Here is a 56,067-nt window from a genome sequence, read left to right as displayed (position 1 = left end):
ATAGAGAAAAAAATCGAAGCGAGATAAGGAAAAGGTTGGCCTTGAGCGGCGTTACGTTGAAGACCGAATGCAGGGGTAAACCGTGCCGCCGTTTGCTACAGAAAGAAAGGTTAGGGAACTGAAAAGGTACCCGTACACTGACACTTCAAAAAGTGTTTCGTGTACGGGTACCTTTTTTGCTTACTGGGTTATTTGAATTTGATGGTGTTTTTAATTTTGCTCCCGCAGCCGCATATGATCGTGTGCTTCAAATCTTTAATTGGCTGATGGCACAGGGGGCATATGCTTTGATGAATTGGATCGTTCAATCTCACAGCCACCTCCGTACTTAACTCCGCTTCGCTTGGTGCATTTGTCGTGCCGTTCCTGCCTCGATGCTCTATACCGGCAACAACACAAACAAACTCTCTTTTCATTCCATCGACAAACGGTTTGGGTTACTTGCTTTCCCCTGTAGCCACGAGCACGGCTCTCCCCAGCGTATGACCCAGCATGGTGAATCCTAAGACGGCCGGCGTGGCGCTGCGATCAACGCCGATATCCTCAACATCCAGCGCATGAACGACAAAATAATACCGATGCGGACCATGTCCCGCTGGAGGCGCCGCACCGATAAACCGTTCGAGCCGGGCATCGTTCGGCAGCTGCAGGGCGCCTTGCGGCAAACCGCTGCCATGCTCGTCGCCTGCGCCAGTCGGCAGCTCGGTGACATTGGCAGGGATGTTGATGACGGCCCAGTGCCAGAAGCCCGATCCGGTCGGGGCATCCGGGTCATATGCGGTTACGGCGTAGCTCTTCGTCCCTTCGGGCGCACCGGACCATTTCAAATGGGGCGAAAGATCTTTACCGCCTTCCACTCCAGAAGCGTATTGCTGGGGAGGCAGGGGAAGCCCCTCCGCAATATCATGACTCGTTAACCGAAAGGCTTCAACTTCCGGCAATTTCGCAAATGGGTTGTTCATTGTAAACTCCTCCTTTTTTGTATGAGTCGATTATATATTCAAGAATCGATTCTGTAAATAAAAATCTTTTTGTATGTGGATTATCGACTTATTATTGTATTTTTGTAGGTTTCGGTGTAAATTATTTAAACGTGTACAATCCCGATATGCATAAAGGATGGTGTCGGCTTCATGGCCAAAAGAAACGGTTCGTCCACTTTAAGTGAAAATGTCACAAAAAAACTGAGGTATGATATTTTGGACGGACAATATGAACCGGGCGCTCCATTAACCGTTTCGGAACTAGCCAAAGGTTTCGAAGTCTCGGTTGCCGTCGTTCGGGAAGCGCTAACCCGTTTAGCGACCCAAGGCCTCGTCATACAGAACCCGAATCACGGATTTTCCGTGAAGACGGCGTCGGAAGAAGAACTGAAAAGCATCATCGAAGCGCGGTTGATCAATGAATCGGCAGCCTTACGCCTGTCCATCGCTCACGGCGATCTCACATGGGAATCCAATGTCATCGCTGTTCACCATAAACTATCGCAAACACCCGAGTACGAGGATGGTCATCCAAAGCTCGTCGTTCGCGAAGAATGGTCCGACATTCACCGTCAATTTCATTACGAACTTATCGCTGCATGTCCCAATCCGGTGCTTCTGGATATTTGCAGACGCCTGTGGGATTTAAGCGAATTTTATCGGCATTATTCACCCCCGCAGCAGTCCGTTCGTGATGGCCGCGCCGAACATAAGGCATTAGCGGATGCCGTAGTAAGCCGTGATGGCGATCGTGCCGTCGAGATTTTTAAGACCCACATCCAACTCACTGCGGATATCCTGTTTGACCATCGATAAGCGGATCCCCTTCAAACCGCCACGTATCCTTTCTGAAATCAAAAAAAGGAGCTGTCTGCGCTATGGCAGACGGCTCCTTTTATAATGATGTCTACACTCATCTCAGCTCATCTCACCTTTCTCCTGGCTCAGCTCGTTCCAAAACCATACTGGTAAAATCAGGTGTATTCTACCATTAGACCCATCGGGCGACAACCAGGCCGGATCTCGGAGATGGAGGAACCTCGGATGCGTGCGGATATCTTTAAAAAATCACTTTATCTCGGGAGTATGATTCCTTTAAAATAGAGGGATAAGGTCTGTGAACATTTTCCAGTTTTGTGAAGGTCAGCGGATCCTAACGGATCCATATTTTCGAGCCAGCGAAAGTGAGGAATGACATGAACGGAGGAATAGTCCGACTGCGGGAAATTCTGGATGACATTACACCATCGGAGCGCAAGGTGGCCGATTTTATTCTGCAGCACCCGGGCGAGATGATCGGGCTTTCGATCGCCGAGTTGTCCCGCCGGAGCGGGGGAAGCCAGGCCGCCGTCGTCAGATTGTGCAAATCGGCCGGATTTAAGAGCTACCAGGAGCTGATGCTCAAGGTGGCGGGTGACCTGCAGGAAGGCCAGGAGGAGCCCGGAGGGTATCAGGAGATCCGCCCGCATGACTCGGTGGATGCCATTATTCATAATGTGACGAATAACAATATTCAGTCGATCCGCAACACGGTTAAGGTGCTGGACAAGCACATGGTTGAGCAGGCGATCGAGGCGCTCGGCCGGGCGGAGCGGATTTTTTTCTTCGGGATCGGCGCTTCGAACCTCATCGCCCAGGATGCGCAGCACAAGTTTCTGCGGATCAACAAGCCAAGCTTTTCGTTTGCCGACCCGCATCTGCAGCTGACCTCTTCGGTGCTGCTCACGGAGCGGGATGCCGCCGTCGGCATTTCGTATTCCGGCAAAACGGACTATGTCATCTCCGGCATGAAAGCCGCCAAGGAGGCGGGGGCGGTGACGATCTGCATTACGAAATACGGAAATTCGCCGCTGAGCGAGATTGCCGACATCCAGCTGTATACTTCATCGACTGAAAACGATATCCGCAGCGGGGCCACCGCCTCCCGGATTACCCAGCTGAACATCATCGACATGCTGTACCTGGGTGTCGCCAGCCGCAGCTATGACCAGTCGGTGGACTACCTGGAGAAGAGCCGGGCGATGATCAACAAGACGAAGCAAAAGGGAGGCTGAGCTCAGGGGAGCTTGGGTCCCGGTTGGAGCGTGCCATTCCGCGCTTGACCGCGTCCGCATCCGCGGGGTCTGGCCCAATACGTATAAGAGTAACGCTGCAGCAAAGGGGCTGCTCCGTTTAATCCGGGGCAGCCTTTTATCACGGGCAAAAAGACTCGCTAACGACTTTTTATTCCATCACGAGAGTTGTGTTCGATGCCTTGAATCCTATCACCGTACTGCGATCTCTCCAATCGTTTCGGCAGGTAAGATTCGGAAAACAGCAAAAACCCCAAACTTTTGGTTTCCCTCCAGCAGCAGACAATTTATACTTAAATTTGACAAAATGCCATCAAGGCTTGAATGGAGAGCGTTTTGGGAGGATATGTACATCCTTTCATAGTCGGAAGTAAAAAATCATTTGGAACCCGCTGGAAGATCCGACGTAAAAAAATGCTGTAAAGTACAAAGCAATGAAATAAGGGGTGTAACGAAAATGGGAAATGAGATGGATGTCATTTTGGTCGAGAAGATGTCAAACGGCAGCCTGCGGACGATGGAAGAGCGCAGATGGGGCATGAATATGGTGGCTGCACTGGAGCATGTCAACTATATCGTCGTCGGCGGCAAGGAATACGAAACGATTGAGGGAAGGCTGAATGTCGATACCGGCAAGCTTGAGCTTTTGCTGGTGCAGATACGAAACGAGTAACAGGGAACTCGGCGAAAGGAGATGCGATCATGGCAAACGAAGAAAAGGCGAAGCGGAGCGACGAATCCGGATCAAGAGGTTTTCCGGTTGAAGGGAAGGCTGCCCGGGTATTGTCCACGTCCCTGGGCGTAGCGCTGCTGGCCAATGCCTTTCTGATCCCGGGAGCGACAGCGGCCGGAGCGTCGGCCAATACATCAGGTGACCAGACCGCGGCGGATGAACCGATCCTGGTCTCCTGGTCGACAGAGGAAGTTAAACAGTATTTTGATAAAAACGCGGACTGGAACATTCCGCTTAAGGAGAAGCCGGAGGAAGACCAGGAGGGGCAATCGGCGTCGACAGGCTCCGGATCGTCAGGCGGCGGAACGACCGTCATTAACAATTACGGCTCGGCTCATTCCGGATTTGGCTGGGATGACCTGCTGCTGTACCACATGCTGTTCAACAGCGGATCCAGCTATTCTACCACCAACTATTACAACGGCCGGCCGACGTACTACACCGGCACCAGCCAAACGTATAAGCCGCGGTCCTATACCAGCGGTACGTTCCAGAACAAGCCGGTCGTCGGCTCGACGGTGCGCCCGAAGACGTCGACTTCGACCGGGTCGATCACCCGGAGAGGAACGTCGTCTTCGTCCGGCAGCATCGGCGGCAAGTCAAGCGGATTCAGCTCCTCTTCGAGCTCCCACTCCAGCTCCAGAAGCGGCGGTTTTGGCGGATGAGCAGCGTATTTGAAGTGCTTGCCCCGGGAACCGGCGAACGTGCGGAGCGGGTGGAGCAGCTGCGGCAGCTGGGCTTTGCCTGGGCTGATCTGGAGGACGAGGAGTACTGGCTGGACCAGATCGTCGTCATGAACGGGGAGACGTACCGCGAACTCGAGGAGGCCTCCTCGAGGCTGTGGGGCGTGCTCGACAAGACGGTCCGCTATGTGCACAAGCGCCGCGACCTGTATGAGCTGATCGGCATTCCGCAGATTTTGTGGGATATGCTGGACGACTGTCCGATTCCGGGGCAAGGTCTGATCAGCCGCTATGCCCGGTTCGATTACGCGGTCGGCCATGACGGAAGCATCAAGCTGTATGAGCTGAACGCAGATACGCCGACCGGCTATGTGGAAGCGTCGATCGCGACCCCCTGGCTGTGCGGCGAAGCGGGAATTCCGACGCCGAACGGGCGGATGAAGGAGCTCGTGAAGGCAGCCTGGGCCGTGGAGCACCCGGATACCGCCGCCTGCGTCGCCTACGGCAGCCACCTCGAGGACTCGGGAACGATCGAGGCGCTGGTGAAGCACAGCGGCCTTCCCGTGACCTGCGTCGACTGCCTCGATCTGTGGATCGACGAGGGGATCGTCAAGGACGCGACGGGCCGGGAAATCAAGCGGATGTTCGCGCTGTACCCGAAGGAGTGGATGGCCGTCGACGACGGCGGGGACGCGCTTGCCTATGCAATCGAGACCGGCAAGCTTGCGCTTTTTAACGGACCACACAGCATCCTGCTGCAGTCCAAAGGACTGCTGGCGGCGGCCTGGGGATTGTATGAACTGGGCCTCCTATTTGACGAACAGGAGCAGGAGACGGTGGAGAAATATATTTTGCCAACCTACAATAAGCCCGTGTTCTCGGGAAGCTATGTGTCCAAATCGATGTTCGGCCGCGAGGGCGGATCGGTGCGGATGTATAACGAACAAGGAGAGATGGATATCCAGGACGAGGCCGGATTCGACACGAGCGTCCTGTTCCCGTCCGTCTATCAGCTGCGGGCGGAGCTCCCGCGGATTGAGACCGCCGCAGGGCCGCGGCACCTGCTGACCGGTATGTTCGTGATCAACGGACAGCCGTGCGGGCTGCTCGGAAGAGCGGGCGGATTGATTACGGGGAATACGAGCCATTTTATCGCGATGGGAGTGAAATAAATGAAGACCTACCACAAGTTCTTCCGGACGGGTCTGGGACTGTTCCTGCTGGCGGCGCTCCTGCTGAGCGCATGCTCCTCGAATGAACCCTCCGTATTCGATACAACCACGTCGGAGGATACGAACGTATCCCGGGTTCCTTGGGATTACCGGATTGTCGAAGGAACGGTCGGCGATCTCATCGGCAGCGACATGACGGTCCTTCCGGACAACGAGCTGATGCCTAATGATGGCAACTATGCTACGGGGGACAAAATTTGGTCTTTGCAGTACATGGACGCCGAGATGACGACCGGTGCCAACCAGAAGACCGACGTCCGCCTGTCCTCTTGGGACACGATCAAGACGTTCAAGACGCAGGAGGAGGCCAAGAAGGACTTGGCCAATCTGAAAGTTAACGTGACGACCGAAGTCGACCTGGTCGGCGTATACCAAACAAAATACAAGGATCAGACGCGGGACTTTGCGGTCGTGGAGCTGCCTTCCGGCAACCGGATCAAGCAGCCGATCGACGATGCGCGTTACAAGGAACTGGAGAAGAAGAAGAAAGTTTCCGTCAAACTCGAGGAAGTTCATGATTTCGCCGATTACGATTCGGCATACGCCAAATTCAGGGGGTGGGCCAGTTAATGGTCGTCGTTAATATTGTTGTCAGTGTCATCGTCATCATCATCCTGCAGCTGCTCGGAATGGTGATCTTCAGCTGGATGACACCGTTTAAGGACATGGAAGAGCTGAAGAAAGGCAATACGGCCGTCGGCATCGCGCTTGGGGGCAAATTTTTGGGGACGGCCATCATTCTCGGCGTGGCGGCTTATACGAATACGTCCATCTGGTTTTTGGCCATGTGGTTTGCCGTCGGGTACGTGTGCCTGATCGCCGTGTACTGGATTTTTGAGCTGGTGACCCCGGGCTTTAAAATTTCCGAGCAGCTGAAAAAGGGAAATACGGCTGTTGCCGTCCTCTTGTCCATGGTGTTCGTCGGCATGGCTTTTGCCATCAGCAGCCTGATTGTATAAAGCTGTAGATCAAGCTGCCATGCTGAAGAGAGGGTGAGACCGCTGCATTTTTTCCTCCGGCTATCCGCCCGGATGATGCGGATGCGCAAAACGACGATTGGCCTGATTATTGTTATTTTTGTAACGGTGAGTGCAACGATCGCCTATCTGCTCGAGCCGTCTACCTTTCATAGCTGGTTTAATGCCCTGTACTGGGTCATGACGACGATGGCCACGGTCGGGTACGGCGACTTCTTTGCTGCTACGGTAGCCGGTAAACTATTTACGCTGTTTTTATACATCTTCGGTATCGGGCTGCTCAGCTTGGTCATCGGTAAAATCATCGATTCGATCGCGGGCATTCAGCGCCAAAGGGAGGCGGGAACGTTGAATTTTCACGGAGGCAATCATGTCATCTTAATCAATTGGAGCCGAAAGGCGAAGTCCGCTATCGACGAGATCCTCACGTACGACCCGAAGGCGCAGATCGTCATCGTCGATGAGACGGACCGCCATCCGGCGCTGCAGATGCACCAGGTGCATTTTGTCAGCGGGGATCCTTCGTCCGCGGAGACGCTGATCAAGGCCGGGATTGAGCGGGCGCGGGCGGCTATTATTTTCGCCGACACCCGAATCGAGGAAACATCGCTGACCGACGGCAAGTCGCTGCTGATCGCCTCCAGTATCGAACGGATCGCGCCCGAGGTGCACACGACGGTGGAAATCATGCACGAGAAGCACATTCAGAACTTCCGGTTTGTCCAGGTCAACGAATTCGTGCTGTCCCACGATGCGATCTCCAGCCTGGCGGTGCGGGCTGCGCTGCAGGAGGGAAATTCGGCGGTGATCAGCCAGCTGATCAGCCGCGAGCACGGGGACGATATCTACGAAGTTCCGTGTAATCCTGCCTGGAAAACCTATGGCGAAGCGTTTCAGGCGCTGCTAGGACAGGGCGCCACCCTGCTGGCCGACCGGAACGACATGTCGATCAACCGGCGGTTAAGGGAGCCGATCCCGGCCGATGCGAGGCTGTATGTGGTTGCCGATGAGGCGACGTACCGGCGGATTTCTGGGAAATAAATCCAATGCACTAGTCGATAAAGATCATTTGCCGAAAGAACCGATGGCCTGCAAGAGCGGGCTGTCGGTTTTTTTAGATATAAGGGTTTTCTGGATCGGGCCGAAAATGGTAATGGCTACATGACCGAAGCCGTGCGGCTAATGGTCGACTATGCGTTTACCGAGCTGAAGCTTCACCGGATCGAAGCCGGCGTTATGCCACGCAACCTGGGATCCACCCGCGTACTCGAAAAAGCGGGCTTTCACCATGAAGGCATCGCCCGCAGCAATGTGCTGATCAACGGCAAGTGGGAGGATCATCAGGTGCTGGCCATCATTAATCCGGAAGACTAGCGGGAAGGGTCCGGCTCGCTTGGATCGGCGGTTTCGGCCGGCTTCAGCGAATCGGGGGGATCCTTCAGCGTAGACTCGATCAGCACATCGATCCCATTCCCGGTCTGGACGGCAATAGCCTGATCAGGAGCCGTTCCCTGGATGGAAAATATGCCGGTTCCCACCTCGTATTTATTGGAATAGGTTCCGTGGTATTCGTGGCCTTCGACATCGGTGCGGAGGGCAGGATCAGGGCGCGGCGGCGGAGAAATAATATGAATAGTGGTTTACGAGGAATAGTAGTCACCTCCCAAGTATTCATTCCCATATTAAGGTACTTTGGGCAGTGTGGAAAGAGAATCAAATGCCCGCTGCCCTCATCATTTTGTATTGAGGAAATGAGCGGAGGCTGACGGCAAGCATCGTGCACTGCAATGAAGGAGGATTATATCTGTGAGTCAAACGATACGCGTAGAATGGGGTGGCCAGCCGGTCAAGCTGACCTGGATCCCAACGAAGGACATGCCGGATCCGGCCAAAGTGACCAGCGTTCACGGCATTTGTATGCTGCGGGGCAACGTGCTGGCCGTCCATGTGGACGGGCGCGGTTTTGATATCCCCGGCGGGCATGTCGAGCCGGGCGAGACGCCGGAGGAGGCGTTTCACCGCGAGGTGCTGGAGGAAGGCAGCGTCCGCGGCCGTGCCGTGTACATCGGGATGATGGAAGTGAGCCACGAGGAGAACGAGCATTTTGACCCGAACGGCAAGTATCCGCTGGTCGGCTACCAGTTGTTTTACCGGATGGACATTGAGGAATGCCTGCCGTTTAACCGGGAAAACGAGTGCCTGGCCCGAATTTGGGTGGAGCCTGAAGAGTTTCGTTATGTCATTGATCATGCCTTATTGGGACTGGTGCTGGAGGAGGCGCTGAAGCAGCCAGCCGGCGAATCGGGAGGGGAACGATGAAGGCATGTAAACGCGCCTGTATCAGGATGAAGTCGTCTATGGGGAACACCCTCCTCGAGTTCGGAAGACCCGGAGACCGCCTATTCCTATTGCTCGGCCCCTGATTGATGCTCGTAGTTCCTCATCAGCATGCCGGTCGCTTTTTTCATACCCAAACGGGTGTAAAACTCCTGCACATCCGGATCGCACAGCAGATCCACCATATACAGCCCCTTCAGCCTCTCCAGCATCCGTGCCGTCAGCTCCTTGCCGATCCCCCGGCCCTGATATTCCGGAATCACTTCAAGCAAAGGAATATAGGCCGTTAATACTTTGTCTGATAAACAATTAATAAAGCCAATCATTCGCTTGGTATCGGCATCGATAGCCAGTATGATAAAGGTGGAGTTCGCAAGCAGCCGGATCAGCACAGCAGGCGAGGGCGGGTTGGGCCAGCCGTCGAAAAAGCCGGGGGCAACCGATGACTCCGTGATTCCCTGCAGATGGTCCTGGTAAATAATCATTGAGTGTACCTTCTTTCCTGAAAATGAAATGAGTTGGTATGACTTTACTATATAGGAGGTCAATCATGGACAACAACCCTGTCTGGTCGGAGCAGATGCCGGCCGTTCAGTTCCGGGTGGCGCGCCCGACGCACCAAATCGAGAAAATCAAACAGTTCTACCATGAAGGGCTCGGACTGCCGGTCATCGGCTCATTTCAGAAGCATCAAGGCTATGACGGCGTGATGTTCGGCTTGCCCGATTCCGCCTATCATCTTGAATTTACGCAGCATGAACACGGGGTTCCCGTGCCGCCGCCTTCAGAGGACAATCTGCTGGTGTTCTACATACCGGATGCCGACAAGCGAAATGCCATCGCGCAGCGTCTTCAGGCGATGGGTTACCCGGCTGTCAAAGCCGAGAACCCGTACTGGGACGTTAACGGCATCACCATCTGTGACCCGGACGGCTGGCGCATCGTGCTGCAAAATACTAGCGGCCTATAGAATACAAAAGGAAAAAGCGGTTATACAGATCAAGTGTTACGAAAAATGGTAAGCAGATACATGCTGACGAAGGCAGCTTACCCAGGGGGCGATTATAATGAGCAGCAGTCCAATAAACCCGGCTGAGTGGATCGTGGAGGCCGATATTGCCGGCATGCAGGAAGCGATGAATACCGGCACCATCACTTCGGAAGAGCTGGTCCAGCTGTATTTGGAACGAATCCGGCAGTTTGACGGAAAACTGAAATCGGTCATCGAAGTGAACCCCGAGGCGCTGGATATCGCGCGGGCGCTCGACGAAGAGCGGTACGAAATCGGCACCCGCGGGCCGCTGCACGGCATCCCGATTTTGTTGAAGGACAACATTGCTACGCGGGATGCGATGCATACCAGCGCAGGGGCGCTGGCGCTGGCGGATTCGGTAGCCGTGAAGGACTCCTTTGTGGCGGAAAAATTGCGGGCCGCCGGGGCGGTATTGCTCGGAAAAGCCAATATGACCGAGTGGGCCAACTTTATGTCCAGCACGATGTGGTCGGGGTACAGCAGCCGTGCCGGGTTATGTCTGAACCCTTATGGACCAGGCGAACTGTTCGTCGGCGGCTCGAGCTCCGGCTCGGCCAGCGCGGTGGCGGCGAATCTGGCCGCGGCCGCCATCGGTACGGAGACCTCCGGATCGATCATCAGCCCGGCCAGCCAGAACAATATCGTCGGGATCAAACCGACGATCGGGTTAGTAAGCCGAGCCGGCATTATTCCGATATCGCATACGCAGGATACGGCGGGCCCCATGGCCCGAACGGTGGCCGACGCGGCGGTGCTGCTGGGCGCTCTGACCGGCGTAGACCCGGAGGATGAGGTGACACATGGCAGCAGCGGTCAATTTTATACGGACTATACGCCGTTTCTGGATGCCGAATGTCTCCCGCAGGCGAGAATCGGGATTCCGAGGTTTTACTATCAGGATCTGGATGAGGACCGGCTGAATATTATCGAAGCCGCGATCAGGGTGCTGAAGGAGAAGGGAGCCGAGATCATCGATCCCGTCGAATTATCCTGCGAGCAGGCGGAGTGGGATGGCCATGTGCTGACCTATGAATTTAAAAAAGGGGTCAATGACTACTTGTCCCGCTTGCCGGAAACCGTGCCGGTGCATTCTCTCGAAGAGGTGATCCGGTTCAATGAGGAGCATGCGGATACCTGCCTCCGCTACGGGCAGGACGTTCTGATCCATTCGGAGGCTACCAGCGGCACGCTGACCGAAAAGGAGTATACCGACAGCCTGAAGCGCAGCGTCAGCCAGGCAAGGCAGGGGCTGAACGGGGCTTTCGATGAGCATAAGCTGGATGCCCTCTTGTTTCTGGGGAGTGAAGGGGGCGATGACCTGGCGGCACGGGCCGGTTTCCCGGTCATTACGGTGCCGGGCGGATTCGCCGAGCGCGGGGTTATTGCACCCGGGGGTTATACCACCAAAGGGCCTCAGGGGATTACTTTTATCGGCCGGGCTTTCAGCGAGCCGACGCTGATCAAGATCGCTTATGGCTATGAACAGGCCACCAGGCACCGGGTGCCTCCTGTCCTGGAGTAGGCAAGGGGCATGGTGAAAACTTAAAGCTGGTTTTTCAAGTAACGCCGCCGCGATGGCCCAACCAGAAGGATGGAAACGAAAAGCATGATGAGACTTGCGGGCATAGGTTGGCCGTAAATCCAGCATTGGACGATCCGGGCGACGGCAGCCAGTCCAAGAACGAGTGACAACAGGATCAAAGGGTCCAGCCTGCGTTTTAGTCCCTTGCTGAACAGGAGCTTAATACCCCCGATCACTAGAGCGGACCAAAACAACACCATCAAGACAGCAGCCAAACCGATCAAGGCGAAATTCAAACGCGCTTCCCCCTTTCCAGAAAAGTGATGTATGATAGCAGTATAGCTTGCGTCCCATAATATGTAAAATAACTATTCGGAAAGGGGGCAGCTCATGCGTTCCCAGCTTGCCATTAAATATCCGCTGCGGGCAAAATTTTTGATCAGCATGGTTGTGATTCTAGCCATTACGATTCAAATGTTAATTGTTAATTCGTTGGATGACAATTTTAAAATAAGCATTTACGTCATGAATATATTGCTGCTTCTATATATTATTGGGGCTATCGCGGTTTCTCTCTTCCGCTCTGCAAGCAAACCCAAGTCACTGCTGCTCGAGCCAGGAAAGCTTGTTCTGGAAGGCAAGGAAGTATCCGCTGCGGACATTCAGGGCGTGTGGATCAACGAGCGCTGGTATGGAATCAAGCTGAAGCAGCGGCGGATCGTGCCGATGAAGCTGTGCTTTGTCCTGCAGCCCCGTCAGCCCGCCGGCGAGCCAGAGCTTCTCCAATGGGCGGAGGAGCATGCAATCCCCGTGGAACAGAGATTTTTTATCCGGTGGATGTAGCCGGCTAGACCAGATTCAGCTTATCCAAATTGCTGCGGATCACGCCGCAGGAGGAGGCGAATCGCCCGCGCTCTTCTTCATTCAGATTCAGCTCGATAATTTCTTGGATCCCGTCGCTGTGAATAATCGCCGGGACGCCGGTACACACGCCGTGTTCGCCGTATTCTCCCTCGAGGATGGCCGACACGGCGATTATTTTATGCTCATCGTTCAGCACCGAGCGGGTGATGTGGGCAATGGCACTACCGATGCCAAAATGCGTAGATCCTTTGCGAGTGTAGATCTCCCAGCCGGCGTCCTTCGTTTTTCGGGCGATGTCCGTCAGGTCCACGTGCTTAAAGCGCTCCTTGTGTTGTGAGAGAATGTCCAGAACCGGTTTGCCGCCAATCGTGACATGCGACCAGGCGACGAACTGGGACTCGCCGTGTTCACCCAGAGCATACCCGTGAACGCTGCGGGGGTCGATCGAAAAAATGTCCGACAGCAGCGTTTTGAGACGCGAAGAGTCAATGGACGTTCCGGTGCCAATGACCCGGTGCCGTGGAAAGCCCGACAACTGCCGGATCAGATAGGTGACGATATCGACCGGATTGGCCGCGGTGATGAATATGCCCTCAAAGCCGCTCTTCAAAATCGGCGTAACGATCTGTCGTGTGATAAGTACCGCCTCTTCAAGCACGTCCAGCCGGGTCTGGCCCGGCTTCGGATTAGCTCCTGCCGTCAATATTACGACGTCCATATCCGAACAGTCCGCGTATGTTCCAGCATAAACCGAAGTGCGCGTATGCGTAAAATCAATGCAGTGCGACAAGTCGAGTGCCTGCGCCAGCGCGCGGTCATAAGTGCGGTCGACCATCATGATCTCATCGCAGATCGATTGGTTGATCATGGAGTAGGCCGCAGTTGCACCGACCATGCCCGAGCCGACGATGGCGACCCTGCGCTTTCTTCTTTTCATTTCCGCCACCTCCGTCTCCGTGAGCTAGAATTCCTCGAATTTCCCTAAGGGCGATTTGGCCAGGGAACAATATGGAGCTCCCGACCGCGCCTCCACCAGGCCAGTGCATCCAGGCGTACCCACCTTTTGCACATGGTCGTGCTGACCGAACTCCCCAGTATGGCGATCAGCTCATGCCCGTTGGCCCGCTTGAGGCCGGCATACACCGCAGAGCTGAGAATAATTTCGTAGACCACAAACGTAAACACATCGGATCGGGACACGACCCAAACCGTAAACTCGGAACGCCGCCTGGGGCCCCCTAGGTCCTTCTTCATTCCTTTCCTCCTGCCCTGTGCCCTGGGGTAAATTTGAAGCGGCACTTTGAATCGTGGAATCATATTATTTTATGGAAAATCAGGCTTGGGCTATTCGCTCCTCACGCGGAGTGGAAGGTTTCGGCCGCAGGGCGCAATGCGAGAGGACATCAAAAATGGGCGGAGGAGCAAGCGGGCGTCAGCATATTGCGGATTACGGTTGGCAATAAATATAGTACATGGTAAACCGGGAGCGGCCTTACAGGTGTGGGGCTGCTCTTTTGGCATGATCAGGTGGGGAAGGAGGGATCCAAGTTGGGGTAACGAAAGAGCAGCACCGGTTTTTATCGCGTACCCTCAAACAAGCCTTTGAGGTGAAGAAGGTTGCGCTCCCGTGGAACCGGGCTTTATGCGCCGGCTTGTGCATTGGCCTGCCATCCCTGATCGGATTTTGGCTTGGCCAATTTTCGTACGGGATGCTGGCAGGAACAGGCGGATTCGCCTATCTGTACGTGGCGAGCGAGCCGTATGCGTTAAGGGCCAAAAAAATTCTGTTTGCCGCACTGGGCCTGACGTTCTCTGTGGCAGCTGGAACGCTGCTGGCTCCTTACCCGCTTCTTGCCGCCTTTGTTCTGGGCTGCATCGGGGCAGCGGCGTCCTACCTGTTCGGCGTGCTGAAGTTTAAAGGTCCGGGGGCGTTATTCTTCGTGCTCAGCTTTACGCTGGCCACGGGGATGCCGCCCGATCCTTCCCAGGCGTTCCTCCGCGGCGGCTTGGTGTTTCTAGGCGGAATGCTGGCCTGGTGCTTTGCTATGGCCGGCTGGCTGCTTCGGCCGCACGGTCCCGAAGTCGGCGCCGTCCGCCAGCTGTATCTCGACCTGGGATCCCTATTGGATGGTGCGGGCACCCGGGAATACAGCCGGGCCCGGCATCAGACGCTGCTGTCTATGTACAGCGCGGAAACCACGCTCGCGACAGGCGGGTTCGATCGGCGAAGCGACGCAACACCGCGCCGGTTGTCGGGGATGTATTCGCTTGCGCACCACATTTATCTGATTACGGACAAAATTCCGTTGGCCGTGGGGGAGAAGCTGCCGCCCGGGCTCAGCGCCGCGGTCAGAAGGGCAGGGGAAGCGTGCGGGCAGCCGGATGTATGGGTTCGAACGCCGCTGCCGGACGACCCGGATCCCCGTATCCGGGATCTGAGGGACCTTGTTGGGCAGCTGGATGCTATTTTTAGCGATGCGGAACCCGAGGTGGAGCAGGACCGCCGCAAGCTGACCCGCACTCCGGTGCGGAGCATCCTGGAGGGCAATTTGGATAAGGACTCGATCGTATTTCTGCAGGCGATCCGGTTTGGCGTCATTTTGATGGTGGCTGCCGCCGCCGCATATGCGTTTCAGCTGAACCGGTCCTACTGGGTGCCGCTCTCCTGTGCTTCGGTGATGCTCGGCGCCACCGTCATCGCCACCTTTCACCGGGCGATTCAGCGTTCCCTCGGAACGATACTCGGCATCCTCATCGCCAGCGCGATATTGTGGACCCACCCGGAGGGATTTGTCGTATCCATTGCGATCATGCTGTTCACTTTTTTTACGGAGCTGCTCATCGTGCGAAACTACGCCCTGGCTATGCTGTTCATTACGCCCAACGCGCTGCTGATGGCGGAAACCAATACCCGGATACATAACTTTGGCTATTTTGCCGGCGCCAGGCTGACCGACGTGCTCGTCGGCAGCGTTATCGGCCTGATCGGCGTGCTGCTGGTCGGCAGCCGCTCGGCTTCCAGCCGGATTCCGTACCTTCTCGGCCGGACGATCCGCAGCCAGGCGCAGTTTCTGGCGCTGCTGTTCATTCGGCAGCCTGCGAGTGCCGCAGCGAGGTTGAGCCTCATCCTCCAGCAGCGCTCCATGCGGCGGCACCTGTCCAATCTGAGGACGGTGTACCAGACCGCACTCGGCGAGATTCCGCGCAGCGAGGAGGAGCTGGAGAAACTGCTCCCCGTCATCTGGTCGCTGGATCAGTTCGGGTACGTGCTGAACTCCTACGCGCTGAGCGCCCTCCGGCCCGTCCTGCCCGACCCGGAGCTGGGAGCGGTGCTGCTCCATCTCGAAAAAATGGCCCAGTCCGCAGAGCAGCGGCGGGAGACGGAAGAGGGGCCGGAGGGAACCGACGGGCTGGAGCTGCCGCTGGTGCCGGATATCGGGCAGGAGCTCGCCGATCTCCGGCATGCGCTGAACGGCAGGTGAGCGGGCACCAATCCCAACAAAAAACAGCCCTCTTCCATGGCAAATGCCTTGGAAAGAGGGCTGTTTGGTTTAATGCGTCAAACGATGGTTTACAGATTAGTAAGCCAAAGTGTAGAGAGCTTTGATGTGGGACAGGTAACGGATGTTACTTGCTTCCTTCATCAGGGACGCAGGCAGACCTTTGAGGGACGTGTTGCTTTCGCCGATGGTAGCAACGGCATCTTTACGGCCCAGGCTTGCAAGCGTACCGGAGTTCACCGGAGCAAATGTTTCGAACGCATGGTTTTCGAGCAGGGCATACAGGTTGTAGCCGATCAGCTCGCCCATTTGCCAAGCGATTTGCGCGGTTGGCGGTTGTGGACGTCCGCTTGGATCAAATACAACGGCGCTGTCCCCAGCCACAAACACGTCCGGATGGGAAGTGGATTGCAGGAATTCATTAACGGTAGCGCGTCCGCGGTTTACTTCGAGGCCGGATTCGCCTACGAGCGGGTTGCCTTGCACGCCGCCTGTCCATACGAAGGTGTTGGTTACGATCTTTTGACCGTCTTTCAGGTCAACCACGTTGCCTTCCACGTTCGTTACAGGCAATCCTGTCAGGAAGGTTACGCCGCGTTTTTCCAGACTGCTTTGCGCGCGCTCGATGAGGTGATCAGGCAGTACAGGCAGGATTTTAGGGCCGGCTTCAACCAGAAGCAGCTTCACTTCGGCTGGATTTACGCCGTATTTTTTAGCCAGACCCGGCATGATATCAGCGATTTCGCCGACAAGCTCAACGCCGGTCAAGCCGCCGCCGCCGATGAGGATCGTTGCGTCAGCTTCGTTTTTGGTTTTGGAGTATTCGCGAATGCGGTCTTCGATGTGCTTATGAATGTTCAGCGCGTCTTCAGCAGACTTCAGCACGAAGCTGTACTGCTCGAGCCCTGGAATGCCGAAGTAAGCCGTTTTACTTCCGAGTGCGACAACCAAAGCGTCGTAAGACAGGCTGGAACCGTCGGAAAGCTTGATTTCTTTGCTGTCTACGGAGAAAGAGTTGACCGTTGCGATCTTCAGGTCGACTTCTTTGCCCTTGAACAGTTTTTCGAGCGGCATAGCGATGGCTTTCTCAGCAATGCTGCCTGCAGCCAGACGGTGCAGCTCGGTAATGATTTGGTGCGTAGGGTATTGGTTCACGACCGTAACCCGTGCTTGATCTTTGTTCATATATTTGCGTACGGTCAGAGCGGCAAGCAAGCCGCCGTAACCGGCACCCAAAATGACAATATGTTTTGACATGGTTTTTCCTCCGTCCTTACTGGTTAGATGTATAAAAGATTATTGTTGTTTTGCTTTTTCCGCAGAGATTTGAAGGTAAGCGTTCAGGAACCGGAAGATTTTTTGAGCTTGCGGATCCTTCAGCATTTTAAGCAGACCAAAAAGACCGATCACTTCGTTGCTGTCTTCAGCGCGGTCTTTCGCTTCGATGACAGTAGCGGCGATGTTCTTCACCGAATGCTTCACAGGCTCCACAATTTCGGTGATCGCGCCGACAGTGTCGCTCTTCAGCACTTTGTCGGTAGCGACGGTTTGAGCGAAGTCATAAGACTTTGTCAATAGATTCACAAGCTCAGTCAGCTTTGGAAGCTGGTCGACCAGAATCGTAAGGGATTCCTGCACCTCAGGTTTGAGCAGCTGGTCCAGCACGTCGTTTTGTTCCTTGCCGACAGACACGTTTTGTGTCTCTTGTTCAGAAATTGCTTCTGACATGTCCATTTCTCCTTTGCGTAAGCAGTTGTGCTTAAGTATTTTTATAATGAAAAGGAGCTCATAGACTCCCTTCGAAGGAGTATCTACAAGCCACAAGACCTTTTCCGTCCGAAAAGGCCTAGTCACTATCGTCCTCCTAATGTTAACATAAATGATCGTAAAAAGGACCACTTTACGAAAGAAATGTGAAAAAATATACATGGTATCGCCGCCATCGATTGGAAAAGAGCTTTCAGGCCGGGCGTCCGGCGCGGCGGACCCGCTTATTTCATTCGTTTTAAGCATTTTCCAAACGGCCTGGCGCTATGCATTGGCGGGTTTATTTTTTGAGGAAATCTTCTGATATCAAAAAAGCCAATCTCCTTATCTTAAGGAAATTGGCTTATCGTTTGCCCCGGGCAGGAAACCCTGCGTGGAAGACGTTATTTGGCTTAGTATCGATCATGGGATCATTCCGCCGGATTTAAGGGATCGGATACCGAATCTACGGCAGCGGGCGCAAACTTCCGGTACTGTCTCAGCATGAAAATCCGCCAGCGGAGGATCATGCCAAAGGCCAGAATGAAGAACAGGGCGCCGGTCTGCGGGATCGATACATATTCCTCAATCACCTGGTGCAGCAGCATGCGGACGGCCAGCAGGGCGAAGAGGATAATGATAAAGCTCTTGGAGCGCTGTGCGAAGACCTGTCCTCCGCTTACTTCAAATTTGGTGCTGCGTATCAGCGGATAGGAGAACAGGAACCAGCCGACTAAAAAGGCGATGAGCGCCCACCACAGCGGGATTCTCACAGCCGGGGCGACGAACATCAGGAAACCGGTCGCCATGCCCATCGGCGGAATTAGTATTTTCTTTATCGTAACGGGTCTGTGGCTCGCCTTGAGACGGATGAATATGGTCATCAGGGCCAAAACCAACGTCCCCACGGTCGTTCCAATTTGCAAATACAAGGGACTGATATGAGGCACGTCAAGGACTCCCCTCTTGTCAATATAATTTATCACATCTAATAGTATATCACACAAATAGAGAAGTAAACTTGAACGTCATATGACATCTTTACCGGGCCTTGAGGGCAAGCCTGCCGGGCGGTTATGCGCCGGATTCCAGCCCTTTCAGAAAGGCTCTCATAACAAAATGCAGGCTCTCGTCAAAATCCAGCTTCATCTGGAAGCCGTTGTTCTGTTCCAGGGAGGCGAAGCCGTGCAAGAGGCTCCGCAGACCCCGGATCGTATGCAATGTGTTCTGTTCCCCGAGACCGTAGGGTCCGAGAACCCGGATAAAGATGCTCAACAGCTGTTCACCCAGCTTTGCGGTTTCCGGGGAATCCGACGCTTCGATTTTGTAAAAGGCCTCATAGAGGCCGGGGCGCTGGCGGGCAAATGTCAAATAGCTTGTGCTCAAGCTCAGAATCGCTTCCTCGCCCGATTTGCCGATGACCGCATCGCGCATCAAATCGACGAGACGCTGCATGCAGTAGGCGGCAAGCGCGCTGCGCAGGTCCGGCAGTCCGTTCACGTGGTTATACAGGGAAGGGGAGCGGACCCCAAGCTTCTGGGCCAGTGCAGACAGCGTCAGGTTATCCAATCCGGCCTCATCGGCTAGCTCTGCCGCGGCAATCAGCAGGGTTTCGCGGTCAAGCCCCATGCGGCGCACCATTAGACCGCCCCCTTCTTCAGGGCCTCCTCGGCCCGGGATATGGCGACAGCCATCTTATCGGTCGGCTGCGGAATCATTTTGCCGTGGCCGACCGCCAGCCAGGTCGGATTCAGACCGGCGAGTCGTTTGGCGCTGGCGATGGATGTCGCCTTGCTCCAGGTGGCCATCGCCGGGAAAGGGAACAGCGGCTGCATATGGCCGGATACGGCCAGGGCCGCGCGGGTCTGGAAGGCGTCGCCCGCAATAAGGACGCCGCTGCGCGTGTCGTAGAACGCCATATGTCCCGGCGTGTGCCCGGGGGAGGCGACGGCCAGCAGCGACCCGATGCGGTCTCCGTCTTCCAGCAGCACGTCAGGCTTCGTGGTGACCTTGCCCGGGGCAGGGATGTCTCCGCGGACCTGCTCCTGCGGCTCGCCGGGCTCGAGTTCCTTGCTGCCTGCAAGGAGGCGGCTGTCGCGGCGGGAAATATAAGTCGTCACTTGAGGAAGAGCCGCCTTCAGCAGGTCGAATGCCCCGATATGATCACCATGTGCATGAGTAAGAACGATTCTTACGATCGGTTTGCCTAGGCGGGCGGCGGCTTGCTGGATGCCTTTTATGCTAAAAGGCATGCCGGCATCGATTAGGGTCAACCCGTCTTCTTCTTCAATCAGATACACATTAACGGGGAACAAGCGGGGCATAAAAGCAACCTGGGTTACTTGCTGAACGGTCGTCATTTTCATTGATAACTCCTCCTCAAGACTAATTATATTAGTATAATAACTAATGACATTAGTTTTGGCAATACCCAATTTAAAAATTATTGGCGGACATGTGAAAAAACTTGGTAAATGTGTGGTGAAAAACATGTAATGAGAAACATGTACTGAGAAACATGTGAAATCTAGGACATGAGGATACGAGGACATGAAGGTAAGACGAGACATGAGGTATAGTGATATATGATACACAGTACGCATGAGATAAAATGAAATTAAAGGATAAAAAAGCGTTTTCAATCAGGGAGATTTATACTATAATACCTATTGTAAACCCTTTCATATGTCTAATCTGATTTGGAGCTCCTTCGCTGAAGGGCTCATTTTTTTGTGTTTTTGGGGATTTTGACTCCGAAAATCCCTCTTGAGTCCGCCGCTGTGATGTTCAGTGTGGCGGACTTTTTTGCGCCTGATCGGGTAGTCGGGGAGAGTTGGGACAATCCGCTTTGGCATCTGTTCGACCGATTAACAGATGTTTTTTCCAGAAAGTGAGAGACTTTGTCCTCATATGCCGTTTATAGATTCAGATGGCTATTAAAGCAGGGAGGATCATCATGATAGACCCGAAACGGGAAAGCATGCTGATCGAGCAGGTATTGGCGGGACGCAAGGAAGTCTTTGCCGAGCTGGTCGATGCGCATAAAAACAAAATATACGGTCTGCTCCGGAGTATGGGGGCGGGACATCAGGATGCCCAGGATTATACGCAGGAGGCTTTTGTCAAAGCGTACCGCAAGCTGGCCAGTTACCGCCTGGAATCGAGCTTTGCGTCCTGGCTGTATACGATCGCGGTGAATGTGCTGCGGGATGCGGGAAGGCGGAAGTCGTTTCCGCAGGCCCCGGAGGAAGAAGCCTACCAGGCGGTACGGGATGAGAATACACCCGAGAGGGCTCTCCTTCGCAAGGAAACTCGGCAGGAGGCTTTGCAGTTAGTTCGGGAACTGCCTGAACAATACCGTCTGGTGTTTTTGCTGCGGTACACAAACGAGCTGAGCTACGACGAAATTGGCAGCGTCACGGGCCTGACGGTGGATCAGGTTCGCAACCGGCTGCACCGGGCCAGAAAGCAGCTGCAAAAAAAGCTGAAGGGAAAGGAGGGGATCAGCCGTGAAATGCTTGAATCGTGCTCAGATGGAAGAATTCATTCTTGAAGAAGCGTATGCTGGGGCTGGCTTAAATATCCATGTGCAGAACTGCTCTCGCTGTCAGGCATTGATGGCAGAAGTCCGACAAGAGCAGGAAGCCTGGAGCCAAGCGCTGTACCCTGAGCGGTTGACGGATGATTTCACCCGGCAGGTGATGGCTTCCCTGGCTGATGTCCCGATTGAGCCTGCAGCTGAGGAGAACGAGCCGGACACGATTTTGTTGAGAAAAAAGAGACGTTCTCCGTTCATTCGCCGGGCCGCTCTGGCCGCAGTCTGCATACTGATCGTCGCCGCCGCACTCACGGTTTACGCTCAGCCTTCGATAGCGGATTGGGTGAGGTCGATTTTTGCGAGGGATAATACGGATATTGGGCTGTTGGACTCTCAAACACTCGGACTTGTCCAAAATCCGCATATCAAAGTAAAGGACAAAGGATATACATTAGAAATTAATGAAGTTGTTGTGGATGCGGCGCGGATTATGATGGGAGTCAAAATTACCGACCCGAACGGGAAGCCAGTGGTAAACAAGATAGACTGGAGCCAAGTTACAGTTAAGGATACCGAGGGCAAAGAAGTGGCAAAGCTTTATTCTTTAGGGGGATCCGCCGTAATTGAAAATGTTTCGTCACTTTTACCGGATGGAGTTAAAACCGATACGCTCACTGTGGAAGGGAAGATCACCCAAATTGGGCGGAAGCTCTTTTCCCACAAGGTCGTTAAAGGGAATTGGAACTTCAAATTTTCCTTGGATATGAAAAAAGCGAATGAACTGACCAAAGTAACGCAATTGGATCAGCAGTATACTACACCAGATGGATTACACGTTAAGATGGAACGGCTGGTACGAACGCCAAGTGCTGTACGGCTGGAGCTATCTACTTCATTAGATGGGAAGCTGGCTAAGCTGGTCCCGGAATCAGGTTTGGAGAATATGCTTCTCATGTACCATTTTGAGGATGAGAATGGAAATGACTTTTCAAGCGTCAATAACTATAGAAGTCCGCATGTGGAAACGTTGATTGCCCAACAACCACAGTTGGATGGAGATACGCTTCACTGGTACTACACGTTTAAGTATCTTCCCTATGACCGCGAGAAGGTAAGGTTTGTTTTGGACGGGTACTCCATTCCTGTGATAAGCGACGATTCGGTGCAATTTCATCCACTTGAATTGTCTTCGAAGCCAGCCAAATTTAAGGGCCAAGGGGATTCTTTAACCATCAGCAGCATGAAGATTGGCCAAGATCCGAATTCGTTCGAGAAAGAAATGGTTGGTTTGCTTCAGGTGGAAGGAAAATTCAGAAATATGTTTTCCCATGACGAATGGGTGATGAGAGACGAAAAATCAGGTAGGGAATTTCCAGCAAGCTTTAGGGGCTCTTATGGAGGCTTGACCGAGTTTCAGGACGTCAACGGCGACCCCGGCTTTATCGTCGGAGGCTTAACAACCCTTCCTGAAAAAGCGACCCTCATCCGCAAGGTCACCGACAAGTGGTACACCAACGTCAACTGGTCCTTCGACCTGCCGAAAGGCGAGCCCATCAAGGGACTGGAAAACGTGAATCCGGAGGATTATTGGGAAGCTCCATGACGATCTCCCAGCCCACCCCCATAACCGAAACTTTGTATGAAAAAAGCCCCTACCGGCCGCTGCTGGCCGATAGGGGCTTTGATGTCGATAAGACCGATCACTTATTCGTTCAAACGGCCACATAAAATTTCATAATCAAAGGTGACCGGCAGGGGGCCTTGCCCGGCAGCCTGCTGAATCGCTTCTTCCGGCGCGCCCCAGGAGAGCGGGGTCATGCGCAGAAGATGCTCCAAGGCTTCCCCGGCGACGAGCATGCTGTATTCCACATGCTGAACATCCACGCTGGCAAAATTCCTGCCGAACAACTCGGCGGTACGTCCAGTGGCAGGAACGGGCCGTCGGGTAGTGCTGTCGCCAGCAGGAGATGGGCGGTCGATAGTGCGTCCGTCGGCAAGTCCCTTGGCAGGAGATGGCTGGTTTGCAGCCTCACCTTGGAACAAGGCTCGGATTTCCTGCAGATATCGGCTCCCTGGGATGACTTTGATCACCAGGCCATCATGCCGGAGTAGGCGCTGGAACTCCTGGTAGTTTGCCGGAGACAAGATGTTCAGAATGACGTCGAACTGCCGGTCGGCAAACGGGCTGCCGGCCAGGTCGGCCGCACACCAGATCGCCGGTACGCCCGATTTGGCGGCCAGGCGAATCCCTTCTTTGGCGATATCCACGCCCACGCCCAGGATGTCTGGAGCATCCGGCTTCTGCAGGGCAGATAGAATCGCCGCCAAATGGGAGCCCTCGCCGCATCCCGCATCCAAAATGCGTAGTTCCCTCGATCGAGAAGGCGCCGTATCCTCAATTTTGTTGCGAATCGCATCGATCAGCGGGTCAAACAAGCCGTGGTGGCTGGTTTCCCGCCGTGAAGTAAACAGATCTTTGTTGTATTTGGACCGCACGGCGTGCGGAATCAAGTTGATGTAACCGTCCTTGGACAAGTCAAAACAATGCCGACTGCCGCAGATCATGCTGCGAGATCCGTCCATTTTCAATGGGCGGGAACAGATTGGGCAGCGAAACAGGTGCTCATGCCGGGATATCAGTCCGGCGAGCACGGTTAATTTAGCGTTGTGCACCAAAAACACCCCATTCATTCGTTTTCGTTTGAATGAAAAAGGCACAGACAAATAAACCCTCGTCAGTATTTTTTAAAAAACGGGGCTGTTGTTATCTGTACCTTACATTAACGGTAACGAATAAACTGAATGATCATGGTTTACACAACCTCTTTCACGCAGGATTTAGGGAGCCTGGAGCCTTAGAGCTAAAGGACAGGATCCCGCTCTAGTATAACAAACTTTTCAGAGCCGGGAAAACGATCGCTGGATCTATCAGGAGAGGAGGTTTAATCCAAGGGGAATTAAGTCAAACTAAGCATACTGGTCCCGAGGAAAAGCAGCCCCGGGAGTCTCGTTAACGTCCTTTATTTATTTTTCAGCGGAAAACGTTCCAAACCCTGGCAATCCGGTTGACACAAGCAACTGTAAACCATATAATTACAGTAATAAGGGGGAGCGAAAATGAATAGTGAGTTCAACATTGCCGTCCATTGTTTAACCCTTCTTAGCTTGAAAGAAGAACGAATGGCTAACAGTGAAGAGATTGCCAAGAGTGTCTGCACGCATCCGGCACGGATTCGGAAAGTGCTTGGACTGCTGCGCAAACAGGGGTATGTAACGACCAAGGAAGGTGTCGGCGGGGGCTATTTGCTGAATCCGGGCACCGAGAAGGTCACATTGGGTGATTTGTACCGTCTGCTTGCAAGAGGATCCTTGAAGCCGAGCTGGTGTTCAGGCGGAGAGGAGCTGCCTTGCGAAGTGGCTTCCAATATCGAGGGAATTATGGATCAGATATACAGCGGCGGAGAAGCCGCGCTGGAGCGGTATCTGGATGGCATTACGCTGACGGATGTCATTAAGCAGATCGAGGAAGCGGGCAGCGCGGCAAACCCCACGTGATGAACAGAATGGAACGACATGAAGTCCGGCGTAAGCCGGGCTTTTTTGTGCTGTTACGGAGTACAGCACGAACCTTCGGGTTCGTATATCACTAAAAAGTGCCGTCTTCACGAAATGAAGGGAACGCTGCATAATGCTGTTAACCGATCTAGGAGGCGAATGATGATGAACGATTTTGTTAAGGTAGAGGTGCTGCATACAGGCCGATTGAAATATGACCGCTCGCTCGCATTTAAGGAATTGGACAGCATACCTCCGGTGAATCAGCGGGGCGAATCCTTCCAGTCCGAAGTTCCGCTGTCCAGCTATTTGATTGAGCATCCCAGTGGACGGCGCGTTGTCGTCGATGCCGGATGGCATGAGGATATACGAACCCGGCCGGAACAGCACCTGGGCAGCGATTTATGGCAGTTCATCGAATACGATTTGCCTGCCGGCAGCTCTGTCAGGGAACAGCTGCAGGCGCGCGGGCTTACCCCAAAAGATATTGACCTTGTTGTCATCAGCCATCTGGATGTCGATCATATCAGCGGCCTTGAGCTGCTGAAGGGGGCGGGTCGTTTTCTTGTCAGCCAGCCGGAATGGGAGTTTGCGGCCGTGAGCCAGGAGGCATGGCACCAGGAAGTGCTCGTAACGTCATTTGCTCTCGAGCCGATCCCCTACGGCCCGTATCAAGCGGGTCTGGATGTATTCGGCGACGGCTTGCTGTATCTGGTTCATACCCCGGGACATACGCCAGGGCATTTGTCTATTTTGGCCAAAGTAGAGAAAGGGTGGCTGCTCCTGGCTTCCGATGCCGGGTATGCGGAAAGATCCTGGCAGGAGATGATTCTGCCGGGGATTACGTCGGATCCGGATCAGGCGATGAAATCGCTGCAGTGGGTGCGGGAATTCGCCGGGAGAGAGGACTGCGTTGCGGCGCTGGCCCATCATGAGGCGAAGCCGATTCCTATGCGGTTTTAAATGTCCGGGAAACAGACTTGATGCAGGGGAGCGTAGCCCTTTTCTTGGAAAACGGCAGCGGGTGCGTTATATTGGACATAAAACGCATTCGAAAAACATTCCAAAGGAGAAGGGCTATGTGCAGAAATATCAAAACGCTGTTTAATTTTGATCCGCCGGCTACCGATGAAGAGATTCAGGCTGCATCCCTGCAGTATGTGCGCAAGCTGTCAGGCTTTCAGAGCCCGTCGAAAGCGAATGAGGAAGCTTTTAATCTGGCGATAGCGGAGGTCGCCGCGGCATCCAGGAAGCTGCTGGACTCGCTCGTTACAAACTCCAGTCCCCGTGACCGCGAGATCGAGGCTCAGAAGGCGAAAGAGCGGTCAGCCAAGCGGTTCGGAACGGCAGAGGCGTAAGCGGCGGGGTTAGGCAGTACGAGGCTTAGACGGCGGTAGTCGGCTAATGGGCGCGCATGCTTGGACCAGGCAGGAATGAAGAAGCCATAGGTTACGCCAAAGCTCATGGTCTGAGCAACCGGCCTTGGCTAAAGCAAAGTGAGCCCGCCATGTAGACCGACGCCGCACCGAAGACTAGACAAACCGAAGAACGCCCCGGAATTTTCCGGGACGTTCTTTGTTCTTCCTCTACCGACAGCAGGAAGACAGGGATTCAGACCGTTAACGGCTGGTTTTTGAGCACCGCCTGCCACTTTTCGTACAGCTCCCGCGGCTTGCCGGATTCCAGCAGCGCCTTGCCCGTATACAGGCCTTCCTCAACAGACTGCACCCGATCCGCCAGATGCAGGCGCACTGCCGCGTTCAGCAGCACCTGATACATAAAAGCCATATTGCCCTTGCCCTGCAGCACCTGGCCGGTTACCGCCGCCTGCTCGGCCGGCGTCCAGTCGACCTCCGGCAGCGGCGTATCCAGGCCAAAGCTCTCCGGATCGATGATCTGAAGCGAAGCCTCCCCGTGTTCGATCCGGTAGGTCCGGGTCGGGCGGTGGATATACAGCTCATCCGAGCCTTCGCTTCCCTGGATAATCATGGCCCGCTCATAGCCAAGGTTCATGATGAGCCGGCCGAGCCGGTCAAAGACCGTGTTATGGTACACCCCGAATGTTAAGAAAGGGGAGTGACCGTAATCCGCAAACTTCTCGGCCGTGTTAAGCACGGTCCGCATGCCGAGCTCCTCGCGAATGGGGCGAAGCTTCGCCAGCGGCGGACACCAAGTCTCGGCATGGGCGTACAGTACGCCCGTCTGGCGCGCTGCTTCAAGGCACAGCTCCCTGGACAGCGAAGGATCGGAAATACCCATTGCGGCAAAAACATCGGCCAGCGTCATCCCCCACTTCGGCGGAAGGGACGCCGACCCGTGCAGGGTGACAGGCAGCCCGGCGGCAGCCAGCACAAACGAGGTGGCAATCGTGGACATAAAAGACGATTTTCGCCCATCATACGGGCCGGCGCAGTCGATGCCCTGCGGAAGGTCCGAACGGGCGGCGTGTTTGCGCAGGACCGACACGAAGGCTTCCAGCTCTTCTACGCTTTCCATTTTGATACGTTCGGCGATAAAAAACGCCCCGGTCTGGGCGGGCGAGGCCGTTAAACCGAGGATCGCTTCAGCCGCCTGGAGGGCTTCCTCATAGGTCAGGTCACGGGCGCCCCGCTTGCCCCGGCCGACTTCTTTTAATAAATGGATCATGATTTCTTGGCACCTCCCGAACTGGATTCCTGAAGCAACTGATACAGCTTGACGATGGAGGTCGCGACGTCCACCATCCGTTTTCGTTCATTCATCGCCTGCTTGCGCAGGACGTCATAGGCTTCGGATTCCGATATATTTTTGAGTTCGCACAGAATCCCCTTGGCCATATCGATCCACTTTCGTTCCTCAATGCGGGCGAGAAGCTGCTTGCGCTCGTTCTTCCACTGCTGCCGCTCATAAAAGTGGGCGGAGCTGAAATGCAGCGACCAATGCAGCTCGTGCGCTTTCATGGTCGGAAATAAAAGCCCGTCAATAATAACATCATCCTCACACGCCTCGAGGGACATGGAAGCGGCCGTATCGCTGCACCACCAAAGAACTGGCGTTTGTTTGTGTTTCTCGAGCTTGCCGCACCAAGCCTTGATCTCGGAGACCGGAAGGTGAAGCACCGCACCGTCCGCATCTCCGATTCCGGCGATCGCCTGCTCCTCATTGCGCGCTAGATGGACTTGGTACCCGTAGGAACGAAGGATGTACTCCGGCAGAAGCGTCCTGCTATCTGAATCACTTCGCTCTGAAGGAGGGGTCTGGCGGTGGATAACCAGCAATGAACGCATGCATAGACGCTCCCTTCTTAATTCAGTCCAGTCAGAGTTTAAGATGAGTGCAACAGATTTGTATGTTAATTTATATAACATAAAACAAGGTGACATGTCGATAACCAAATCGAAATGGTTTTCTCATGTTAAATATGTTGACAAACATTCGCGAGGTAGTGTATATTTCCATCAAGAACTTGATAACAGCCGGATACAACGGTGTATCCTTTATAGCGGCAATGAAGCCTGCTTTCGACTCCTGAACCAGAGTGTGTCCACTCTGCCCGGGGCCTGAAGGCGGGCTTTTCTGGTTTTTGGTACAAGATTCAGAAGATTGGACTATTGAGGGGAGCGGAAGAGACATGGCGACGAAAAAGCTGGTTATGGTCGGTAACGGGATGGCGGGGGTAAGAGCGCTGGAGCATCTGCTGAAGCTGGCGCCGGATGCGTACGAAATCACGATTTTCGGGGCGGAGCCTTATCCCAACTACAATCGGATCATGCTGTCATCGGTCCTTGCGGGCGGTGCGGATATTCAGGAAATTGTGATCAAGGACTGGGACTGGTACAAAGAGAACCGGATTCAACTATATGCCGGGCACATGGTGACCCGAATCGATACGAAAAACCGCGTCGTTTACTCCGATCAAGGTGCAGAGGCGAAATATGACGTGCTGATTATGGCGACGGGCTCCAATCCGTTCATGCTCCCGCTTCCGGGCGCAGATAAGGAAGGGGTCATCGCCTTCCGGGATATCAAGGACTGCGAAATGATGATGGAGACGTCCAAGAAGCACAAAAAAGCTGTGGTCATCGGCGGCGGGCTGCTGGGACTCGAAGCGGCGAGAGGGCTGCTGCACCTCGGCATGGACGTCTCGGTCGTCCATATCCATCCTTATTTAATGGAGCGTCAGCTGGACGAAACCGCATCGCGGATGCTGCAGCGGGAGTTGGAAGCCCAAGGGATGACGTTTCTGCTGAGCAAGCATTCCGAGTCGATTATGGGACGCAAGCGGGTCAAGGAGCTTCGCTTCACCGACGGCACCCGGGTCGACGCCGATTTAATCGTTATGGCGGTCGGCATCCGGCCGAATGTGGCCTTGGCGAAGTCCGCCGGAATTGAGGTCAACCGGGGCATCGTCGTCAACGATTATATGGAAACGAACATTCCCGGCATCTATGCCGTCGGCGAGTGCGCGGAGCACCGGGGCATCGCCTACGGACTGGTCGCCCCCCTGTATGAACAAGGGGCGGTGCTCGCCAAACGGCTTGCGGGCGTCGATACCGCCGGTTATGCCGGCTCCGTGACTTCCACCAAATTGAAGGTGTCGGGCGTAGATGTATTCTCCGCGGGGCATTTTGCCGAGCCGGAGGGCACCAGGGCGTTGCGCTACCAAGATGAAGTGGAGGGCGTGTATAAAAAGATCGTCATCCACGACGACCGGCTCGTCGGCGCCGTTTTGTTCGGGGACACGGGCGACGGCTCCAAGCTGTTCTCGCTGATGAAGAGCCGGGAATCGGTCAAGGGCCGGGAAAAGGAGCTGCTGCTCGGCTTCGCTGTCGGCGCGGGAGCTTCCGTATCGCCGGAAGAACGGCTGGCCAGTCTGCCGGATGACGAGATCATCTGCGGCTGCAACGGCGTCACCAAAGAGACGATCAAGGACGCGATCCTGAACAAAAACTGCACGACCGTGTCGTCGGTTAAGGCTTGCACCAAAGCGTCCGGATCCTGCGGCGGCTGCAAGCCGCTCGTAGAGGGACTGGTTCAGCTCTATGCGGGTGATGCGGCAGGAGAGCCGGTCAAAGAAGGCATATGCGGCTGCACGACGCTGAACCGGGACGAAATCGTCGCGGAAATCTCCCGGATGGGACTGAAGTCCATCAAAGAAGTGATGAATGTGCTGGGCTGGAACAATCCCGAAGGCTGCTCCAAGTGCCGTCCATCGCTGAACTACTATTTGGGCATGCTGTTCCCCGAGTCTTATAAGGATGAAAAAGAATCCCGGTTCACCAACGAGAGATACCACGGGAACATTCAGAAGGACGGAACCTATTCCGTAGTGCCGCGGATTTACGGCGGCGTCACTTCTCCGACCGAGCTGAAGAAAATCGCCGAGGTTGCCGAGAAATTCGACGTGCCGATGGTCAAGATCACCGGCGGGCAGCGGATCGATCTGCTTGGCGTCAAAAAGGAGGATCTCCCGAAAATGTGGGAGGAGCTCGACATGCCTTCCGGTTATGCTTACGGCAAAGCGCTCCGCACGGTCAAAACCTGCGTCGGTTCCACCTTTTGCCGGTTCGGTACCCAGGACTCCATCGGCATGGGCATCCGGCTTGAAAAAGAGCTGGAACGTCTGAGTACACCGGCCAAGGTGAAGCTGGCCGTATCGGGATGTCCGCGGAACTGCGCGGAAGCGACGATTAAGGATTTCGGCGTGGTCGCCATCGATGGCGGCTGGGAGCTTCATGTCGGCGGCAACGGCGGCGTGCATGTGCGGGCAACCGAACTGCTCTGCGTCGTGAAGACGGAGGATGAAGTGGTCGAATGGGCGAGTGCCTTTATTCAATATTACCGCGAGCATGCGCAGTGGAACGAACGGACTTCGGTCTGGATTGAGCGGGTCGGGCTGGACAGCGTGAAGAAGGCTCTGGAGAAGAAGGAAGACCGCGAGGCTCTCCATGCGCGGCTGAAGCTGGCGCTAAGCACGCAGAAGGATCCGTGGAAGGAGATTTTGTCCGACAAGGAACTCCGCAAAAACTTTGAACCTCTGCCGAATGCAGAGCCTGTGAAGAACTAAGGGGGAAACGGGATGGTTAAGCATCTGATCGGAAACATATCGGAAATCGATCCGAAAGGATCGCGGACGGTAGTGCTGGAGGGGACGGAGATTGCCTTGTTCCGCTTAAGCGACGGGGACATTTTGGCGGTGGAAAACAAGTGCCCGCACAAAGGAGGAAAGCTCTCCGAAGGCATGGTGTGCGGCAAAGATGTGCATTGTCCGCTGCACGACTGGAAAATCGACCTGCGCAGCGGTTGCGTGCAGGAGCCGGATACCGGCAAGGTCAGCACCTATGAGGTTGAGGTGGATCCGGTAAGCGGGGCAATTTATTGCCTCACGGAATCTTAAGCGAGAAGGAGGAGGAGTAGCCGATGGATTACGTAAAACCAGGCGAGGTTCTAAATGACATGATTGAGGGAGGCGCGAACAAAGCAAAGCTGAGTCCGGGGCAAATGCTGGTGCGCAGCATGCTCGCGGGGGCGATTCTGGCCTGTGCCACGACGCTGGCCTTTACCGCTTCATCCCAAACGAATATTCCGCTGGCCGGTGCGCTTATTTTTCCCGTAGGCTTTGTGATTATCGTGCTGCTCGGGCTGGAGCTGGTGACGGGGAGCTTTGCGCTCATTCCGCTGGCGGTGCTGCAGAAAAAAGCCTCGGTCCGCTCTATGCTCGGCAATTATGGCTGGGTCATCCTCGGCCATGTGATCGGCTGCCTGGTCTATGCGGTGCTGTACGGCCTGACCATTACTAAAATGGGGCACGACATGAGCAGCCCGCTTGTCCAGACGATCATCAAGACGAGCGAAGCAAAGACGCTGGCCTATAAGGAGCTCGGCGGCGAAGGCCTGCTGCTGGTCGTGATCAAGGCGATGCTGTGCAACTGGATGGTGACGCTGGGCGTGGTCATGGCGTTCACGTCCAAGTCCACCGCTGGCAAAATCGCTGCGATGTGGCTGCCGATCCTCATCTTCTTCGGCCAGGGATTCGAGCACGCCGTCGTCAATATGTTCGTCATTCCGGCCGGGATGATGCTGGGCGCCAACGTCAGCCTGGCCGATTGGTGGCTGTGGAACCAGATCCCCGTGCTGGTCGGCAACTTCATTGGCGGCGCTTTGTTTACGGGCGTAGCGTATTACGTGTCCATCCGCGGATTTGGCAGAAGTAAATCCGGAGCGATCGGATCGGCCGGAGCCCGCGGCTCCATGGAGGCGGCGGCTGTGTCTGCCGAACGCGGCCGATGAAGCCGGGCATGGTGTCTATCGTCGGCGCCGGTCCCGGTGATCCAGAGCTCATTACGGTAAAGGCGCTCCGGCGGATCCAGGAGGCGGATGTCATCTTGTATGACCGCCTGGTGAACAAGGAACTGCTTGGGTACGCGAAGAAAGGTGCCGCGCTCGTCTACGTCGGCAAGGCGCCGGGGCAGCATGCGGTGCCGCAGGCGGAAATCCATGAGCAGCTCGCCGCTTTCGCCATGAAGGGCAAACAGGTCGTGCGGCTGAAAGGCGGCGATCCGCTGATCTTTGGCCGCGGCGGCGAAGAGGCACAGGAGATGGCGCTGCGCGGCATCCCGTTCGAGTTCGTGCCGGGCGTGACCTCGGCGATCGGCGCCGCCTCGTCGGCGGGCATCCCGCTGACCCACCGCGGGCGGAGCGCCTCGGTCGCCTTCGTCAGCGGCTCGAGCAGTGCCGGCCGGGAGCAGGGTCCCCGCTGGGACCTGCTTGCCCAAGGCGTCGACACCCTGGTCGTGTACATGGGTGTCGCCGGCATGGCCGATATCTGCCGCGAGCTGATCGCTCACGGCCGGCCGCATTCGGCCCCGGCTGCGATCGTCGAGCAGGGGACGAGCGAACAGGAGCGGGTCATTACCAGCACGGTGGGCAGCATCCACAAGCTGGCTTCCCTCATGCACGTCAAAAACCCGGCCTTGCTCATTTTCGGCGAGGTGGTGCATGTGCGGGAGCAGCTGCTCCGCCTGGCCGAGGAGGCTGAGGAGCGGATCGGGTAACTTTAGGAAAGCATTGAGAAGGGACAACCGAAAGGGGGCCGGTCTAAACCAGCGGCTAACTGAAACAGGGAAGGACCGTCGTTAAGCAGGCAGGACTGCCTAACGGCGGTCCTTTTTTTGTTTATTTGGCCTCAGGGGGATGGGCGTTCCTGAGAGCCAGGATATCTTTTTTTGAAAAAAGTGAACTTCAACTAAAACCGTTCCATGCTTTCCGCAGTCTTTTTAGAGTATAGAAATTTAAATATTCAGCGGAGCTGAAGGTCTATACTCGCAGGACAAACTTCCTCAAATCGCGGTCTGTCTTCTTTGGAAGTACGACGATAGCTGTTTGTCTTGTATATACAGACGCTGGCAGGGCCAACGAAGGGGAGAGGGAAAGGGGTCTGACGATGGAACAAACCGAGCTGGCCGCCGCAGCATGCCGCGGAGACGAGCAGGCTTTTCACATCCTGGTGTCCGGGCAGCAGAGGCGCTTGTATGGCATTGCCTACAGCTATCTGCATCATGAGCAGGATGCGCTTGAAGCGGTGCAGGAAGCGGTATGCCGGGCCTGGATCAAGTGCGGAAAGCTGAAGGAACCGGGAGCGTTTATCCCGTGGCTGATCCGGATCCTGATCAACTGCTGCATGGATGAGCAGAAGCGCAAGAAGAGGGTGCAGCCGCTTCCGGACCATGCGGACATCCGGTCGAACGAAATGATCAGCGACAGCAAAATCGATCTGGAGCGTGCCCTGGACCGTATGAAACCGAAGTACAGGCACGTGTTGATGCTGAAATATTATGAGGACATGACCTTAACCGAAATAGCCCGGGTGCTGGACCGGCCGGAGGGCACAGTGAAAACATGGCTGCATCAAGGTCTTAAGCAGCTGCGGGGAAAAATGGAGACGGGAGGCGAGTTGTTTCATGGGTGAGGAAAAGGAGCGTCTGCTGGAGCAGTACTTTCAGTCCGCGGCCATTGCGAGCCGGCGGATCCCTGAGCCGCTGCTGGAGGAAGCAGTGGCGGCCGGCCTGAACCGCGGCAAGCGGATCAGGCGCAGCCGGACGATCATGCGCCGATCCGCGTTTTTCATTGGGGCGGTGGCGGCGGCGGTGATACTTGGGATTGGGATCGCATTTCCGCAGGCCTACAACCCTTCCGAGGTGAGCGGCTTGGCGGCCAAGCTATTGGGCAGGGAAGAGGTCCCCGATTATGTCGAGCAGCTGGCCGGGGACCGGGGGATTTTGCGGGAAGCGCTGGACGACGGGAAATACCAGGTGGTCGCCCGGACGGCTTCCTATGGCGGGTACCAGGTTACGGTGGACGGCATGCTGACGGACCTGAACCATGTCGTCCTGTTCTATACGTCCCGCAGCGATGCCGGGGAGCGGATTACGCCGGATTCGCCAAGGCTGTTCACTCTTGGATATGATCCATTGAACGCCGTCCAGTTCAAGGCAGGCTCACAGCAGTTAAAAGGTGTTACGGAAGAGGGCGGGATCTATCACGACATGATCATTTTTGATCTTCCCTTAGGCGAAACGCTGCCGTCCGAGTTTTATTTGGCCGGTCGCTGGCGGAACGAAGGGAGTCGGATCCCCCAAGACGAGTGGCTGGAAGTAAAGATCCCGGTCAAGGTCAATCGGCTGGCTGTTCTGGAGCGGGACATTGATGTCAACCGGACACTGAACTTCGACGGACAGAAAATCAAGGTGACGACCGTGAAGAAGGTTGTGCAACAGCTGGATGTGTTTTTTCAGTCTGACCCATCAAATACCAAGCGTGTTAAGGACATTTACGAGCTTGTGATGTATAACGATCGGACTGGAGGTAATACGGCATACAATGCTTTTGCCATGGCATCTAACAGTTTGGATTGGAAGATCAGTTACCTTGCGCCGGACTACCAGGCTGGCGATTCGCTTATTTTAACAGGAAAAGGACTGGGAACGACGTTTGATGGCGAAATGAAGATGGTGATCAACACCGAGAAGAAGACATTGATTCAAGCTCCGGACAGCCGCCTGCAGCTTAAGAGCATCGAACGGTCAGACAGCTTTATCCGAATACGTACCGCGATCCAAACCCCATTGCAAGGTCTAGCTTACGTAGCACGACCAAAGATCGGTTTTAAGGATGCGACGGGGGCTGCTTATTACCTTCCGCAGGATGGGGAAATCCACGAAAAGTGGCACAGTAACGGGGAGTGGAGCGAATATTATTTTGATATTCCGGCTCGCCAGTACGCCCAGCCGCTGACTTTTGACCTGAGTGATTATCCCGGCGGATTAATCCTGCAGGATTTTAAAATCGAGATCAAGTAAGCTTCACGATGAGAGGGGCTCTGCCGCGGCGCAGGGCCCTTTTCATCGGATTCGGTAAACGTTTTAGATCATAAAAGATTAATTACGTGAACCACATCTCGTTTTATTCCTATTGTACTCATCGGATTAATATTCTATAGTAAGGTCAAAGACCCCAATCTCTTCTTTAAAGGACGGTGAACCCCGATGAAGGAAATCCCGGAACCCTATGTCAAAGCAAATCAGACCGGCATCGTGCTGTTTGTGATCCTGACCGCCGTGTTCAACCAGCCGTACATTTTGCTGGTGCTATGGATCATTCAGGTGCTAGGACTGCTAACAGGAAAAAATGCGTTCGTGCTCCTGGCCAAACCGTTTCTGCGTGTCCAAGGCAAACCGACTCAGGCACTGGAACTGCAGCGGTTCAACAATGTGCTGGCCGTGCTTTTCCTGACGCTGTCGCTGCTCTTTTTTGCGCTGCAGCTGCCGGTGTTCGGGTATATTTTTGCGGCGATGCTGTTTCTGGCGGCATTTGTGGCGCTGTGCGGTTACTGCATCGGCTGTACGGTGTATTTTCAATACAAGCAGTTTAAGGCGAGAAGACGGATTCATTCATAAACGGGTTTAATATACAGGGAAAGTGACCGCCTGCCGGTCCGTTCATTTCCATTCCATCAGGCGCTCGCAGGAGCGCTTTTTTGCTGCGTCACGCCCGTTAATCAGCCCAAGGCAGTCGCCGAGAATAAAATAGGGTAATATATAGAATGAATTACAGAAATGAATCTATAATTTATTCAGATGAGGATCCTATTTTTGAATGGACAAGGAGTGGTGAATGGTGAACCCGGAAAATAAAAGCTTCTTCTATACAGGTACATACGCCCCTGAGGCGGAAAAGGGGATTTTCCTCTGTTCCCTCGACACGGAAACCGGAGAGATGGCCGTCGTGAACGGCCTGCCCGGCATTGCCAATCCCTCGTATCTGACGCTGAACGCGGCGGGGGACCGGCTGTATGCGGTGAGCGAAACGGGAAGCGGCGAAATCTTCGCCTATTCGATCGACAACGAAACCGGCGAGCTGCATCTGCTGGACCGGATGCCGACGGAAGGGGCGGACCCCTGCTATGTCTCCTTGACCCGGGACGGGCAGTTTGCGATGGTGTCCAATTATTCCAGCGGGCATATCAATGTGTTCCGGATCGGCGAAACCGGCGGGCTGGCGGAGATGAGCTCCATCGTCAAGCACAGCGGGCGCAGCATCCGGGACGACCGGCAGGAGGGGCCGCATCCGCACTCGATTTTTCAGGATCCGGAAGGCCGGTTTGTGCTGGTCTGCGACCTGGGGCTGGATGAAATCGTGCTTTACCGCCTGGAAGACGGCAAGCTGGTGACTCACGGGGAAGTAAAAACGACGCCGGGGGCGGGACCGCGGCACTTTGATTTTCATCCGTCCGGCAAGTGGGCGTACGGTATTAACGAGCTCGACAATACGGTAACGGTGTTTGCCTATAACGGGCAGGCCGGGGAATTGAAAGTGCTGCAGAACGTATCTACGCTGCCAGCGGATTTTACCGGGGAGAGCTTCTGCGCCGACATCCATATTTCCCCTTGCGGGCGTTTCCTGTACGGGTCCAACCGGGGAGATGACAGCATCGTCCTGTTCCATATCAACGAGTCGACCGGTGAGCTGACCCCGGTGGATTGGGTGTCGACGGGCGGCGAGTTTCCGCGCAATTTCGCGATCATTTCGGGATACCTTCTAGCGGCAAACCAGAACACAGGCAATATGCTGTCGTACAAAATCGATTCGGATTCCGGGCGATTGACCCCGACCGGCTTTGCGCTGGAGCTGCCGAAGCCGGTATGCATTCAGCAGTGGGTGAAGGGCGAATAGCAGGCTAATTTCTTAACAACCAAAACCAGGGTTCCATTTTATGGTTCCCCTGGTTTTTTTGTTGTGATACATTGGGGTTAGGCTCCATTGCACATTTCCGGTATGACGGAGCGATGAGAGGGGGGATAGAATGAGGAAGTTCCGATGGCTCGATTACGCGATTGTGTTTGTCCTCGTTTTTGGTCTGGGGATCATCAATATCGTCCCGCCGGCCCATTATGCTGCCGTTGTGGCCAGTCTCGCCGTATCCGCAATACTGGTCAGTCTGGTGGTCGGCACCGTCACGAACCTGGCGTTCAGGTCCAGAAAGAGAAATTGATTTTTGTGAAAAAAAGGTTTGACAGGTACGTTTCGGCTCACTACAATATACCCATATAACATACTAATCAGGTAGGAATAATTACAAATTGCAGTTCTCACCGTACGGACGGAGGAACCTCTGGAACAGGAGCAGACAGGTCAATTCATGACCGTTTTGTCTGCAGGCTGTGCCGGATTTTCCTCTGTCCTTTTTTGCTTGGCGAACACCGGCCAAACCGAGAATTTCACGATGAATCATGGTCAGGCCGTACATTTTATCACTGGGGAGTGGGTCATATGGTACACGTATGGAGAAGAAAACAAATCGTAAGGCGGGGAGTGAGCGCAGGGCTGGCCCTGCTGCTGGCTGCTGCGCTGGCAGCCTGCGGAAATGGGAGCGGCAGCGGCAGCGGAAGTACGGACAAAGAGGCGGGGGGCACCACCGAAGGGAAGAGCACGGAGGCGCAGGCGGACAGCTCGGCCAAACCGGTTGAACTGCTGAACGTCTCCTACGACCCGACACGGGAGCTGTACGAGAACTACAACAAGGCGTTTGCGGCCTATTGGGAAAAAGAAAAGGGCCAGAAGGTCACAATTAAGCAGTCGCATGGGGGCTCGGGGGCGCAAAGCCGTTCCGTTATCGACGGACTCGAAGCGGATGTAGTCACGTTGGCACTCGGCTATGACATCGATGCGATTCAGAAGAAAGGCTTGATCAACGAAGGCTGGGAAAGCAAATTCGAGCACAACAGCACGCCGTACAGCTCGACGATCGTGTTTCTGGTGAAAAAGGGCAACCCGAAGAACATCAAGGATTGGGGCGATCTGATCAAAGGCGACGTGGAGGTCATCACGCCGAATCCGAAGACATCGGGCGGCGCCCGCTGGAATTACCTGGCGGCGTGGGGCTACGCCTTGAAGCAAAACAATAACGACGAGGCCAAAGCGCAGGAGTTCGTCAAGGAACTGTTCAAGCACGTACCCGTGCTCGACACCGGCGCCCGCGGAGCGACGACAACCTTCGTAGAGCGCGGCATCGGCGACGTGCTGCTTGCCTGGGAGAACGAGGCCATGCTGTCGGTCAAGGAGCTGGGTCCGGACAAATTCGACATTGTCTATCCGTCGGTCAGCATCCTTGCCGAACCGCCGGTCGCCGTCGTTGACAAAGTCGTGGATAAGCGCGGAACCCGCGAGGTAGCCGAAGCTTACCTGAAGTACCTGTACTCGGAGGAAGGCCAAACGATCGCCGCGGAGAACTTCTACCGGCCGACACTGGATAGCGTCAAGGAGAAGTTCAAGGACAAATTCCACGACATCAATCTGTTTACGCTGCAGGATGTGTTCGGAACATGGGATGAGACGCAGCAGAAGCATTTTAGCGACGGAGGCATTTTCGATCAAATTTATACGCCTGGCAGCTGATCGGCGCACACAAGGCCGATGGCAGGAAAGGATGAACGGTCATGAGTCAAGTGAACGCGGCCCGGCGGAGGGTGCTGCCGGGTTTTGGGCTGACGCTGGGATACAGCGTGCTGTATTTGAGCCTGGTGGTGCTGATCCCGCTGTCGGCGCTCCTCCTAAATTCCACAGGGCTGAGCTGGGACAAATTTTGGCATGTGGCTACCGACCCGCGGGTGCTGGCCTCTTACAAGATCAGCTTTTTGACCTCGGCGGCGGCCGCCTTGATCGACTCGATCCTGGGGCTGCTGATCGCTTGGGTGCTGGTGCGTTACGAGTTTCCCGGTAAAAGGCTGTTTGACGCGCTGATCGACCTGCCCTTTGCGCTTCCGACCGCGGTAGCGGGGGTCGCCCTAACTGCGCTCTACTCGCAAAACGGCTGGATCGGCTCGCTGCTGGAGCCGCTGGGTATCAAGGTGGCCTTTACGCAGCTTGGCATTACGATCGCGCTGATGTTCATCGGCATTCCGTTCGTTGTGCGGACCGTGCAGCCTGTGCTGCAGGACGCGGAGCGGGACGCTGAAGAAGCAGCCGCCACGCTCGGGGCGAAGCGATTCCGGACGTTTCGGACCATCATTTTGCCGGAGCTGATTCCGCCGCTCCTGACGGGTTTTGCCCTGGCGTTTGCACGCGGCATCGGGGAATACGGCTCGGTCGTATTCATTTCCGGCAATATGCCGATGAAGACGGAGATCGCCCCGCTGCTCATCATGTCAAAGCTGGAGCAGTACGATTATGCCGGCGCCGCCGCCGTAGCGATCCTGCTGCTGCTGATCTCGTTTCTGCTGCTGCTCGTCATCAATTCGCTGCAGCGGTGGACACGGCGCTCGGTGCGTTAATACCCCGCCCGGTTTTAACCCGGCCTGAACTATACCCTATGCTCAAGTGTCACTAAGAAAAGGAGGGCTTTCCTATGGCAGGTACCGTGCCCATGACTTCCGTTCAAACGAGTGCCCAGGCTTCGCCGGCCACGACGGAAGCGGCCTGGGTGAAATGGCTGTTAATCGCGGCGGCCGGGCTGGCGATGCTCTGGCTGATCGTGCTGCCGCTGCTCATCGTCCTCACCGAGGCGCTCAAGAAGGGATGGGATGTGTACGTCGCAGCTCTCGCCGATCCAGATGCGCTGTCCGCCCTGAAACTGACGCTCATCGTTGCGCTGGTGACCGTTCCGCTGAACACGGTGTTCGGCATCGCCGCGGCCTGGGCCATTACTAAATTCAAGTTTCGCGGCAAAGGGGCGCTGATTACGCTGATCGACCTGCCCTTTGCGGTGTCGCCCGTCATCGGAGGGCTGATCTTCGTGCTCGTGTTCGGGGCGAACGGCTGGTTCGGCCCCTGGCTGAGCGACCACGATATCAAAATCATCTATGCCGTGCCGGGCATCATCCTGGCAACGCTGTTCGTGACCTTTCCCTTCGTGGCGAGGGAATTAATCCCGCTGATGGAGGACCAGGGCACCCAAGAGGAGGAGGCGGCCGTGACGCTGGGCGCACGCGGCTGGCATGTATTTACCCGGGTGACCCTGCCGAATATCAAATGGGGTCTCCTGTACGGGATGATCCTGTGCAACGCCCGCGCTATGGGGGAATTCGGGGCGGTGTCGGTCGTTTCCGGGCATATCCGCGGACAGACGAATACGCTGCCGCTGCACGTTGAAATTTTGTATAACGAATACCAATTCTCGGCGTCATTTGCAGTGGCATCGCTGCTCCTGCTGCTGGCGCTGGTCACTCTTCTTTTTAAAAGTTGGCTGTCGTGGAAAAATGCTCATTGACAGCGATTTTACCCGCGTGATAATGTTAAACCATACTAATTTGGTTGGAAAAGAAGGATTATTATTACATTCATCCCCAATGGCTCATATTCCTTAAAATCCAGGAACTAAAGGAGGCGTCAATTGTGGCAAAACCTCTTATCGTTGATGAAGTATGGAAGGAACGTATTGCGAGTCAGCTGAACGATATGGAATTCGGTTCGCTTCACATCGTTGTACATGAGGGACAGATCGTGCAGATGGAGCGGACGGAACGCAAACGGTTCGAGAACACGCCGGGCAGCTCCGTGAAGGCGGCAGCAAGAGCCGAGCGGAGGACCGGAAGAGAGTCCGGGCTGCGCTAGCCGCGGACGCCCCCGTCAGCATGAAGAACGGACAATAAATAACCCCGCTGAATGCCTTGCCTTCCATCGTGGAAGGGGGCAGGGCAGCGGGGTTATTTTTTAAGAGATCAAAAAGTATAAGTTTCGGAGCTTCTGCTTCCTGATCTCGCAAGAAAAACATCCAACGGAAGAAGCGCCAACTCTATTCCACAAGTGGAACGAGGGGGAAGGGCCGCAGGACGCAGGCTGTGGAGACTCAGCGATCCTTCGGATTCTCCTCGTTGTCTTGGGTTACTTCGCGGTGGCCGGCATAGGGCCGGTTCCGGCGGCTGGGCTTGGGGTTCAGGTTAAAGCCGAACAGGAACAGCACCACCTGGACGGCCAGTATGTAAGGTGCCGCGGTCAAACCGAGCAGATGCAGAAGCGCCACCGCGGCGATGATCAGGGCGAGCAGCCGGTACAGAATGCCCGGCGTATCCCTTCGGGTATCCATGATGACCCAGTACAGGAAGAGCGTGGCCGCGAGGCATGAAATGAGCCGCGTCCACAGTTCAAGGCTTGTCCACGACAAGGCGGCGGCGCCGCTGTCCTGAAAGCCGTTGTACAGCTGGATGAACCAATACAGGGTGAGGACCAGAGCGGCGAAAGGAACCGCCGGACGGATCATTCTCCAGAAGCTGGTGCCCCAGCCGGGATTGTCAATTTTGCGGATCAGCACCGATTGTTCATGAATCCTCCGGTGGATTTCCCGGTCCAGCATTTTCTGCAGCATCAGGAGCCGGGAGAAATCCCGTTCGCGTATGTAAGCATCGATCATGTCCAGCAGCTCCGGAGTCATCAGCGGGGCCGCCTTGCATTCCTGGAGCAGCTGGACAAGCTGGTCCGGCTCCTGGGCGCCGACATGGGCGGCTTCCACTTCTTCGCCAAGGACGCCCTGCGCCCGGCTGTACAGGGCAAGGGTGCGCTGCAGCAGCTCCAGCCGCGCGGCGGCCTCGGCCCTCAAGGAACGGGATGTGCGGATGTACAGCCAGAGGAAGACGATGACCGCGAGCCCAGCTACGATCAAATTCGACTCCGTTCCGGTCAGCCGGTCAAGGCCGGCCTGTAGAGCAAGGGACAACAGCGCCACCTCCCTTCATTCATTATTATTTTATCAAGATCAGGAATTTCAAAGGTGAAACTGAATCAATGATCGCAAGAAAAGCTTCCGCTAAATGTGGTCTGTCTCCTGTGAAGTTTCATCAATAGCCGTTTTTCTTACTATTGCATAACCTTTCCGGGATTTCAACAGGTTAACCTGCGCTACTCGAGGTTTGCGGATAATATATGGGGCAGCTCATCGAGCTCCCGCAGCAGGTCCTGCAGCGTCCCGTTATGCTTGGCCCTGGCCTTGATGTTCAGGTGATACAGGCTGCTGTCGCTCGGGTCTTGTTCGAGCTGGTAGGAGGTCACTGCGATTTTACGCACCGACAGGCGCTCTAGAATCGGCTTCACGGACTCCTTGTCGTCCAGCTCAAATGAAATGCTGAGCGCTTTGCCGGTTTTGAATATGCTCAGCAGCTCCAGGCCGATCATGACGAGAATCGTGGCGCTGATCCCGGCGGCATACATGCCCGAGCCGATGGTCAGGCCGATGCCGGATGTAGCCCACACGCCGGCCGCGGTCGTCAGGCCGCGCACGCTTTTCCGCTCGATAATGATCATGCCAGCACCTAAAAAGCCGATGCCGCTGACGGCTTGGGCGGCGACCCGGCTCGGGTCGAGCGCCACGTGGTCGTGGTCCATAATGTCGAAGAAACCGTACTTGGATACCAGCATAATTAATGCGCTACCAACCGCAACGAGAAAGTGGGTGCGCAGCCCCGCCTCCTTGGCCCTCAGCTCCCGCTCAAGGCCGATTACGGCTCCAAGCAGGCCAGCCACGGCCAGCCGGACGATAAATTCACCAATCATGTGACAACAGCTCCTCTCCATGCTACAAATGTTTTTGCAACCATCCACCGTCCCTAAAGTACTGCTCCCAGGTAACATTACCCATTCCGCCCGCCGATGCCAATCGGGATTTTCAGCCCCGCCCTGAATTGGGTAAGTATTGAGCAAACGATGAGACACGGGAGGCGGAGGTTATGGATTATGGCATGATCACCATAAAATTAATTACGGGATTCATCGGCTTGTGGCTGATGACCCGGATTCTCGGGAAAAAGGAAATTTCCCAGCTGACCCCCTTCGACTTCGTCTCCTCGCTTATGCTGAGCGAGCTGGTGGGGAATACGGTATACCAGAAGGACGTCCACTATGGCCAGCTCCTGTTCGGACTGGCGGTTTGGTTCATCCTATCGTATTTATTTGAAAAAGTCACCCAGTATGCACGCCGAACCAGGGGGCCTTTGGAGGGTACGCCTTCCATATTAATACACAACGGGAAAGTGGATATGCGGGAAATGAAAAAGAACCGGCTGGATTTTGAGCAGCTGCGCATGATGCTGCGTCAAAAGGATATTTTTTCCCTGCGCGAGGTTGCTTATGCCATCTTTGAAACGAACGGCTCGCTCAGCGTTCTGAAGAACGCGGATTTTGAGGCGGTCCAAAAACAGGATCTGGATCTGGATACGGATCCATCCGGCCTGACCTATAATCTGCTGGAGGATGGGGATTATAACGACGACAAATTGCAGCAGATCGGCAGAGACCGGAATTGGCTGGCGGCCATGCTGAAGGAAAAAGGCTTCAGCGATCCCGGCAAGCTGGCCTATGTCGAATGGGAGGAAGGGAAAGGATTATACATTTTGCAGCATAACCGGGAAGGGCAGACGGAGAGCGGACGGCTGCAAAAAGCGGAAGGATAGCATGCGGAAGACAGGTCATGTAGAATAATAACAGGCATAATAGCGAAGGAGACAATAACCTATGGAAACGATCAATGCAATGCATATTACGATATTTGGAGCCAGTGGACAGGTCGGAAAAGCCATCGTTCGTGAAGCGCTGAAGCGCGGGCACGGAGTCACGGCTGTCGTGCGGGATCCCGCCAAGCTGACCGAGGAGCATGAACGGCTGAACGTGGTGACCGGAAACATTCTGGACCCTGCATCGGTGGCCAGCGTATGCGAGGGGCAGGACGCGGTCATCAGCGCGTACGGTCCGACGTTTGGCGAGGAGCAGGAGCTGCTGGAAGCCGCGCGTTCGCTCATCGAGGGCGTACAGCGTGCCGGCGTGAAGCGGCTGCTCATCGTCGGCGGGGCGGGCAGCCTGAAGACTGGACCGGATACGCTGCTGATGGATACGCCGGAATTTCCGCAGGAGCTGGTGCCGCTGGCCAGGGCGCATGCGGATGCATACGATATTTACAGACTGTCAGATCTGGATTACAGCTATCTCAGCCCGGCGGCGGTGCTGGAAACCGGACGGCGCACCGGCAACTTCCGGATCGGCATGGACATGCTCATCACCGATGAGATGGGCAGCAGCCGGATTTCGGTCGAAGATCTTGCCGCTGCCATGATCGACGAAATGGAAGACCCGTATTTCGTCCGCACCCGGTTTACGGTAGCTTACTAGGTTAGCGACGGTTCTCCGCGGACGGGCTGCTTCTATATTAAGCATCCGGGCGGAGGCTGCCTTAGAATTGAACAATACGAGGGTCCCTTTAAAACAGCTGGATGACATCGAAGACAACCCCACATCTGTGGGGTTGTTTCATATAAGGAGGAGACGGCAGATGTATATCGTGACATCCGACGAAATGAGAGAGCTGGATCGCCGAACGATCGAGGAGGTTGGCATCCCGGCGGTGGCGCTAATGGAAAACGCCGGCAGAGCCATCGCGGAGGAGGTGATCCGGTGGTGCCGGGAGCGCCGTGATGCAAGCAGCAGCACCCGGCTAGGCGCCGGACCCCATAGTGAAGGCCCGGGAGATCTTGTGCCGGCCGTTCAAGGGGACGCCGCGCTCTGGCTGGAGGAACCGGAGCGGGAGCATTGGCTCGTCCTTGCCGGCAAGGGCAACAACGGCGGGGACGGCCTGGTCGCGGCGCGGTACTTGCGTGAAGCGGGTTTGCGCGTCACGATCGTGTACGCCGCAGAGCCCGGCAGTCTCACCGGCGAGGCAGCGCTGCAGAGGGACGCGGCCCGCGCATTGGGCATCCCGTTGCTCGTCCACGGCCGGGACGCCGTGGACTTCACCGCCTGCACGGGCATCGTGGATGCCCTGCTCGGCACCGGCAGCCGCGGTGCGCCGCGCGGCGCCTACGCCGAGCTGATTGCCGCGGCGAACGGCAGCGGCAGGGACATCGTGTCGGCGGACATCCCGAGCGGGCTGGACGCCGACACGGGGGCCGTGCACGATCCCTGCATCCGTGCACGGCGGACCGTATGCCTCGCGTTCCTGAAGCGAGGCCTGGCGCAGTTCCCCGGCGCGGAAGCCGCCGGGGAGATCGTGGTGCGCGCCATCGGCATCCCCGCGCTGCTGTGCGAGCAGCAGAACGTCAGCACGTTCCTGCTGACGGAGGAGGTGCTGCGCACGCGGCTTGGGGTCGATACGGCGCGCCGCCGCTCGCCGGACGGCCATAAAGGCACGTACGGCCACGTGCTTGTAGCGGCGGGCAGCCTGCCGATGAGCGGCGCGGGCCTGCTCTGCTCGCGGGCGGCCCTGCGAGCCGGCAGCGGCCTCGTCACCTGGGCGCTGCCCGGTCCGCTGCTGCCGCATATGGCGGGCGCCGCGCCGGAGGTCATGCTCGCCTCGGCGACAGCCGCCGACTGGCACGAGGCCTCCGCCGCCCGCGTGCTCGAGCTGCTGGCTGGGCGCGATGTGCTCGCCGTCGGCCCCGGGCTGGGGCGCTTCGAGGGCGACGGACGCTGGCTGCGCACGCTCTGGGAGGAGGCGGCATGCCCGATGGTCGTCGACGCCGACGCGCTCAACATGCTGGCAGCCAGCGACGACCTGGACGCGTGGAAGCCGCGCCAGGCGGACACGGTGCTGACGCCCCATCCCGGCGAAATGGCGCGGCTGGCCGGCTTGTCCACCGCCGAGGTGCAGCGTGACCGGATTCGCCTAGCGTCCGAATACGCCAAGGCGCACCGGGTGACGCTGGTGCTCAAGGGCGCACGGACGGTCATCGCCACGCCGGACGGTGATGCGTTCGTGAACGCGACCGGCAGCCCGGGCATGGCGACCGGGGGCGCCGGCGACGTGCTGACCGGCATCATCGCCGGGCTGCTGGCCCAGGGCGCAAGCGGTCCGCAGGCGGCCGCGTTCGGCGTGTACCTGCACGGACTGGCCGGCGAAGCGGCGGCTCGGCGCCGCGCCCATCCGGCATCCCTCGTGGCGGGCGATATCATCGAAGCGCTGTAGCCGGCTGGAGCCGCAAAAGCAGCCGCTACAGAAAGCCCCAGCAGAGCAGGGGGACCAGCAGGGCGAAAATCAGCGTGATGAGCGAATCGCGCACAAACAGCTTTTTCCCGATGTAAAACAGCAGCACCGTACACATGCCCGCCACCGTGGAGGAGATATGGTCCGTACCTGCGGCGTCATGTACATACAGCGCATAGAAGCACAAAAAACCGGCCGCCGCGTAGATCGAGATTTGTTTGTCCCTGGACAGGGGAGGCAGCACGTACAGCACAAAATCCGCCAGAATGGAGGCGGTCATCGCATAACCGTAGACCCAGTAGGACAAGGGAATGGGCAGATCGGTGTCCGATGCCAGAGGAAGCTGATCCTGAAGGGGCAGCATACTGGAGATCAGCACCAGCAGGAGCAGCGTCAAGCCAGCCGATGCGAGCTTGTTCAGGGCGTACAGCCCCGATTTGAGCCTGGACGAGATAAAGGGGGAGCGGTCTGAATTCATCAAGTTTCTCTCCTTGTGATTCCATAGTACGTAGTACAGCATAATCGGATGCCGGAGCAAAGGTGACTGGGAATGTCACCTGAAGGCGGCAGAGGTTTTAGCGGCGCAGGTTTGGAGTTCCGCTGCTGAAAAAAGTAAAAATTAGCGTGAATATGATCAAAATACCGTCAAAGCTGCTGACGGTATTTTTTTTATAATATCAAGTATAAAATCCAGAGCCATTGCTTCCTGAGATTGCAAGAAAAACTTCCGCTAAACGCGGTCTGTCTTCTTTGAAGTCACGTCGATAGACGTTTTTCTTTTAATCAAATCAGGTTTTAAGGAATGCAGAAGAAACGGGGTGTGGAGCTTGGAACAACGAATGGAAACGGCCGCGGCAGCGCCGCCGGGCATAGGGAAACGAACCCGGAAGAGCGGCTCCCTCCAGCGGGGCGAAACGCTGTGGGGAATGCTGTTCGTCAGCCCGATGCTGCTCGGGGTATTCATCCTTGTGCTGTTGCCGATCGTCGCAACGATGGTGCTCGGATTCGCCGACTGGAACTTTGTGCAGGGGTGGAACGGCATCCGCTGGGTCGGGTTTGAAAATTTTCGAAATTTGCTTCATGATGACATGTTTATTAAATCGGTCCGCAATAATGTCATCTTTCTGCTGACCGTGCCGGTGTACATGCTCATTTCGATGGTGCTCGCCATCCTGATCGACCGGTTCGTATACATGAAGAGCTACTTCAAAGTCGCTTACTTCATGCCCTATATCTCGAGCGTCGTCGCGGTCGCCGTCGTCTGGCAGGTGCTGTTTCAGCCCTCCTACGGCCCGATCAACGAATTGCTCAAATCGATTGGGGTGGAGCATCCGCCAAAATGGATTGCCGATCCGCATTTTGCGCTGCTGTCGATCATGATGATTTCGGTCTGGATCTCCATCGGCTTCAACATGATCATTTATATCGCCGGGCTGCAGTCAATCCCGCGCGACCTGTACGAGGCGGCTGACATCGACGGCGCGAACGGTTGGACAAAATTCACCCGGATTACGGTGCCGCTGCTGTCGCCGACGTCCTTTTTCCTGATGGTAACGGGCATCATTTCGACGTTCAAAGTGTTCGATATTATCGCGGTGATGACACAGGGAGGCCCGGTGGGCTCTACGACGATGATGGTTTGGTACCTGTACGACACGGCATTCGTCAATTTGAAGGTGGGCTATGCTTCGGCGATCGCCGCCGTTCTGTTCGCCTTTGTTATGCTGATTACCCTTGGACAGTGGTCCGCCCAGAAGAAATGGGTCAATTACTAAGCGAAAGGAGCTGAGCGGAAAATGACGACACGTACCGGGCCCGACTGGCGCAGGCTGGTCATCACCGCGGTCATGCTGGCGGTCAGCATCCTGTTTCTGATGCCGTTCATCTGGATGCTGGTCACTTCCTTCAAGATCGAAAAGGACGTCTTCGTCTACCCGATCCAGTGGATCCCAAGGAAATGGAACGCGGTGGCGAATTATAAAGAAGTATGGTTCGGCGATTACCCTTTTTATCTCTATTACTGGAACTCGATCAAAGTAAGCGTACTGACGACGCTGATCTCCTGCACGGCGTCGGCCCTGGCCGCCTACGGCTTCTCCAAAATCCAATTTGCCGCAGGGCGCTGGCTGTTCATGATCGTGCTGGTCACCTACATGATTCCGGGGCAGGCGATCCTGATTCCGCAGTTTATTTTATACCGCAACATCGGCTTGTTCGACAGCCATTTCGGTCTGATCATTCTGGGCAGCTTCAGCGTGCTGGGCACGTTCATGCTTCGTCAATTCTTTATGGGCATTCATCAGGAATTCATCGAGTCGGCGAAAATTGATGGCGCGGGTCATCCCCGCATCTTCTCCTCGATCGCGCTGCCGCTCGTAAAGCCAGCGGTGGCGACCTACGCCATTCTGCGTTTTATCTGGACATGGAACGATTATCAGAATCCGCTGATCTTTCTGCGGAGCGACCGGCTGTTTACGATTCCGCTGGCGATGCAGAAGTTTACGTCTTTAAGCGGGGAGTTCTACTCGCTGATTATGGCCGCGGCGGTATCCGCCATTTTCCCGCTATTGCTGATTTTTATCATTGGGCAAAAAAACGTCATCGCAGGTATCGCCCTCGGTGGAGTCAAGGGCTAGCATCCGTCAAAATAGCAGGATCAACGGTCAATTTAACGTCATGAGCCGGGGGAACGGCCCCGGTATAATCAAAGCGTCAGATACGGGAAAACGCAGCCGGCAAGCGGTGGGCATACGGAGGAGGTATACGGAGCACACCGAGGCATGCGGAGGCACACGGACGCAGGCGGATAAGCGGGCAAATGGCCCGAGGCCGGTGTCCTGTTAGCTGTATGGCAGTTGGCGGTAGAAGCATTTTCACGGCAAGCATAATCCAAGGGAGGTTATTGAGGGATGAAGAGAAAAAGATGGCTTACCGGCGCGGCAGCCGGCATGCTGCTGATCAGTTTGCTGTCAGGCTGCGGGGGAAGCAGCGGCGGCGGGGATAGCGAAGGGGCGGCGTCCGGCTCCGGCGGATCAAGCGGCGGCCAGGACAAGGTCAACCTGAGATTATACACCTATGGAACCGAGGAAGCTTACAATTGGAGCAAGACGCTCAAGGCCTACGAAGACGCCAACCCCGGCGTCACGATCGAGCTGGTGCAGCTCAGTGAAAAAGGCGATACGCAGGAGGCTTCCAAGAAGCTGGACCTGGAGGCGGCGTCCTCCGCACAGATGGACATCTTGATGTTCAGCGATCCGGCCGGATACGCTCAGCGCGTAGCTTTGGGCATGGCGGAACCGCTGGACGACTACATTGCCAAGGACGGTTATAAGGAAGAGACGGATTATAAAGTCGATACCCGCCTGAACGGCAAGGTGTATGCGCTGCCGGGCAAGTTCAACCCGTGGTATGTGCTGTTGAACAAGGACCATTTGGATGAAGCGGGCTTGAGCGTGCCGACAGATTGGACGTGGGACCAGTTTGCCGATTATGCGAAAAAGCTCACCAAGGGCGAAGGCGCAAGCAAGCGCTACGGCACGTACTTCCATGGCCCGCAGGGCGGGGGCTGGCTGGAATTCCTGAAGCTGAAGATGGAGAATCAGCCGGAAAACTCCGACTTTCTCAAGGCCGACGGCTCCTCGAATCTGGATGATCCCAATTTCCGGGCGACGCTGGAACTGCGGCTGAAAATGGAAAAAGAGGACCAGTCCTCCGTTCCGTATACCGATATGATTTCGCAGAAGCTCAATTACCGGACGCAGTTTTTTAACCAATCGGCGAGCATGATCGTGATCGGCAGCTGGATGAATACCGAAATCGGCGGGACGGATAAGGTACCGCTGGAGTTTAACGTCGCCGTGGCGCCGTTCCCGAAAAACAAAGAGGGCGATCCCACGGGCATCACCCCGGTCACGACAGATTATGTCGCTGTCGCCGCCAAGTCCAAGCATAAGGAAGAAGCCTACAAGTTTGTGCGCTGGTACACGACCGAAGGGCAGACGGTCCAAGGTAAAAATATTCCGGCCTGGAGTCAGGTGAAGAGCGACCAGGTGGAGCAGATCATCGATACGATCCTCGCCGGCACGAAAACCTCGGAGAAGGTCGACAAGAAGTCATTGGTCGACACGCTGGTCGCCTCGAAAGCATCGGCGATCGTACCGCCGGCGTCCTACCAGGCCGAAGTGTTCAAAGCGGTCAACGAGGAATACGAGAAGCTGATCCTCGGCAACCAGGATATCGATGCGACGGTAAAAAACTCGCAGGAGCGCGTGAACAAAATCATCGAATCCAACCAAAAATAATTTTGGTATAATATGATCCAAAAACGGGGGACGGCGATTTCGTCCCTTTTTTGTACCCTGGGGGGACCATCATGATCAACCGGCTGCGGCACTTGGCGCTGCGCTCGATCCGCCACAAGCTCATCTTTGCATCGATTGTCTGCATCGTCGTTCCCGCGGTCATCAGCCTGATCGTATACAACGGCTTATCGCGGGAGGCGGTGAAGCGGCAGGCCGTATCGAACGCGAGGGATTCGCTGCAGCTGGTGGCCGGATCCGTCACGAACCTGCTGTCCAGCAAGCTGAACATTGCCAATTACATTCAAGTCAATTCCGGTTTGAACACCTATTTCAAGCAGGTCGCCTCAGGCAATGAGGAGAAGGATCCGTACCGCCGGTTTACCGATGCGAACCGGGTACTGGAGCAGCTCGACAGCCTGACGGTGGTCGGCGAGCAGACGTATGTGACCGTGCTGCTGACAAACGGGGCGTATTACATGAATTATTCCGTAAGCGATTACAATCCGCCGGACCTGACCCGGCAGCCCTGGTTCAGACAGATGAAGGAGCTGAGAGGGCTGGAGTCTTATTGGACCGGGCCTGAGCGAACCGTCTATGTGCAGGATCAAGCCGATCACCCTTACCAGCTATCCATAGCCCGGTCGCTGCGGCTGGCCAATTCGGAAATTTACGGCTATGTGGTGGTGTCTTGGGTGGAGGATCAGGTTAGCGGCATCTTTGACCGGCTCTCCAAGGGAAACCGGGTGCTGATGGTAGACAGCGCGGGCACGATCGTATCGGGACCGGCCGGCCAAATCGGCAGGAAGTTTGCTTATGCTGATCTGAACGAGGGAACCAAGCCGTATTCGATTGAACGGATCGACGGGGAGAAGTTCCTGGTAGTGGAGCAGGAGATTCCGATGAACGGCTGGCATCTCGTGCTGATGCAGCCGTATCAGGACGCAATCGTGGACCTGAATGCCATCTTCAGCAAAGTATTTCTGTTCGAAATGATCTCGTTCTTCGTGTTCCTTCTGCTGCTGATCGTGCTGGTGCGCAGGTTCACGACGCCGCTCGTCCGGCTTGGCAAGGTAACGAACGCGGTGCAGCGCGGCAACCTGGACGTGCGTTCAGGCGTTGCTGGCAACGATGAGATCGGGCGGCTCGGACTGCTGTTCGACCAGATGCTGGACCGGGTCAAAGAGATGATCGCCGAGGTGTCGGACCACCAGGCCCGCAAGCGAAGGGCCGAGCTTAAAATGCTGCAGGCGCAGATTCATCCCCATTTTTTGTTCAACGTGTTAAATTCCATCCGGATGAAGGTGATGAAGCGCGGCGATCCGGAGAGCGCCAAGATGATCGGCTCGCTGTCGGTCCTGCTCCGCATGACGATCAGCCGCGAGGACGACGAGATTTTGCTGCATGAGGAGATCGACCTGATTTCCCATTACGTCGCCCTGATGAACCTGCGGCAGAAGGAGGAGGCCGTGCTGCAGCTGGATATTGACCCGGAGGCGTTTCTGATCAAAGTGCCGCGCTTCTTCCTGCAGCCCCTGGTCGAAAATGCGATGATTCATGGGCTGAGCCGCCAGGCAGGCACGATATCGATCCGGGCGGTGACGGAGGCGGAGCGGATCATTCTGACGGTCGCTGACGACGGCGCGGGAATGGAAGAGGAGCGGAGGCAGGAGCTGATGCGGATCCTGAACGGAGCCGCCTATGAAGCGGAGCCTTCGCCGTCAAGCGGCTCCTTTTCAGGCATTGGCCTGCCCAATGTGGCGGAGCGGATGAACATGATGTTCGGTGATGGATTCCAGGCTTGCGTGAACAGCGAGCCGGGGGCCGGAACCGTGATTGAGATGCATATTCCACGGAAGGAGGGGCTGCGGGATGTATAATGTCATGCTGGCTGACGATGATTACCCCGTGATTGAGCTGCTGTCAGAGACGATCCGCTGGGAGGAGCTCGGGCTGAGGCTGATGTCCACCCACGAGAACGGATGGAGCGCCTGGGAGCAGGCCCAGCGCCAGACCCCGGATATTCTCATTACGGATATCGGGATGCCCAAGATGGACGGCTTGGAGCTGTCGGGACGCATCCGGGAGCTGAATCCCGCCGTGCGCATCGCCATTTTGTCCTGTCACAGCGAGTTTCAGTATGCGCAGCAGGCCGTCCGTCTGAACGTACAGGACTATCTGCTGAAGGACACACTTGACCCGGAGGATCTGGTACAGCGGCTCACCCGGTTCAAGCAGGCGATGGATGAGGAGAAGCAGGCCGGATGGGAGCACAGCCGGATGAAGCGCATGTATGATGAGGCGAAGGAGCTGCGGAAGGAACAAAGCCTGAAAAACCTCATCGATCTGCCCCTGCTGTCCCCGGAGAACTGGAGGAAGGAAGCAGCGGAGTACGGCCTGCTCCGGGAAGGCGAGCACACCCTGCCGGTCGCTGGATTTCTGGAGAACTACCGGCAGGTGAAATACCGCTTCTTTTCGGATCAAACGCTGCGTTTTGCCGTCGGCAACGTCATGAAGGAAGTGCTGGAGAACTTTGCACCATGTGGGGTACACGCGGGTTACGATGCCAGAACCTGGCTGCTGTTTTTCTCCGGCAAGCCGGGGCTCCATCGGAATTTTTATGAGGAAACGGCGCAGATGCTGAAGGAAATCCAGTCCGCGCTGCGAAAAGTACTTAAGGTTGACATGTCGCTGTGCATCGGCGAGCCCTGCGCTTCGCCGGAGAGCTTGAAGCAGGCGCTCAGCGGTCTGCTGGCCTCGGGCGGGCTGCGTTTCTATCTGGAACCCGGAGAGACGGTGAAGCTGCGCGCATCAAGGCCGAGGCTGGAGCCGGAGCCGGAAGGGGATGACCTGCCGCCGCGGGATCTGTTCAGCTTCTACGATGAGGCACTTGGCGAGCTGCGCGGGGCCTTACTGGACCGGGAGCCGCAGGCGATCCGGTCGGCGACGGCGGCCTGGACCGCGAGGATCCGCAATGAGCGGTATCCGCCGGAGTCAGTGAAGGATTGGATCCTCAAGCTGCTGCTCGATTTGAAGCTGAAGCTGCAAGCCATCCCTTCCGTTTCGACGGCATCGTCCGCGGATACGCTCCACAAGGAAATCGCGGACATCGATTCGCTTGCAGATCTTCATGCCTGGCTGAACGGGCATTTGGAGTCGTGGGCGGCGACCGATTTTGGCGGACATAAGTCCGGCAGACGGCCCGAGATTACCGAAGCCTGCGTGTACGTCACGCGGCGGCTGCACAGCCGGATTTCGCTGGACGAGGTGGCGGAGCACCTCCACATGAACACCAGCTACTTCTGCCGGCTGTTCAAGAAGGAGACGGGCAGCACCTTTATCGAATATGTGACCCGGCTCAAAATGATGCGGGCCCAGGAGCTGCTGGACCGGACGGGAGCGACCGTCGGGGAGATTTGCGAGCAGCTGGGCTATGACAATCAAAGCTATTTCATTAAGACATTCAAATCTTATGCCGGCGTGACCCCGGTCGAATACCGGAGCCGGCTGCGGTGAGACTTGGACCGCATAAGAGAGGAGGATTCGCAATTGCTGGAATCATCATCCCGTCACGAGCAAGGAAGTCCGTCCCTGAAGGAAGTGACTCATGACATGGTTCCCGCCGGGTTGGACCTGTATTATCCGGACGGCGACGCGGCCCGTTTCTGGCAGAAGGTCCGGACCTCGGACCTGTATGAAGCGGACCGACGTGAAATTCAGGCGGAAGGTCAGCGGCTGCTTGGACTGCCGCTGCCGGTATTAACGTACTCGCTGTATGCCGACTTTGCCCGTACCGGGCGCCGGCTTGGGTATGAGCGGGTGTATTTCGAGCGGCGCCGCCGGCTGAACACCTTTGCGATTCTGACGATGCTTGAGCCGGAGCGGGATGAATACCGCGAGGCACTGTGCGATACGCTGTGGCTTATTTTGGAGGAGTATACCTGGTGCCTCCCCGCCCACCTGGGGGAAGGGGACGCCGGGGGAGAGATCGATTTGTTCAGTGCCGAAACCGGCTTTGCGCTCAGCGAGCTGCTGTACCTGGCGGGCGACGATCTGCCGCCCCTGATCCGGAGCCGAATTCGGGATGAAGTGCATCGCCGCCTGTTCGAGCCGTATTTGGCCCGGGAGTATCACTGGGAGTCGGCCGTACATAACTGGTCCGCCGTGTGCGCCGGTTCGATCGGCGCTGCGGCGCTGCTGCTAATGGAGGATGCGGACCGTTTGGCGGCCGTTCTGGCGAAGGCGGAGAGAAGCATGAACTGCTACCTGACGGGGTTCGGTGAAGACGGCGCCTGTCAGGAGGGGCTCGGGTACTGGAATTACGGATTCGGTTATTTTACGTATTACGCCGATCTGCTTCGGAAGCGATCTCGTGGACGGCTGGACTGGTTCGCCAGCGACAAGGTCCGCCGCATCGCGCTGTTTCAGCAAACATGCTTTCTTGGCGGAAGCGCGGTGGCGAACTTCTCCGACTCCAGGCCAAGCGGCAGCATTCAGCCGGGGCTGTCGGATTATTTGGCCGGCCTGTATCCCGAGTTCCAGCGGCCGCCGGCCCGCCTCCGGGCTGCGTTTACGCAGGATCACTGCAGCCGCTGGGCGCCGGCCATCCGGAATCTGCTGTGGCGGAGCGGGGAGCCGGCCCAGAGCGAGTGGGGGCCGTTCTTCGGCTACCTGCCCGACGCACAGTGGCTCATCTGGCGGCATGCCGGCCCCGGCTGCGCGTTCGGCTTTGCAGCCAAAGGCGGGCATAACGCCGAGCCCCACAACCATAACGACCTCGGGCAATTCATGCTGTACGGGGACGGCGAGTTTTTCCTCGCCGACCTCGGCAGCGGGGAATACACGAAGTCGTATTTCGGACCGGAGCGCTACACCTACGACTGCAACGGCTCGCAGGGGCACAGCGTGCCGATCGTCGGCGGCCAGTATCAGGCCGAAGGAGAGGACAGCCGGGCGGTGGTCGAAGAGGCTTATGCCGATGAGGCTGGAGCTGTGTTTGGCGTGGACCTCACGCAAGCTTACCGGTACGCGGGGCTGGAAAGCCTGCGCCGTGCGCTCCGCTGGGAGATGCAGGGCGGGCTGCCGAGTCTGGCCCTTACGGACGAGTATCGGTTTGCAGGAGCGCCAAGCTCGGTGGTGGAGCGTTTTGTCACCCGCGTCCGGCCGCGGCTTGCGGGGGACCGGATCGAGCTCCAAGGATCAGGAGAGCAGGGCTTGAAGCTGATTATGCGTTATGACGGCGGGATGCTCTCGCCGGAGATCACCCGGCGGATGTTTATGGACCATGACGGATGCGAAGCCGAATGGTACACGATCGATTTGACGGTCCGGAAGCCGGAGCCCTCCATCCGGGTCGCCGTCACCTTTGAGTTTGAGCCAAATGACAGGGAAAGCGGGGATCGGGAGTGAATATGACGGAACAGGCCGCGCAAGCGGTATGGGTAAATGAAGCTTGGGGCAAGGCGCTGGATAAAGTCCGGCGCACGAGCCAGCGCATCGGGGCGGGATTTCCCCATGCCAGCCCAAACGGCGAGTATGTGCTGGAACCCCCGCACTGGTGG

The 56,067-nt window shown here is 56.1% G+C and carries 60 protein-coding genes and 1 pseudogene (2 of these 61 cut by a window edge); 43 read left to right on the top strand and 18 right to left on the bottom strand.

Annotation, left to right across the window (positions count from 1 at the left end; genetic code table 11):
* Positions 1–27, top strand: the 3' end of a protein-coding gene (locus BCV73_RS26625) for a hypothetical protein (protein WP_089549168.1). 717 nt of this gene lie to the left of the window's left edge; 27 of the gene's 744 nt are visible here — the last part of the coding sequence; its start codon lies off the left edge, out of view; its stop codon occupies positions 25–27.
* A 161-nt stretch (positions 28–188) separates the two neighbouring features.
* Here the strand turns inward: BCV73_RS26625 and BCV73_RS35490 are convergent, their stop codons facing one another.
* Together BCV73_RS35490 and BCV73_RS26620 are read right to left on the bottom strand one after the other, a co-directional pair.
* Complete coding sequence (locus BCV73_RS35490; protein WP_218828196.1) at positions 189–416, bottom strand: hypothetical protein; 228 nt, start codon at positions 414–416, stop codon at positions 189–191.
* A 21-nt stretch (positions 417–437) separates the two neighbouring features.
* A complete protein-coding gene (locus BCV73_RS26620; protein ID WP_089549167.1) occupies positions 438–962 on the bottom strand; it encodes a YbhB/YbcL family Raf kinase inhibitor-like protein in 525 nt (174 codons plus the stop codon).
* A gap of 171 nt (positions 963–1,133) precedes the next feature.
* On the opposite strand from BCV73_RS26620, the gene BCV73_RS26615 reads away from it, so the two are divergent.
* The 9 genes and pseudogenes from BCV73_RS26615 to BCV73_RS26575 all read left to right on the top strand — a co-directional run.
* Positions 1,134–1,799 (top strand): GntR family transcriptional regulator, encoded by a 666-nt coding sequence (locus BCV73_RS26615; protein ID WP_076172769.1) that lies wholly within the window; start codon positions 1,134–1,136, stop codon positions 1,797–1,799.
* 380 nt (positions 1,800–2,179) lie between these two features.
* The gene (locus BCV73_RS26610) at positions 2,180–3,037 is read left to right on the top strand and encodes a MurR/RpiR family transcriptional regulator (protein WP_076172770.1); all 858 of its coding nucleotides are present in this window, start codon (positions 2,180–2,182) and stop codon (positions 3,035–3,037) included.
* Between the two features lie 475 nt (positions 3,038–3,512).
* Positions 3,513–3,728, top strand: a complete 216-nt coding sequence (locus BCV73_RS26605; RefSeq protein ID WP_076172771.1) for a hypothetical protein — start codon at positions 3,513–3,515, stop codon at positions 3,726–3,728.
* 29 nt (positions 3,729–3,757) lie between these two features.
* Positions 3,758–4,453: a hypothetical protein gene (locus tag BCV73_RS26600; protein WP_089549166.1), complete on the top strand. Its 696-nt coding sequence runs from the start codon at positions 3,758–3,760 to the stop codon at positions 4,451–4,453.
* Entirely contained in the window at positions 4,450–5,643 is a 1,194-nt protein-coding gene (locus tag BCV73_RS26595) for a glutathionylspermidine synthase family protein (RefSeq protein ID WP_089549165.1), read from the top strand. Before BCV73_RS26600 ends, BCV73_RS26595 begins: the two co-directional genes overlap by 4 nt.
* The gene (locus tag BCV73_RS26590; protein WP_089549164.1) at positions 5,644–6,273 is read left to right on the top strand and encodes a hypothetical protein; all 630 of its coding nucleotides are present in this window, start codon (positions 5,644–5,646) and stop codon (positions 6,271–6,273) included.
* Complete coding sequence (locus BCV73_RS26585) at positions 6,273–6,662, top strand: DUF350 domain-containing protein (RefSeq protein ID WP_076172775.1); 390 nt, start codon at positions 6,273–6,275, stop codon at positions 6,660–6,662. The genes BCV73_RS26590 and BCV73_RS26585 overlap by 1 nt, the downstream gene beginning before the upstream one ends.
* A gap of 75 nt (positions 6,663–6,737) precedes the next feature.
* Entirely contained in the window at positions 6,738–7,721 is a 984-nt protein-coding gene (locus BCV73_RS26580; protein ID WP_343220165.1) for a potassium channel family protein, read from the top strand.
* An 87-nt stretch (positions 7,722–7,808) separates the two neighbouring features.
* Positions 7,809–8,054, top strand: a pseudogene (locus BCV73_RS26575) (GNAT family N-acetyltransferase); the annotation flags it as partial.
* Here the strand turns inward: BCV73_RS26575 and BCV73_RS35170 are convergent.
* Positions 8,051–8,218, bottom strand: coding sequence for a hypothetical protein (locus BCV73_RS35170; RefSeq protein WP_179232074.1), 168 nt, complete (start codon positions 8,216–8,218; stop codon positions 8,051–8,053). The pseudogene BCV73_RS26575 and the gene BCV73_RS35170 overlap by 4 nt on opposite strands.
* Positions 8,219–8,486: 268 nt before the next feature.
* Here BCV73_RS35170 and BCV73_RS26570 point away from each other — a divergent pair, with 268 nt between their 5' ends.
* A complete protein-coding gene (locus tag BCV73_RS26570; RefSeq protein WP_244364568.1) occupies positions 8,487–8,999 on the top strand; it encodes an NUDIX domain-containing protein in 513 nt (170 codons plus the stop codon).
* An 86-nt stretch (positions 9,000–9,085) separates the two neighbouring features.
* On the opposite strand, the gene BCV73_RS26565 is transcribed toward BCV73_RS26570, so the two are convergent.
* On the bottom strand, positions 9,086–9,502 hold the full coding sequence (locus BCV73_RS26565; protein ID WP_089549162.1) for a GNAT family N-acetyltransferase: 417 nt from the start codon (positions 9,500–9,502) through the stop codon (positions 9,086–9,088).
* 65 nt (positions 9,503–9,567) lie between these two features.
* On the opposite strand from BCV73_RS26565, the gene BCV73_RS26560 reads away from it, so the two are divergent.
* Together BCV73_RS26560 and BCV73_RS26555 are read left to right on the top strand one after the other, a co-directional pair.
* The gene (locus BCV73_RS26560; protein ID WP_089549161.1) at positions 9,568–9,987 is read left to right on the top strand and encodes a VOC family protein; all 420 of its coding nucleotides are present in this window, start codon (positions 9,568–9,570) and stop codon (positions 9,985–9,987) included.
* A 97-nt stretch (positions 9,988–10,084) separates the two neighbouring features.
* Positions 10,085–11,572: an amidase family protein gene (locus BCV73_RS26555; protein ID WP_089549160.1), complete on the top strand. Its 1,488-nt coding sequence runs from the start codon at positions 10,085–10,087 to the stop codon at positions 11,570–11,572.
* 20 nt (positions 11,573–11,592) lie between these two features.
* On the opposite strand, the gene BCV73_RS26550 is transcribed toward BCV73_RS26555, so the two are convergent.
* The gene (locus BCV73_RS26550; protein WP_089549159.1) at positions 11,593–11,868 is read right to left on the bottom strand and encodes a hypothetical protein; all 276 of its coding nucleotides are present in this window, start codon (positions 11,866–11,868) and stop codon (positions 11,593–11,595) included.
* Between the two features lie 94 nt (positions 11,869–11,962).
* Here BCV73_RS26550 and BCV73_RS26545 point away from each other — a divergent pair, with 94 nt between their 5' ends.
* Entirely contained in the window at positions 11,963–12,415 is a 453-nt protein-coding gene (locus tag BCV73_RS26545) for a hypothetical protein (protein WP_089549158.1), read from the top strand.
* A 4-nt stretch (positions 12,416–12,419) separates the two neighbouring features.
* Here BCV73_RS26545 and BCV73_RS26540 read toward each other — a convergent pair whose 3' ends face one another.
* Positions 12,420–13,373: an L-lactate dehydrogenase gene (locus tag BCV73_RS26540; protein ID WP_089549157.1), complete on the bottom strand. Its 954-nt coding sequence runs from the start codon at positions 13,371–13,373 to the stop codon at positions 12,420–12,422.
* 44 nt (positions 13,374–13,417) lie between these two features.
* Positions 13,418–13,690, bottom strand: coding sequence for a hypothetical protein (locus BCV73_RS26535; RefSeq protein WP_089549156.1), 273 nt, complete (start codon positions 13,688–13,690; stop codon positions 13,418–13,420).
* 353 nt (positions 13,691–14,043) lie between these two features.
* Between BCV73_RS26535 and BCV73_RS26530 the strand changes: the two genes are divergently transcribed.
* Entirely contained in the window at positions 14,044–15,918 is a 1,875-nt protein-coding gene (locus tag BCV73_RS26530; protein ID WP_089549155.1) for an FUSC family protein, read from the top strand.
* 96 nt (positions 15,919–16,014) lie between these two features.
* On the opposite strand, the gene BCV73_RS26525 is transcribed toward BCV73_RS26530, so the two are convergent.
* From BCV73_RS26525 to BCV73_RS26505, 5 genes are all read right to left on the bottom strand, one after another.
* On the bottom strand, positions 16,015–17,193 hold the full coding sequence (locus BCV73_RS26525; protein ID WP_076172787.1) for an NAD(P)/FAD-dependent oxidoreductase: 1,179 nt from the start codon (positions 17,191–17,193) through the stop codon (positions 16,015–16,017).
* A gap of 39 nt (positions 17,194–17,232) precedes the next feature.
* Positions 17,233–17,664, bottom strand: coding sequence for a helical membrane plugin domain-containing protein (locus tag BCV73_RS26520; protein ID WP_076172788.1), 432 nt, complete (start codon positions 17,662–17,664; stop codon positions 17,233–17,235).
* A gap of 449 nt (positions 17,665–18,113) precedes the next feature.
* Positions 18,114–18,632: a CcdC family protein gene (locus tag BCV73_RS26515; RefSeq protein ID WP_089549154.1), complete on the bottom strand. Its 519-nt coding sequence runs from the start codon at positions 18,630–18,632 to the stop codon at positions 18,114–18,116.
* 124 nt (positions 18,633–18,756) lie between these two features.
* Entirely contained in the window at positions 18,757–19,323 is a 567-nt protein-coding gene (locus BCV73_RS26510; protein WP_089549153.1) for a TetR/AcrR family transcriptional regulator, read from the bottom strand.
* Positions 19,323–20,048 (bottom strand): MBL fold metallo-hydrolase, encoded by a 726-nt coding sequence (locus BCV73_RS26505; protein ID WP_089549152.1) that lies wholly within the window; start codon positions 20,046–20,048, stop codon positions 19,323–19,325. Before BCV73_RS26505 ends, BCV73_RS26510 begins: the two co-directional genes overlap by 1 nt.
* 590 nt (positions 20,049–20,638) lie before the next feature.
* Here BCV73_RS26505 and BCV73_RS26500 point away from each other — a divergent pair.
* Positions 20,639–21,235 (top strand): RNA polymerase sigma factor, encoded by a 597-nt coding sequence (locus tag BCV73_RS26500; RefSeq protein ID WP_076172792.1) that lies wholly within the window; start codon positions 20,639–20,641, stop codon positions 21,233–21,235.
* Positions 21,192–22,823, top strand: coding sequence for a DUF4179 domain-containing protein (locus tag BCV73_RS26495; protein WP_143811903.1), 1,632 nt, complete (start codon positions 21,192–21,194; stop codon positions 22,821–22,823). Before BCV73_RS26500 ends, BCV73_RS26495 begins: the two co-directional genes overlap by 44 nt.
* 101 nt (positions 22,824–22,924) lie before the next feature.
* Here BCV73_RS26495 and BCV73_RS26490 read toward each other — a convergent pair whose 3' ends face one another.
* A complete protein-coding gene (locus tag BCV73_RS26490) occupies positions 22,925–23,893 on the bottom strand; it encodes a putative RNA methyltransferase (protein ID WP_179232073.1) in 969 nt (322 codons plus the stop codon).
* Positions 23,894–24,337: 444 nt separating this feature from the next.
* On the opposite strand from BCV73_RS26490, the gene BCV73_RS26485 reads away from it, so the two are divergent.
* From BCV73_RS26485 to BCV73_RS26475, 3 genes are all read left to right on the top strand, one after another.
* The gene (locus tag BCV73_RS26485; protein WP_076172795.1) at positions 24,338–24,775 is read left to right on the top strand and encodes an RrF2 family transcriptional regulator; all 438 of its coding nucleotides are present in this window, start codon (positions 24,338–24,340) and stop codon (positions 24,773–24,775) included.
* Between the two features lie 165 nt (positions 24,776–24,940).
* Positions 24,941–25,738 carry an N-acyl homoserine lactonase family protein gene (locus tag BCV73_RS26480; protein WP_179232072.1) on the top strand — a complete coding sequence of 266 codons (798 nt, stop codon included), beginning with the start codon at positions 24,941–24,943 and terminating at the stop codon, positions 25,736–25,738.
* Positions 25,739–25,854: 116 nt separating this feature from the next.
* Positions 25,855–26,133 carry a DUF2277 domain-containing protein gene (locus BCV73_RS26475; RefSeq protein ID WP_076172796.1) on the top strand — a complete coding sequence of 93 codons (279 nt, stop codon included), beginning with the start codon at positions 25,855–25,857 and terminating at the stop codon, positions 26,131–26,133.
* A gap of 253 nt (positions 26,134–26,386) precedes the next feature.
* Here the strand turns inward: BCV73_RS26475 and BCV73_RS26470 are convergent, their stop codons facing one another.
* Both BCV73_RS26470 and BCV73_RS26465 read right to left on the bottom strand, forming a co-directional pair.
* Entirely contained in the window at positions 26,387–27,421 is a 1,035-nt protein-coding gene (locus BCV73_RS26470; protein ID WP_089549148.1) for an anthranilate phosphoribosyltransferase, read from the bottom strand.
* A complete protein-coding gene (locus tag BCV73_RS26465; protein ID WP_089549147.1) occupies positions 27,418–28,041 on the bottom strand; it encodes an ANTAR domain-containing response regulator in 624 nt (207 codons plus the stop codon). The genes BCV73_RS26470 and BCV73_RS26465 overlap by 4 nt, the downstream gene beginning before the upstream one ends.
* 344 nt (positions 28,042–28,385) lie before the next feature.
* Between BCV73_RS26465 and nirB the strand changes: the two genes are divergently transcribed.
* The 13 genes from nirB to BCV73_RS26395 all read left to right on the top strand — a co-directional run bounded on the left by nirB (position 28,386) and on the right by BCV73_RS26395 (position 40,861).
* Positions 28,386–30,821 carry a nitrite reductase large subunit NirB gene (gene nirB / locus BCV73_RS26455; RefSeq protein ID WP_089549145.1) on the top strand — a complete coding sequence of 812 codons (2,436 nt, stop codon included), beginning with the start codon at positions 28,386–28,388 and terminating at the stop codon, positions 30,819–30,821.
* Between the two features lie 12 nt (positions 30,822–30,833).
* Complete coding sequence (nirD, locus tag BCV73_RS26450; protein WP_089549144.1) at positions 30,834–31,151, top strand: nitrite reductase small subunit NirD; 318 nt, start codon at positions 30,834–30,836, stop codon at positions 31,149–31,151.
* Positions 31,152–31,174: 23 nt separating this feature from the next.
* On the top strand, positions 31,175–32,044 hold the full coding sequence (locus BCV73_RS26445; protein ID WP_089549143.1) for a formate/nitrite transporter family protein: 870 nt from the start codon (positions 31,175–31,177) through the stop codon (positions 32,042–32,044).
* Complete coding sequence (cobA, locus tag BCV73_RS26440; RefSeq protein ID WP_089549142.1) at positions 32,041–32,808, top strand: uroporphyrinogen-III C-methyltransferase; 768 nt, start codon at positions 32,041–32,043, stop codon at positions 32,806–32,808. The genes BCV73_RS26445 and cobA overlap by 4 nt, the downstream gene beginning before the upstream one ends.
* 389 nt (positions 32,809–33,197) lie before the next feature.
* Positions 33,198–33,722, top strand: coding sequence for a sigma-70 family RNA polymerase sigma factor (locus BCV73_RS26435; protein WP_089549141.1), 525 nt, complete (start codon positions 33,198–33,200; stop codon positions 33,720–33,722).
* A complete protein-coding gene (locus BCV73_RS26430; protein WP_089549140.1) occupies positions 33,715–35,112 on the top strand; it encodes a DUF4179 domain-containing protein in 1,398 nt (465 codons plus the stop codon). Before BCV73_RS26435 ends, BCV73_RS26430 begins: the two co-directional genes overlap by 8 nt.
* Before the next feature lie 186 nt (positions 35,113–35,298).
* The gene (locus BCV73_RS26425; RefSeq protein ID WP_089549139.1) at positions 35,299–35,709 is read left to right on the top strand and encodes a DUF4395 domain-containing protein; all 411 of its coding nucleotides are present in this window, start codon (positions 35,299–35,301) and stop codon (positions 35,707–35,709) included.
* A 220-nt stretch (positions 35,710–35,929) separates the two neighbouring features.
* Positions 35,930–36,985, top strand: coding sequence for a lactonase family protein (locus BCV73_RS26420; RefSeq protein WP_089550413.1), 1,056 nt, complete (start codon positions 35,930–35,932; stop codon positions 36,983–36,985).
* A 130-nt stretch (positions 36,986–37,115) separates the two neighbouring features.
* Positions 37,116–37,304 carry a hypothetical protein gene (locus BCV73_RS26415; protein ID WP_089549138.1) on the top strand — a complete coding sequence of 63 codons (189 nt, stop codon included), beginning with the start codon at positions 37,116–37,118 and terminating at the stop codon, positions 37,302–37,304.
* A gap of 278 nt (positions 37,305–37,582) precedes the next feature.
* A complete protein-coding gene (locus BCV73_RS26410; RefSeq protein ID WP_089549137.1) occupies positions 37,583–38,707 on the top strand; it encodes a sulfate ABC transporter substrate-binding protein in 1,125 nt (374 codons plus the stop codon).
* 41 nt (positions 38,708–38,748) lie between these two features.
* On the top strand, positions 38,749–39,582 hold the full coding sequence (gene cysT / locus BCV73_RS26405) for a sulfate ABC transporter permease subunit CysT (RefSeq protein ID WP_076172807.1): 834 nt from the start codon (positions 38,749–38,751) through the stop codon (positions 39,580–39,582).
* A 74-nt stretch (positions 39,583–39,656) separates the two neighbouring features.
* Positions 39,657–40,517, top strand: a complete 861-nt coding sequence (gene cysW / locus BCV73_RS26400) for a sulfate ABC transporter permease subunit CysW (protein ID WP_089549136.1) — start codon at positions 39,657–39,659, stop codon at positions 40,515–40,517.
* Between the two features lie 125 nt (positions 40,518–40,642).
* Entirely contained in the window at positions 40,643–40,861 is a 219-nt protein-coding gene (locus tag BCV73_RS26395) for a YezD family protein (protein WP_076172809.1), read from the top strand.
* Positions 40,862–41,096: 235 nt separating this feature from the next.
* On the opposite strand, the gene BCV73_RS26390 is transcribed toward BCV73_RS26395, so the two are convergent.
* Both BCV73_RS26390 and BCV73_RS26385 read right to left on the bottom strand, forming a co-directional pair.
* Positions 41,097–41,960: a hypothetical protein gene (locus BCV73_RS26390; RefSeq protein ID WP_076172810.1), complete on the bottom strand. Its 864-nt coding sequence runs from the start codon at positions 41,958–41,960 to the stop codon at positions 41,097–41,099.
* A gap of 182 nt (positions 41,961–42,142) precedes the next feature.
* Positions 42,143–42,793: an MgtC/SapB family protein gene (locus BCV73_RS26385; RefSeq protein WP_089549135.1), complete on the bottom strand. Its 651-nt coding sequence runs from the start codon at positions 42,791–42,793 to the stop codon at positions 42,143–42,145.
* 173 nt (positions 42,794–42,966) lie between these two features.
* Here BCV73_RS26385 and BCV73_RS26380 point away from each other — a divergent pair, with 173 nt between their 5' ends.
* From BCV73_RS26380 to BCV73_RS26370, 3 genes are all read left to right on the top strand, one after another.
* Positions 42,967–43,689 (top strand): DUF421 domain-containing protein, encoded by a 723-nt coding sequence (locus BCV73_RS26380; RefSeq protein ID WP_089549134.1) that lies wholly within the window; start codon positions 42,967–42,969, stop codon positions 43,687–43,689.
* Positions 43,690–43,768: 79 nt separating this feature from the next.
* The gene (locus BCV73_RS26375) at positions 43,769–44,401 is read left to right on the top strand and encodes an NAD(P)-dependent oxidoreductase (RefSeq protein WP_089550412.1); all 633 of its coding nucleotides are present in this window, start codon (positions 43,769–43,771) and stop codon (positions 44,399–44,401) included.
* Positions 44,402–44,561: 160 nt separating this feature from the next.
* Positions 44,562–46,190 (top strand): NAD(P)H-hydrate dehydratase, encoded by a 1,629-nt coding sequence (locus BCV73_RS26370; RefSeq protein ID WP_089549133.1) that lies wholly within the window; start codon positions 44,562–44,564, stop codon positions 46,188–46,190.
* Between the two features lie 25 nt (positions 46,191–46,215).
* Here BCV73_RS26370 and BCV73_RS26365 read toward each other — a convergent pair whose 3' ends face one another.
* Complete coding sequence (locus BCV73_RS26365) at positions 46,216–46,686, bottom strand: hypothetical protein (RefSeq protein WP_089549132.1); 471 nt, start codon at positions 46,684–46,686, stop codon at positions 46,216–46,218.
* A gap of 361 nt (positions 46,687–47,047) precedes the next feature.
* Between BCV73_RS26365 and BCV73_RS26360 the strand changes: the two genes are divergently transcribed.
* The 7 genes from BCV73_RS26360 to BCV73_RS26330 form a co-directional block, all read left to right on the top strand.
* Positions 47,048–47,983, top strand: a complete 936-nt coding sequence (locus BCV73_RS26360) for a carbohydrate ABC transporter permease (RefSeq protein ID WP_076172814.1) — start codon at positions 47,048–47,050, stop codon at positions 47,981–47,983.
* A 21-nt stretch (positions 47,984–48,004) separates the two neighbouring features.
* Entirely contained in the window at positions 48,005–48,844 is an 840-nt protein-coding gene (locus tag BCV73_RS26355) for a carbohydrate ABC transporter permease (RefSeq protein ID WP_089549131.1), read from the top strand.
* Between the two features lie 273 nt (positions 48,845–49,117).
* On the top strand, positions 49,118–50,509 hold the full coding sequence (locus BCV73_RS26350; RefSeq protein ID WP_089549130.1) for an ABC transporter substrate-binding protein: 1,392 nt from the start codon (positions 49,118–49,120) through the stop codon (positions 50,507–50,509).
* Positions 50,510–50,580: 71 nt separating this feature from the next.
* Positions 50,581–52,386, top strand: a complete 1,806-nt coding sequence (locus tag BCV73_RS26345; RefSeq protein WP_089549129.1) for a sensor histidine kinase — start codon at positions 50,581–50,583, stop codon at positions 52,384–52,386.
* A complete protein-coding gene (locus BCV73_RS26340; RefSeq protein WP_089549128.1) occupies positions 52,379–54,022 on the top strand; it encodes a response regulator transcription factor in 1,644 nt (547 codons plus the stop codon). Before BCV73_RS26345 ends, BCV73_RS26340 begins: the two co-directional genes overlap by 8 nt.
* Positions 54,023–54,055: 33 nt before the next feature.
* Positions 54,056–55,915, top strand: a complete 1,860-nt coding sequence (locus BCV73_RS26335) for a heparinase II/III family protein (protein ID WP_256993010.1) — start codon at positions 54,056–54,058, stop codon at positions 55,913–55,915.
* A 2-nt stretch (positions 55,916–55,917) separates the two neighbouring features.
* Positions 55,918–56,067 carry the beginning of a glycoside hydrolase family 88 protein gene (locus BCV73_RS26330; protein WP_089549127.1) on the top strand. The gene runs 990 nt beyond the window's last position, so 150 of the gene's 1,140 nt are visible here — the first part of the coding sequence; the start codon lies at positions 55,918–55,920; its stop codon lies beyond the right edge, outside the window.

Source organism: Paenibacillus sp. SSG-1 (genome assembly GCF_002224835.1).
GTDB classification, from domain to species: domain Bacteria; phylum Bacillota; class Bacilli; order Paenibacillales; family Paenibacillaceae; genus Paenibacillus_AQ; species Paenibacillus_AQ favisporus.
The sequence above is the reverse complement of the archived record's forward strand: the minus strand, read 5'-3'. Positions and strand labels throughout refer to the sequence as shown.

Excerpts from the sequence above, each read along its gene's own strand:
- BCV73_RS26585 (WP_076172775.1), top strand. The coding sequence starts at position 6,273 with ATGGTCGTCGTTAATATTGTTGTCAGTGTCATCGTCATCATCATCCTG.
- BCV73_RS26425 (WP_089549139.1), top strand. The coding sequence starts at position 35,299 with ATGAAGGAAATCCCGGAACCCTATGTCAAAGCAAATCAGACCGGCATC.
- BCV73_RS26510 (WP_089549153.1), bottom strand. The coding sequence starts at position 19,323 with ATGGTGCGCCGCATGGGGCTTGACCGCGAAACCCTGCTGATTGCCGCG.
- BCV73_RS26435 (WP_089549141.1), top strand. The coding sequence starts at position 33,198 with ATGGAACAAACCGAGCTGGCCGCCGCAGCATGCCGCGGAGACGAGCAG.
- BCV73_RS26590 (WP_089549164.1), top strand. The coding sequence starts at position 5,644 with ATGAAGACCTACCACAAGTTCTTCCGGACGGGTCTGGGACTGTTCCTG.
- BCV73_RS26465 (WP_089549147.1), bottom strand. The coding sequence starts at position 28,041 with ATGCGTTCATTGCTGGTTATCCACCGCCAGACCCCTCCTTCAGAGCGA.
- BCV73_RS26545 (WP_089549158.1), top strand. The coding sequence starts at position 11,963 with ATGCGTTCCCAGCTTGCCATTAAATATCCGCTGCGGGCAAAATTTTTG.
- BCV73_RS26340 (WP_089549128.1), top strand. The coding sequence starts at position 52,379 with ATGTATAATGTCATGCTGGCTGACGATGATTACCCCGTGATTGAGCTG.
- BCV73_RS26365 (WP_089549132.1), bottom strand. The coding sequence starts at position 46,686 with ATGAATTCAGACCGCTCCCCCTTTATCTCGTCCAGGCTCAAATCGGGG.
- nirD (WP_089549144.1), top strand. The coding sequence starts at position 30,834 with ATGGTTAAGCATCTGATCGGAAACATATCGGAAATCGATCCGAAAGGA.
- BCV73_RS26540 (WP_089549157.1), bottom strand. The coding sequence starts at position 13,373 with ATGAAAAGAAGAAAGCGCAGGGTCGCCATCGTCGGCTCGGGCATGGTC.
- BCV73_RS26520 (WP_076172788.1), bottom strand. The coding sequence starts at position 17,664 with ATGTCAGAAGCAATTTCTGAACAAGAGACACAAAACGTGTCTGTCGGC.
- BCV73_RS26595 (WP_089549165.1), top strand. The coding sequence starts at position 4,450 with ATGAGCAGCGTATTTGAAGTGCTTGCCCCGGGAACCGGCGAACGTGCG.
- BCV73_RS26350 (WP_089549130.1), top strand. The coding sequence starts at position 49,118 with ATGAAGAGAAAAAGATGGCTTACCGGCGCGGCAGCCGGCATGCTGCTG.
- BCV73_RS26600 (WP_089549166.1), top strand. The coding sequence starts at position 3,758 with ATGGCAAACGAAGAAAAGGCGAAGCGGAGCGACGAATCCGGATCAAGA.
- BCV73_RS26565 (WP_089549162.1), bottom strand. The coding sequence starts at position 9,502 with ATGATTATTTACCAGGACCATCTGCAGGGAATCACGGAGTCATCGGTT.
- cobA (WP_089549142.1), top strand. The coding sequence starts at position 32,041 with ATGAAGCCGGGCATGGTGTCTATCGTCGGCGCCGGTCCCGGTGATCCA.
- BCV73_RS26355 (WP_089549131.1), top strand. The coding sequence starts at position 48,005 with ATGACGACACGTACCGGGCCCGACTGGCGCAGGCTGGTCATCACCGCG.
- BCV73_RS26500 (WP_076172792.1), top strand. The coding sequence starts at position 20,639 with ATGATAGACCCGAAACGGGAAAGCATGCTGATCGAGCAGGTATTGGCG.
- BCV73_RS26410 (WP_089549137.1), top strand. The coding sequence starts at position 37,583 with ATGGTACACGTATGGAGAAGAAAACAAATCGTAAGGCGGGGAGTGAGC.
- BCV73_RS26580 (WP_343220165.1), top strand. The coding sequence starts at position 6,738 with ATGCGGATGCGCAAAACGACGATTGGCCTGATTATTGTTATTTTTGTA.
- BCV73_RS26375 (WP_089550412.1), top strand. The coding sequence starts at position 43,769 with ATGCATATTACGATATTTGGAGCCAGTGGACAGGTCGGAAAAGCCATC.
- BCV73_RS26560 (WP_089549161.1), top strand. The coding sequence starts at position 9,568 with ATGGACAACAACCCTGTCTGGTCGGAGCAGATGCCGGCCGTTCAGTTC.
- nirB (WP_089549145.1), top strand. The coding sequence starts at position 28,386 with ATGGCGACGAAAAAGCTGGTTATGGTCGGTAACGGGATGGCGGGGGTA.
- BCV73_RS26610 (WP_076172770.1), top strand. The coding sequence starts at position 2,180 with ATGAACGGAGGAATAGTCCGACTGCGGGAAATTCTGGATGACATTACA.
- BCV73_RS26470 (WP_089549148.1), bottom strand. The coding sequence starts at position 27,421 with ATGATCCATTTATTAAAAGAAGTCGGCCGGGGCAAGCGGGGCGCCCGT.
- BCV73_RS26475 (WP_076172796.1), top strand. The coding sequence starts at position 25,855 with ATGTGCAGAAATATCAAAACGCTGTTTAATTTTGATCCGCCGGCTACC.
- BCV73_RS26525 (WP_076172787.1), bottom strand. The coding sequence starts at position 17,193 with ATGTCAAAACATATTGTCATTTTGGGTGCCGGTTACGGCGGCTTGCTT.
- BCV73_RS26505 (WP_089549152.1), bottom strand. The coding sequence starts at position 20,048 with ATGAAAATGACGACCGTTCAGCAAGTAACCCAGGTTGCTTTTATGCCC.
- BCV73_RS26620 (WP_089549167.1), bottom strand. The coding sequence starts at position 962 with ATGAACAACCCATTTGCGAAATTGCCGGAAGTTGAAGCCTTTCGGTTA.
- cysW (WP_089549136.1), top strand. The coding sequence starts at position 39,657 with ATGGCAGGTACCGTGCCCATGACTTCCGTTCAAACGAGTGCCCAGGCT.
- BCV73_RS26430 (WP_089549140.1), top strand. The coding sequence starts at position 33,715 with ATGGGTGAGGAAAAGGAGCGTCTGCTGGAGCAGTACTTTCAGTCCGCG.
- BCV73_RS26415 (WP_089549138.1), top strand. The coding sequence starts at position 37,116 with ATGAGGAAGTTCCGATGGCTCGATTACGCGATTGTGTTTGTCCTCGTT.
- BCV73_RS26370 (WP_089549133.1), top strand. The coding sequence starts at position 44,562 with ATGTATATCGTGACATCCGACGAAATGAGAGAGCTGGATCGCCGAACG.
- BCV73_RS26605 (WP_076172771.1), top strand. The coding sequence starts at position 3,513 with ATGGGAAATGAGATGGATGTCATTTTGGTCGAGAAGATGTCAAACGGC.
- BCV73_RS26445 (WP_089549143.1), top strand. The coding sequence starts at position 31,175 with ATGGATTACGTAAAACCAGGCGAGGTTCTAAATGACATGATTGAGGGA.
- BCV73_RS26360 (WP_076172814.1), top strand. The coding sequence starts at position 47,048 with ATGGAAACGGCCGCGGCAGCGCCGCCGGGCATAGGGAAACGAACCCGG.
- BCV73_RS26555 (WP_089549160.1), top strand. The coding sequence starts at position 10,085 with ATGAGCAGCAGTCCAATAAACCCGGCTGAGTGGATCGTGGAGGCCGAT.
- BCV73_RS26480 (WP_179232072.1), top strand. The coding sequence starts at position 24,941 with ATGAACGATTTTGTTAAGGTAGAGGTGCTGCATACAGGCCGATTGAAA.
- BCV73_RS26380 (WP_089549134.1), top strand. The coding sequence starts at position 42,967 with ATGGATTATGGCATGATCACCATAAAATTAATTACGGGATTCATCGGC.
- BCV73_RS26345 (WP_089549129.1), top strand. The coding sequence starts at position 50,581 with ATGATCAACCGGCTGCGGCACTTGGCGCTGCGCTCGATCCGCCACAAG.
- BCV73_RS26385 (WP_089549135.1), bottom strand. The coding sequence starts at position 42,793 with ATGATTGGTGAATTTATCGTCCGGCTGGCCGTGGCTGGCCTGCTTGGA.
- BCV73_RS26535 (WP_089549156.1), bottom strand. The coding sequence starts at position 13,690 with ATGAAGAAGGACCTAGGGGGCCCCAGGCGGCGTTCCGAGTTTACGGTT.
- BCV73_RS26485 (WP_076172795.1), top strand. The coding sequence starts at position 24,338 with ATGAATAGTGAGTTCAACATTGCCGTCCATTGTTTAACCCTTCTTAGC.
- BCV73_RS35490 (WP_218828196.1), bottom strand. The coding sequence starts at position 416 with ATGAAAAGAGAGTTTGTTTGTGTTGTTGCCGGTATAGAGCATCGAGGC.
- cysT (WP_076172807.1), top strand. The coding sequence starts at position 38,749 with ATGAGTCAAGTGAACGCGGCCCGGCGGAGGGTGCTGCCGGGTTTTGGG.
- BCV73_RS26615 (WP_076172769.1), top strand. The coding sequence starts at position 1,134 with ATGGCCAAAAGAAACGGTTCGTCCACTTTAAGTGAAAATGTCACAAAA.